The 55,607-nt window shown below is 61.3% G+C and carries 58 protein-coding genes and 2 pseudogenes (1 of these 60 running past the window's edge); 26 read left to right on the top strand and 34 right to left on the bottom strand.

Annotated elements, in window-relative coordinates; all coding sequences use genetic code 11:
* On the bottom strand, nt 1–642 hold the 5' portion of the coding sequence (ligD, locus tag BLT65_RS35470; RefSeq protein ID WP_091787036.1) for a DNA ligase D. Its footprint begins 1,878 nt before the window's first position; the window shows 642 of its 2,520 coding nt (coding positions 1–642); it begins with the start codon at nt 640–642; the stop codon falls past the left edge of the window.
* 231 nt (nt 643–873) lie between these two features.
* Between ligD (BLT65_RS35470) and BLT65_RS35465 the strand changes: the two genes are divergently transcribed.
* Nucleotides 874–1,869, top strand: coding sequence for a toll/interleukin-1 receptor domain-containing protein (locus BLT65_RS35465; RefSeq protein ID WP_091787033.1), 996 nt, complete (start codon nt 874–876; stop codon nt 1,867–1,869).
* Between the two features lie 272 nt (nt 1,870–2,141).
* Here BLT65_RS35465 and BLT65_RS46740 read toward each other — a convergent pair whose 3' ends face one another.
* Together BLT65_RS46740 and BLT65_RS35460 are read right to left on the bottom strand one after the other, a co-directional pair.
* The gene (locus BLT65_RS46740) at nt 2,142–2,666 is read right to left on the bottom strand and encodes a putative adhesin (RefSeq protein ID WP_143036615.1); all 525 of its coding nucleotides are present in this window, start codon (nt 2,664–2,666) and stop codon (nt 2,142–2,144) included.
* 277 nt (nt 2,667–2,943) lie between these two features.
* A complete protein-coding gene (locus tag BLT65_RS35460) occupies nt 2,944–3,273 on the bottom strand; it encodes a hypothetical protein (RefSeq protein ID WP_244186866.1) in 330 nt (109 codons plus the stop codon).
* A gap of 810 nt (nt 3,274–4,083) precedes the next feature.
* Here BLT65_RS35460 and BLT65_RS35450 point away from each other — a divergent pair.
* A complete protein-coding gene (locus tag BLT65_RS35450; RefSeq protein ID WP_091787028.1) occupies nt 4,084–4,635 on the top strand; it encodes a hemerythrin domain-containing protein in 552 nt (183 codons plus the stop codon).
* Nucleotides 4,636–4,924: 289 nt separating this feature from the next.
* Here BLT65_RS35450 and BLT65_RS35445 read toward each other — a convergent pair whose 3' ends face one another.
* The 5 genes from BLT65_RS35445 to BLT65_RS35425 all read right to left on the bottom strand — a co-directional run bounded on the left by BLT65_RS35445 (nt 4,925) and on the right by BLT65_RS35425 (nt 10,869).
* On the bottom strand, nt 4,925–5,731 hold the full coding sequence (locus BLT65_RS35445; protein ID WP_244186864.1) for a tetratricopeptide repeat protein: 807 nt from the start codon (nt 5,729–5,731) through the stop codon (nt 4,925–4,927).
* Nucleotides 5,732–5,784: 53 nt separating this feature from the next.
* Nucleotides 5,785–6,720 (bottom strand): non-homologous end joining protein Ku, encoded by a 936-nt coding sequence (ku, locus tag BLT65_RS35440; RefSeq protein ID WP_091787025.1) that lies wholly within the window; start codon nt 6,718–6,720, stop codon nt 5,785–5,787.
* 92 nt (nt 6,721–6,812) lie between these two features.
* A complete protein-coding gene (gene ligD, locus BLT65_RS35435; RefSeq protein WP_091787022.1) occupies nt 6,813–9,332 on the bottom strand; it encodes a DNA ligase D in 2,520 nt (839 codons plus the stop codon).
* A gap of 925 nt (nt 9,333–10,257) precedes the next feature.
* Nucleotides 10,258–10,635, bottom strand: a complete 378-nt coding sequence (locus BLT65_RS35430) for a hypothetical protein (protein WP_091787018.1) — start codon at nt 10,633–10,635, stop codon at nt 10,258–10,260.
* Between the two features lie 30 nt (nt 10,636–10,665).
* Entirely contained in the window at nt 10,666–10,869 is a 204-nt protein-coding gene (locus BLT65_RS35425; protein ID WP_091787016.1) for a hypothetical protein, read from the bottom strand.
* A 203-nt stretch (nt 10,870–11,072) separates the two neighbouring features.
* On the opposite strand from BLT65_RS35425, the gene BLT65_RS35420 reads away from it, so the two are divergent.
* The gene (locus tag BLT65_RS35420; RefSeq protein WP_244186862.1) at nt 11,073–11,513 is read left to right on the top strand and encodes a response regulator; all 441 of its coding nucleotides are present in this window, start codon (nt 11,073–11,075) and stop codon (nt 11,511–11,513) included.
* Here BLT65_RS35420 and BLT65_RS35415 read toward each other — a convergent pair.
* Together BLT65_RS35415 and BLT65_RS35410 are read right to left on the bottom strand one after the other, a co-directional pair.
* Entirely contained in the window at nt 11,494–12,627 is a 1,134-nt protein-coding gene (locus BLT65_RS35415; RefSeq protein ID WP_091787013.1) for a sensor histidine kinase, read from the bottom strand. The genes BLT65_RS35420 and BLT65_RS35415 overlap by 20 nt on opposite strands.
* Nucleotides 12,628–12,915: 288 nt before the next feature.
* Nucleotides 12,916–14,745, bottom strand: coding sequence for a hybrid sensor histidine kinase/response regulator (locus BLT65_RS35410; protein ID WP_091787010.1), 1,830 nt, complete (start codon nt 14,743–14,745; stop codon nt 12,916–12,918).
* A gap of 304 nt (nt 14,746–15,049) precedes the next feature.
* Between BLT65_RS35410 and BLT65_RS35405 the strand changes: the two genes are divergently transcribed.
* The 6 genes from BLT65_RS35405 (at nt 15,050) to BLT65_RS35380 (ending at nt 18,366) form a co-directional block, all read left to right on the top strand.
* Nucleotides 15,050–15,505, top strand: a complete 456-nt coding sequence (locus BLT65_RS35405) for a DUF2934 domain-containing protein (RefSeq protein WP_091787007.1) — start codon at nt 15,050–15,052, stop codon at nt 15,503–15,505.
* A 439-nt stretch (nt 15,506–15,944) separates the two neighbouring features.
* Nucleotides 15,945–16,148, top strand: coding sequence for a cold-shock protein (locus BLT65_RS35400; protein WP_007584087.1), 204 nt, complete (start codon nt 15,945–15,947; stop codon nt 16,146–16,148).
* A gap of 190 nt (nt 16,149–16,338) precedes the next feature.
* Nucleotides 16,339–16,569, top strand: a complete 231-nt coding sequence (locus tag BLT65_RS48120) for a hypothetical protein (RefSeq protein WP_081498846.1) — start codon at nt 16,339–16,341, stop codon at nt 16,567–16,569.
* 228 nt (nt 16,570–16,797) lie between these two features.
* Nucleotides 16,798–17,484 (top strand): hypothetical protein, encoded by a 687-nt coding sequence (locus BLT65_RS35390; RefSeq protein WP_143036614.1) that lies wholly within the window; start codon nt 16,798–16,800, stop codon nt 17,482–17,484.
* 47 nt (nt 17,485–17,531) lie between these two features.
* Nucleotides 17,532–17,768, top strand: a complete 237-nt coding sequence (locus tag BLT65_RS35385) for a hypothetical protein (RefSeq protein ID WP_091787004.1) — start codon at nt 17,532–17,534, stop codon at nt 17,766–17,768.
* Nucleotides 17,769–18,030: 262 nt separating this feature from the next.
* Complete coding sequence (locus tag BLT65_RS35380) at nt 18,031–18,366, top strand: H-NS histone family protein (protein ID WP_007584085.1); 336 nt, start codon at nt 18,031–18,033, stop codon at nt 18,364–18,366.
* A 355-nt stretch (nt 18,367–18,721) separates the two neighbouring features.
* Here BLT65_RS35380 and BLT65_RS35375 read toward each other — a convergent pair whose 3' ends face one another.
* Nucleotides 18,722–19,066, bottom strand: a complete 345-nt coding sequence (locus tag BLT65_RS35375; protein WP_091787001.1) for a hypothetical protein — start codon at nt 19,064–19,066, stop codon at nt 18,722–18,724.
* Entirely contained in the window at nt 19,012–19,251 is a 240-nt protein-coding gene (locus BLT65_RS48825; RefSeq protein ID WP_091786998.1) for a zinc-ribbon domain-containing protein, read from the bottom strand. The genes BLT65_RS35375 and BLT65_RS48825 overlap by 55 nt, the downstream gene beginning before the upstream one ends.
* A 262-nt stretch (nt 19,252–19,513) precedes the next feature.
* On the opposite strand from BLT65_RS48825, the gene istA reads away from it, so the two are divergent.
* Both istA and istB read left to right on the top strand, forming a co-directional pair.
* Nucleotides 19,514–21,013: an IS21 family transposase gene (gene istA, locus BLT65_RS35365; RefSeq protein ID WP_091786995.1), complete on the top strand. Its 1,500-nt coding sequence runs from the start codon at nt 19,514–19,516 to the stop codon at nt 21,011–21,013.
* Nucleotides 21,010–21,825 carry an IS21-like element helper ATPase IstB gene (gene istB / locus BLT65_RS35360; protein WP_086908609.1) on the top strand — a complete coding sequence of 272 codons (816 nt, stop codon included), beginning with the start codon at nt 21,010–21,012 and terminating at the stop codon, nt 21,823–21,825. Before istA ends, istB begins: the two co-directional genes overlap by 4 nt.
* A 327-nt stretch (nt 21,826–22,152) precedes the next feature.
* Here the strand turns inward: istB and BLT65_RS35355 are convergent, their stop codons facing one another.
* The 3 genes and pseudogenes from BLT65_RS35355 to BLT65_RS35345 form a co-directional block, all read right to left on the bottom strand.
* The gene (locus tag BLT65_RS35355; protein ID WP_091786993.1) at nt 22,153–23,175 is read right to left on the bottom strand and encodes an IS110 family RNA-guided transposase; all 1,023 of its coding nucleotides are present in this window, start codon (nt 23,173–23,175) and stop codon (nt 22,153–22,155) included.
* 154 nt (nt 23,176–23,329) lie between these two features.
* Nucleotides 23,330–23,569, bottom strand: a pseudogene (locus BLT65_RS35350) ((2Fe-2S)-binding protein); the annotation flags it as partial.
* A gap of 57 nt (nt 23,570–23,626) precedes the next feature.
* Nucleotides 23,627–24,466 carry an SDR family oxidoreductase gene (locus BLT65_RS35345; protein WP_091786990.1) on the bottom strand — a complete coding sequence of 280 codons (840 nt, stop codon included), beginning with the start codon at nt 24,464–24,466 and terminating at the stop codon, nt 23,627–23,629.
* Nucleotides 24,467–24,568: 102 nt separating this feature from the next.
* Between BLT65_RS35345 and BLT65_RS35340 the strand changes: the two genes are divergently transcribed.
* Complete coding sequence (locus tag BLT65_RS35340; RefSeq protein ID WP_091786987.1) at nt 24,569–25,510, top strand: LysR family transcriptional regulator; 942 nt, start codon at nt 24,569–24,571, stop codon at nt 25,508–25,510.
* Nucleotides 25,511–26,116: 606 nt separating this feature from the next.
* On the opposite strand, the gene BLT65_RS35335 is transcribed toward BLT65_RS35340, so the two are convergent.
* The 6 genes from BLT65_RS35335 to BLT65_RS35310 all read right to left on the bottom strand — a co-directional run bounded on the left by BLT65_RS35335 (nt 26,117) and on the right by BLT65_RS35310 (nt 32,759).
* Nucleotides 26,117–27,112 (bottom strand): amidohydrolase family protein, encoded by a 996-nt coding sequence (locus tag BLT65_RS35335; protein WP_091786984.1) that lies wholly within the window; start codon nt 27,110–27,112, stop codon nt 26,117–26,119.
* Entirely contained in the window at nt 27,090–28,037 is a 948-nt protein-coding gene (locus BLT65_RS35330; RefSeq protein ID WP_091786981.1) for a YncE family protein, read from the bottom strand. Before BLT65_RS35330 ends, BLT65_RS35335 begins: the two co-directional genes overlap by 23 nt.
* Before the next feature lie 80 nt (nt 28,038–28,117).
* On the bottom strand, nt 28,118–29,410 hold the full coding sequence (locus BLT65_RS35325) for an MFS transporter (protein WP_091786978.1): 1,293 nt from the start codon (nt 29,408–29,410) through the stop codon (nt 28,118–28,120).
* Between the two features lie 145 nt (nt 29,411–29,555).
* Nucleotides 29,556–30,473, bottom strand: a complete 918-nt coding sequence (locus BLT65_RS35320) for a dihydrodipicolinate synthase family protein (RefSeq protein ID WP_091786975.1) — start codon at nt 30,471–30,473, stop codon at nt 29,556–29,558.
* A gap of 2 nt (nt 30,474–30,475) precedes the next feature.
* The gene (locus BLT65_RS35315) at nt 30,476–31,648 is read right to left on the bottom strand and encodes an L-rhamnonate dehydratase (RefSeq protein WP_091786972.1); all 1,173 of its coding nucleotides are present in this window, start codon (nt 31,646–31,648) and stop codon (nt 30,476–30,478) included.
* A gap of 64 nt (nt 31,649–31,712) precedes the next feature.
* Nucleotides 31,713–32,759: a 4-hydroxythreonine-4-phosphate dehydrogenase PdxA gene (locus BLT65_RS35310; protein ID WP_091786969.1), complete on the bottom strand. Its 1,047-nt coding sequence runs from the start codon at nt 32,757–32,759 to the stop codon at nt 31,713–31,715.
* Nucleotides 32,760–32,931: 172 nt separating this feature from the next.
* Between BLT65_RS35310 and BLT65_RS35305 the strand changes: the two genes are divergently transcribed.
* The gene (locus tag BLT65_RS35305; RefSeq protein ID WP_091786966.1) at nt 32,932–33,885 is read left to right on the top strand and encodes a LysR family transcriptional regulator; all 954 of its coding nucleotides are present in this window, start codon (nt 32,932–32,934) and stop codon (nt 33,883–33,885) included.
* Nucleotides 33,886–34,248: 363 nt separating this feature from the next.
* Here BLT65_RS35305 and BLT65_RS35300 read toward each other — a convergent pair whose 3' ends face one another.
* On the bottom strand, nt 34,249–34,632 hold the full coding sequence (locus BLT65_RS35300; protein ID WP_091786963.1) for a hypothetical protein: 384 nt from the start codon (nt 34,630–34,632) through the stop codon (nt 34,249–34,251).
* A gap of 252 nt (nt 34,633–34,884) precedes the next feature.
* Between BLT65_RS35300 and BLT65_RS35295 the strand changes: the two genes are divergently transcribed.
* From BLT65_RS35295 to BLT65_RS35285, 3 genes are all read left to right on the top strand, one after another.
* A complete protein-coding gene (locus BLT65_RS35295; protein WP_091786961.1) occupies nt 34,885–35,325 on the top strand; it encodes an Hsp20/alpha crystallin family protein in 441 nt (146 codons plus the stop codon).
* 12 nt (nt 35,326–35,337) lie between these two features.
* Nucleotides 35,338–35,745: an Hsp20/alpha crystallin family protein gene (locus BLT65_RS35290; protein ID WP_091786958.1), complete on the top strand. Its 408-nt coding sequence runs from the start codon at nt 35,338–35,340 to the stop codon at nt 35,743–35,745.
* Nucleotides 35,746–35,973: 228 nt separating this feature from the next.
* Nucleotides 35,974–37,398: a sensor histidine kinase gene (locus tag BLT65_RS35285; RefSeq protein WP_167306600.1), complete on the top strand. Its 1,425-nt coding sequence runs from the start codon at nt 35,974–35,976 to the stop codon at nt 37,396–37,398.
* A gap of 160 nt (nt 37,399–37,558) precedes the next feature.
* Here BLT65_RS35285 and BLT65_RS35280 read toward each other — a convergent pair whose 3' ends face one another.
* Nucleotides 37,559–37,741 carry a DUF2934 domain-containing protein gene (locus BLT65_RS35280; protein WP_091786952.1) on the bottom strand — a complete coding sequence of 61 codons (183 nt, stop codon included), beginning with the start codon at nt 37,739–37,741 and terminating at the stop codon, nt 37,559–37,561.
* A gap of 244 nt (nt 37,742–37,985) precedes the next feature.
* Between BLT65_RS35280 and BLT65_RS47410 the strand changes: the two genes are divergently transcribed.
* The 4 genes from BLT65_RS47410 to xylB all read left to right on the top strand — a co-directional run bounded on the left by BLT65_RS47410 (nt 37,986) and on the right by xylB (nt 40,901).
* Nucleotides 37,986–38,153: a hypothetical protein gene (locus tag BLT65_RS47410; RefSeq protein WP_167306599.1), complete on the top strand. Its 168-nt coding sequence runs from the start codon at nt 37,986–37,988 to the stop codon at nt 38,151–38,153.
* Between the two features lie 25 nt (nt 38,154–38,178).
* A complete protein-coding gene (locus tag BLT65_RS35275; protein WP_091786948.1) occupies nt 38,179–38,394 on the top strand; it encodes a hypothetical protein in 216 nt (71 codons plus the stop codon).
* A gap of 280 nt (nt 38,395–38,674) precedes the next feature.
* Complete coding sequence (locus tag BLT65_RS35270; RefSeq protein WP_091786945.1) at nt 38,675–39,403, top strand: SDR family oxidoreductase; 729 nt, start codon at nt 38,675–38,677, stop codon at nt 39,401–39,403.
* 34 nt (nt 39,404–39,437) lie between these two features.
* Nucleotides 39,438–40,901 (top strand): xylulokinase, encoded by a 1,464-nt coding sequence (gene xylB / locus BLT65_RS35265; RefSeq protein WP_091786942.1) that lies wholly within the window; start codon nt 39,438–39,440, stop codon nt 40,899–40,901.
* Nucleotides 40,902–41,182: 281 nt separating this feature from the next.
* On the opposite strand, the gene BLT65_RS35260 is transcribed toward xylB, so the two are convergent.
* On the bottom strand, nt 41,183–41,638 hold the full coding sequence (locus tag BLT65_RS35260) for a hypothetical protein (protein ID WP_244186860.1): 456 nt from the start codon (nt 41,636–41,638) through the stop codon (nt 41,183–41,185).
* 433 nt (nt 41,639–42,071) lie between these two features.
* Nucleotides 42,072–42,458, bottom strand: a complete 387-nt coding sequence (locus BLT65_RS35255; RefSeq protein ID WP_091786939.1) for a response regulator — start codon at nt 42,456–42,458, stop codon at nt 42,072–42,074.
* Nucleotides 42,459–42,912: 454 nt separating this feature from the next.
* Here BLT65_RS35255 and BLT65_RS35250 point away from each other — a divergent pair, with 454 nt between their 5' ends.
* Nucleotides 42,913–44,496, top strand: a complete 1,584-nt coding sequence (locus tag BLT65_RS35250) for a sensor domain-containing diguanylate cyclase (RefSeq protein WP_091786936.1) — start codon at nt 42,913–42,915, stop codon at nt 44,494–44,496.
* 561 nt (nt 44,497–45,057) lie between these two features.
* Nucleotides 45,058–45,615 (top strand): helix-turn-helix domain-containing protein, encoded by a 558-nt coding sequence (locus BLT65_RS35245; protein ID WP_244186858.1) that lies wholly within the window; start codon nt 45,058–45,060, stop codon nt 45,613–45,615.
* Between the two features lie 20 nt (nt 45,616–45,635).
* Here the strand turns inward: BLT65_RS35245 and BLT65_RS35240 are convergent, their stop codons facing one another.
* The 5 genes from BLT65_RS35240 to BLT65_RS48510 form a co-directional block, all read right to left on the bottom strand.
* On the bottom strand, nt 45,636–45,860 hold the full coding sequence (locus BLT65_RS35240; RefSeq protein ID WP_091786933.1) for a hypothetical protein: 225 nt from the start codon (nt 45,858–45,860) through the stop codon (nt 45,636–45,638).
* Between the two features lie 97 nt (nt 45,861–45,957).
* Nucleotides 45,958–46,230 (bottom strand): DUF1488 family protein, encoded by a 273-nt coding sequence (locus BLT65_RS35235; RefSeq protein WP_091786930.1) that lies wholly within the window; start codon nt 46,228–46,230, stop codon nt 45,958–45,960.
* A gap of 229 nt (nt 46,231–46,459) precedes the next feature.
* Nucleotides 46,460–47,857: a diguanylate cyclase domain-containing protein gene (locus BLT65_RS35230; RefSeq protein WP_244186856.1), complete on the bottom strand. Its 1,398-nt coding sequence runs from the start codon at nt 47,855–47,857 to the stop codon at nt 46,460–46,462.
* Nucleotides 47,858–48,379: 522 nt separating this feature from the next.
* The gene (locus BLT65_RS35225; RefSeq protein WP_091786928.1) at nt 48,380–48,700 is read right to left on the bottom strand and encodes an acylphosphatase; all 321 of its coding nucleotides are present in this window, start codon (nt 48,698–48,700) and stop codon (nt 48,380–48,382) included.
* On the bottom strand, nt 48,657–48,788 hold the full coding sequence (locus tag BLT65_RS48510) for a hypothetical protein (RefSeq protein WP_279634506.1): 132 nt from the start codon (nt 48,786–48,788) through the stop codon (nt 48,657–48,659). Before BLT65_RS48510 ends, BLT65_RS35225 begins: the two co-directional genes overlap by 44 nt.
* A gap of 393 nt (nt 48,789–49,181) precedes the next feature.
* Here BLT65_RS48510 and BLT65_RS35215 point away from each other — a divergent pair, with 393 nt between their 5' ends.
* Together BLT65_RS35215 and phaP are read left to right on the top strand one after the other, a co-directional pair.
* The gene (locus BLT65_RS35215; protein ID WP_091786926.1) at nt 49,182–50,819 is read left to right on the top strand and encodes a hybrid sensor histidine kinase/response regulator; all 1,638 of its coding nucleotides are present in this window, start codon (nt 49,182–49,184) and stop codon (nt 50,817–50,819) included.
* 927 nt (nt 50,820–51,746) lie between these two features.
* The gene (gene phaP / locus BLT65_RS35205; RefSeq protein WP_091786922.1) at nt 51,747–52,325 is read left to right on the top strand and encodes a phasin family protein; all 579 of its coding nucleotides are present in this window, start codon (nt 51,747–51,749) and stop codon (nt 52,323–52,325) included.
* A 285-nt stretch (nt 52,326–52,610) separates the two neighbouring features.
* On the opposite strand, the pseudogene BLT65_RS35200 reads toward phaP, so the two are convergent.
* Nucleotides 52,611–53,305, bottom strand: a pseudogene (locus BLT65_RS35200) (VIT1/CCC1 transporter family protein).
* A gap of 263 nt (nt 53,306–53,568) precedes the next feature.
* Here BLT65_RS35200 and BLT65_RS46730 point away from each other — a divergent pair.
* A complete protein-coding gene (locus tag BLT65_RS46730) occupies nt 53,569–53,757 on the top strand; it encodes a hypothetical protein (RefSeq protein WP_143036613.1) in 189 nt (62 codons plus the stop codon).
* Here BLT65_RS46730 and BLT65_RS35195 read toward each other — a convergent pair.
* Complete coding sequence (locus BLT65_RS35195; RefSeq protein ID WP_007742338.1) at nt 53,729–54,004, bottom strand: GlsB/YeaQ/YmgE family stress response membrane protein; 276 nt, start codon at nt 54,002–54,004, stop codon at nt 53,729–53,731. The two genes, BLT65_RS46730 and BLT65_RS35195, sit on opposite strands and share 29 nt — an antisense overlap.
* Before the next feature lie 29 nt (nt 54,005–54,033).
* On the bottom strand, nt 54,034–54,315 hold the full coding sequence (locus tag BLT65_RS35190; protein ID WP_091787214.1) for an ElaB/YgaM/YqjD family protein: 282 nt from the start codon (nt 54,313–54,315) through the stop codon (nt 54,034–54,036).
* 659 nt (nt 54,316–54,974) lie between these two features.
* Between BLT65_RS35190 and BLT65_RS47405 the strand changes: the two genes are divergently transcribed.
* Nucleotides 54,975–55,148: a hypothetical protein gene (locus tag BLT65_RS47405; protein WP_167306598.1), complete on the top strand. Its 174-nt coding sequence runs from the start codon at nt 54,975–54,977 to the stop codon at nt 55,146–55,148.
* A 134-nt stretch (nt 55,149–55,282) separates the two neighbouring features.
* Here BLT65_RS47405 and BLT65_RS35185 read toward each other — a convergent pair.
* A partial coding sequence (locus BLT65_RS35185; protein ID WP_143036612.1) for a transposase occupies nt 55,283–55,607 on the bottom strand: 325 nt, incomplete at its 5' end.

The raw sequence follows: 55,607 nt of genomic DNA, 5'->3' as shown, positions 1-55,607 counted from the left end.
ATTCAGTTCTGGGTCCGCCCTGCTTCTGGCGCGCCCCGCCTTTGGCTCGCGGTCTTCGACAAGTCCCAGCGGGTGGGTCGTCACGCTGTCTGGAAGCGCCTTGATGACGTCGAAGTCAGCGAGCGGACGCGCCCATTCGTCGCGCTTCTTGAACAACATCCACTGGTCCTGCCGGTCGTCGGGCTTTGAGATCCGCACCAGTTCCCATAGGCCGGCCAGCTTTTCGCCGTGGAGGCGGAACACCAGCTTGCCAGCGTTCATAGACTCTTTCGGGTCGCCGATAGGCTCCCAGGTGCCGCTGTCCCACACGATCACGGTGCCCGCGCCGTAGTGCTTCTTCGGAATCGTCCCTTCGAAACCCGAATACTCGACGGGATGGTCTTCCACATGGATCGCCATGCGCTTTTCCTTCGGGTCATAGCACGGGCCTTTCGGGACGGCCCAAGACAACAGCACACCGTCGTGCTCCAGCCGGAAGTCATAGTGCAGCCGGCTGGCCCAATGCTTCTGGACGACAAAGCGCAAATCCCCGCCTCCTGACGCCGTTGACGCCGAGGCCGCCGGTTCAGGCGTGACCAGGAAATCGCGCTTCTTGCGATAGCGGGAAAGTGTCGGAGTCGCCGGGTCAGGATTAGATGCCATGTTGCTGGTCCACCGAAAACTGTTTGACGAATGGCGCTCGACTTATGATGCACCTCCGATACCAAAGCCTGGGTCTGCGATTCCGGGTTGTTCGGTTCCTATACTATTTTGAATTGTCTTCTCTTTGTCATTGTTTTCTTCCTGACAGCTTAGCCAGTGAACCAGGATCGCAATTCAGACAGAGGCCACGTTCCACGTTATTACCGATGTCAACTGCCGCGGAGAATCGTTATGACCCAGCGCATTTTCTACTCCTACTCCCATGTGGACAGCGATCTGCGCGCCAAACTCGGCACATACCTGGCGCCGCTCGTGCATCAGAAAAAGATAGAAGAATGGCACGATCGCAAGATCGAAGCGGGACAGGACTGGAACTCGGAGATTAGTGCGGCTCTAAAGTCGGCGGACATTATTCTGCTTCTGGTCAGCGCCGACTTCCTCGCATCGCAATACTGCTTTGGTGTCGAAGTGGATGAAGCACTTGCTCGCCTGAATCGTGGTGAAGCGCGCGTCGTTCCCATTCTGCTCAAGCCGTGCCTATGGGAGGAGTCCCGGTTCAGCGCACTTCAGCACGTTCCTCGCGACGGAAAGCCGGTCAGCTCGTGGGCGTCTTGCGACGACGCGCTGAGAGAAGTCGCCAAGGAAATACGCGATCTGGTTTCGCGCGCCGAACTGCAAGTCCATACAACTGCGGCGTCTAAAGAAGCCCCTGATCAGCTTAGCCACAACCTGGATCTCATGCGGCGCCAGGTGTTCGCCTACGCTCGCCAATATGAAATGACTCGACAACGAATGGCGGCGTCGGCAGAGCGGACACATCGCATGGAACAGATATTTCAAAGAATGCGGTCAATCGCGGTGAGTTCGTACCCGCTGCTTGGTGAACTGTCAAACAGCCATGCACCCGGCGAGCGCCTGGCGGCAGTGGCGATACTTCAGATATTCGCCGACGAACAGTCGCTTGAGTTTCTCGTGCGACTAATCGCGTCAGAAAAGCCGTTCGTGGGGTATCAGGCCGCAGTGGCGCTCAAGGCAGCTGTCGAAACGATCGATCCGCGCGCCTACCCGCAACTGCTGGATTCGATTCTCGATGCTCAGTCTGCGGACGAGAAAGCCAGGCTCGGGTTTGATACCGACCGTCTAAGGACGCTCAGGGAGGCGGAGCGCGACCTCAGAGCCACGATGAACGCGCTTGCGACTTCGACACCTGATGCAAGCGAGCCTTAGAGTAGCGGGTGATTCGTGGTCACCTTGGCGTGAGTGTCGCGAGCTAAAGGACCGCGTCGGTCTGCGCAGCGGGTGTCGTGGTTCATAGTTGGCGCGAATGGTGTTCGTAGACGCTAATGTGTTCACTGATCCTGGTGTCGTCCGGCGACAAATCGAACTCCATTAACATCGCCAAAATCGGTCCAGTCGACCCGCCTACCATCTATGACCACACAGGACCGCAAGCGCGGTCCTTGACGGGGCGCCACGGGGCTGCGAGCCAGCGTCGACATTCACCTCAGAACGGTGCAGGCCGCCCAGTGTATCTGAGTTCCTGCAGGAACCAGCTCTGCGATCGCGCGCAGCGTTATGGAATAGCCAAGCGCTACCGTGAACGAAGTGGGCCGTGCTTCGAACGATGCGAATCCCGGTTGTTTTGGATTGAACAACACGAGATCCGGACAATCGTCGCCGTTATGGTAGGTCTTGGCGCCAAATGTATTGACACGGACGCCGCCGTAACGTGACGGTTCAGTGTCGTATTCCGCGTTTCTTCTGTCCCATTCCGTCGGCAGTCGGCTTGGAACGCTTTCCATTCGAGCGATTGCCTGGCCGTGTCGGTCGTCGAGTCCCACGCCAATGCCTTGAAAAATCACAACCTGCTTTGAATCCGGAACCTTGAACGTCGGGTACTCTTTCAGGGCTCCACCGCGCCATTCCCCATGCCCCTCAACAATCACAACGACAACGTCTCGGTGAGCTACCGGTGACGGCCTTGAACTGCTTCTGACGCGTTGGTGACCGAAAGGAGTGGACATTGCTGTATCTCCCATAAAGCGAACGAGCGAACGGCCTTGCCGACCGTTTCGCTCGACCCTGCGCGGCAAAGTGAACGCCGTGCTCTGTGCGTAATGCGCCCGCTCGTCAATCGACAAACCGATATCGCTGCCGGCCTGGACAATCGCGATCGTGCTCAGACATTCCCTAGCCTTTCGTATACGGAAACTTTAGTACAGTTCGCGGGCAATGCCAGACAGCGGTGCTCTGACGTGCGCAGGATGTTTGGGGGGACGCCATAACTCTACATAATTTTAATTAGCAACATTTTGGGGACAGATCACCCAGTGCCTGCAGGCCGTCTTCGGCCCAGCTGAGAAACGCCTGCACCGCCAGTCGTACGTCATCCAGCCCGGCAGACTCGTCAACCGCCTTCAGATCGTGCACGATGATCTTCCAGGCCTTGCCCGTCGTCACGAATCCTTCCAGCAGCCGACGACGGTTCTCCATGAAATGGATCTTTAATTCGTCGGCGATTGGAATCTGCATGTCGGGCGATTTGCGCCACATCTCCATCGACACGAGCATGAAGTCGGGATCGAACTCCACGACGATCGGCATGTACCGCCTGGTTGCGTCTTCCATCATTCGGGCTCATCCGTTCAGGTTGTGCAGCGCCGTCGCGACTGCCGGTCACGCCATCAGCACCGCAACGCCCGTGAGTACGACGCCTTCAGGCCGACCCACGTAGCACGGTGTTGTACCGCGACAGTAACACCCAGTCCGCGGTCCCCGGCTTGCGCAACGATACCACCGCAGCGCATCGGTCAACCCGATTTCATCAATCATTGAGGTCCGACTTGAGGGGGTGCCGCTGATCTCGCCGCAGCTCGATGCAGCGGCTTCTTGGCCAACTCTAACGCCGACGGCTCGGCGCAGCTTTGTAGTGATTTGCTGCAAACGGAGTCATCCGAGTGTCGATGCCAGGCGCCCGGATTAACAGGTTGGATTGCTTTTCAACTCACGGGCGGCATTAGCCGTCAGGCGATGAGTCGCCGATAGGCGTTCCGATGTCCAACAGGCCCTGCGGGTCGCCGGGTTTCTCGAGCAGGGGATACCCAGATTGCGACGGGAGGCGGCGTGCGTCGGATCGATTTCCGGACAGCATAGACAGCTTCGGATGCGTCTTCAACACACTGCGTCTTTCCGCCCGCGGCGTCTTTTCGAGGATGAAGCTCACCAGCAAGCTTGCGAGGCGCCAGGCAATCGTATGGCTTCGTGTGCCGCGCAGGCAATGCCTTACGGGGTGCGCGGAAAGGACGCACCAACGGCACCAACGCACGCCCGCACGTTGGCGCCGCTGATTCGCGGAACGCTCTTTGCTGGATGCCTATGCGGATCGTGTGACCGGATATCGATGGCAGCGACGCAATTCCTCACATTTTCACGGAGATACGAATGAACACGCAAAGCAAGGAAAGCGGATCAACTGACACCCCCGCCGCATCGGACGCGATCGCATTGCTGAAGGCCGATCACCGCGCAGTTGAGAAACTCTTCGATGCGTTCGAAAAGGCGGCGGACGACGATCTGGAAGCAAAGGGAACGCTGGCGCGGCGCGCATGCGAAGAACTGACGGTGCACGCGATTATCGAAGAGGAACTTCTGTACCCGGCGGCGCACAAGGCACTTGAGAAGCAGGACGAGATTGACGTGGACGAGGCATACGTCGAGCACTACCTGGTCAAGACGTTGATTGAGAAGTTCGATTCGCTTCGGCCAGGCGATGACGGTTTCGACGCGACGTTCAAGGTGATGTCTGAACTGGTAAAACATCACGTCGAAGAGGAAGAGGCCGAGCTGTTTCCGGAATTGCGCGAGAGCGGCGTTGATCTCGTCGCGTTGGGTGTAAAGCTAGCTGCGCGCAAGAATGAGCTCATGAATAAACTCGACGCAGCGGGGAGCAAGCTTGTCGGCGACCGATCACTGTCGTTCATACGAGCCGCCTGACCGTATGTAGATTCGTGCCTGTCCCCCGGGGTGCCGTATTCTGCTTCACACGGACACCTCGGCGGCACCCAACCGGTGACCAGAACTGAGCGAGACACTCACGCAGTCGCACATCTGGAGTCGCTACACGTCGCGGTTCTTTTCCGTTGCATATCCTGCGGTAAATTGCTTGGGAACGACCGACGGGCGCGGCCGTCATCGCAGGACTGGCGCGATGCCCCTTTTCTCCGGCACCCGACTCGCAGCAAACAAAAGCAGAGGTGTGGCGGCTATCTGAGGAATGCGTGCATCAGGTGGTGAGACGTCGATAGGCGTTCAGATGCCTCAGCAGACCCTGCGGGTCGCCGCGTTTCTCGAGCAGGATCGCCAGATTGTGATGGGCATCCGCGTGCGTCGGATCAATTTCCAGACACCGTTGATAGCTTCGCTCAGCGTCTTCGTCACGACCAAGGTCCTCAAGCGCGATCGCCCGGTTAAAGTGCAGTACGGCATCGCCTGGAAAGTGAATAAGCGCTTCGTCGAATACTTGAAGTGCGTCTTTGCACCGCGCATCGAGTTCGCATAGAAGCACACCGAGGTCCACGTACGCGGCATACAACGGTCGCGGGGAAAGCTCAATCGCCTTCCGGTAAGCCTGCTCTGCGCCATTGACGTCGGATGTCCTGAGCTGCTCGCCAAGGTCGTACCACTCCCCTGCCTGTTGCTCGCCATTGCGCTGTGCAGGCGCGGTGTCGAGGAACACCACGTCGCCCTTCATCTCGGCGACTTCAAAGTCCAGCAAAAGCTGGCCGGTGACGGCGTCCCACTGCGATGGCCCTGTCCGTACCGCCACGTCGTTGCCGACGGCTGATACGCGAATACCGGTCAGCGGCAACTGATCAGGCAGCGCCTCTCTGAGTCGTGACAGCGCGGCAATGATCTTGCGCGGCGGTATCCGTGCAGCCCGCAACTGCAGTGCCGTGCGAAGCAGTACGGCATCCTGGAACGTGAAGCGCCAGGCGTTGCGCGGTCCGCGCGTTGGGGTCACGAAACCTGCGGCAACCAAGCCCGAGAGCACGCTGCGCGACACGCCGAGCATGCCTTGCAGTTCGCGCATGGACACCTCGCGTGCCGGGACGCTTGAGATCACTTCTGACATCACTTCCGATGTCACTTTCGCGCCCGGACCTTCGCCGGTGTTTCAGCGGGCGCCTTCTCTGCGCGTGTGGCCGGCTTGCGCGTGCGCGGCGCCACGGGAAGCTTGGTGACAGGCTCCGCGCTCTTGCGCTTCGGTGCGGTCGGTGTAGCCGCGGCGGCCGCCTTCGGCTTTCCACCCTTCAGGCTTGCGCGCAGTGCATCCATCAGGTCGATGACCTGCCCTCCACTGCCCGTCACCCCCGCCGGCTCATTCGCGATGATCTGCTTGCCCTCAATCTTCTCGTCAATCGCGGCGAGAATGCGCTGCTTCTCCTCGTCCACATAGGCCGTCGGGTCGTAGTTGTCTTCCGTGCCCTGCTCAATGATCTGAAGGGCGAGCTTCAACTCGCTATCGGAGACCTGGACGTGTTCGATATGGAGGTCACTCAGCGAACGAACCTCATCCGCGTAGAGCAGTTGCTGGAAAACCAGCCCGCCTTCCTCGGGCCGTACCTGCACAATCCGCGTCCTGCCCCGGAACGCCCATTTCGCCAGTGCACAGCGACCGCTTTCGGCAAGCGCCTGCTGAAGCAGACTGTACGGTTTGCCGCCGCGCTTGTCGGGCGCGATGTAGTACGCCTTGTCATAGAAGACGGGGTTGACTGCCTTCTCCGGTATGAATGCCACGATCTCGACGACGTGGCTTGCGCTGTCCTCGAGCGCTTTCAGTTCGTCTCCCGTGAATACGACAAACCTGTCCCTCTCGAACTCGTAGCCCTTGTTCATGCTCGAACGTTCGACGACAGCGCCTGTCTTTTCCGATACGTATTGTTGCTTGACGCGTGACCCGTCGGGCGCCAGCAGGTTGAAGCGCACGTCAGACGAACTCTCGGTCGCCGCGTAGAGCTTTACCGGGATCGAAACAAGCCCGAAGGAGAGCGACAGGGAGGCGATAGAGCGGGCGGCCATGGACATCTCCCGACGGATAGCGCGTTCAGAGCCCAGCACGTGCAAGGCATGTGCCACCGCGCCGGCGACGGCAGCGGGCAGGAGCGCTCACATCATTGTAGGCGCCTGATCGCCGATGCCAGTGACTGGGTGGTGGTCCAGTATGCGGCCCAGGGGTCCTGTGTCGCAAAGCTGAGATACTCCCGCGCCGTCTGGACGGTCCACTGCGCGCCGCTTTTGAGTTCGGGCAGTTGCTCCCATGACACGGGCACCGACACGCCCATCCCTCGCCGCGCCCGCGCAGAAAACGCGGCGGCCGTGGTCTGTGACTTCCCGTTACGCAGGTAGTCGACGTACACCCTGCCAATGCGGTTCGATGCGCCTGATGTGGCCGAAAACCGCTCGGGAATCGTGTTCGCCAGATGCCGGACGAATGCCTTCGAGAATGCCTTTACCGCGTCATAGTCGAGCCGTGGCGTCAGTGGGACGACGACGTGGAGCCCCTTGCCGCCGCTCGTTTTCAGCCAGGCCTGCAGCCCAAGCTCATTCAGAAGCGTCTGCACGAGCAGCGCCGCCTCCTGAACGTGCGGCCATTTCACGCCCTCGCCCGGATCGAGGTCGAAGATCACCCGGTCGGGTTTGTCGATCCGCCGGACGGTGGAATTCCACGTGTGAAATTCCACGGCGTTCATCTGGGCAGCCGACATCAGCGCGTCCACGGTATCGATGGTCAGCAACGGCGGATGGTTTGGCCAGAGCTTGCGATCATGCGCCTTGATCCCTGGCATGCCTGTTCGCTCGACGTGCTTCTGGAAAAACTGCTCGCCCTCGATGCCATCTGGCGCGCGCACCATTGCCACGGGACGGTCCTTGAGGTGTGGCAGCATCCACGGGGCAACGCTGTCGTAGAACCTTGCGAGCTCAAGCTTCGTCACGCCGCTTGACGAGTCGATGATCCGTTCCGGGTGCGTGACCTTGATGCGGGATACGGCTGGCGCACGCGTGAGCGTCTGACCGTCCTCACGGACAACCCGCCGCGCTGGCTTGTCCACGCGCAGACCTTTGAACGATGCCTGCCGCACGACGCCGTCTGTCGTCCACTCGGCGAACTCGACCTCAGCGACCAGTTCGGGGCGCACCCAGCGCTCGCTGCCCGCCGCGCGTCGCGACCACCGCCGGGATTTCGCCACAGCAACGTCAAACGGTGCCGAATCTGACTCGAGCGGCGCAAGGCGCTTCCACAGATCGCGCGCGGTTCGGGCATCCCAGCCGGTGCCCACACTGCCTGCATCGTGAAGCCTGCGGCCGTCGCTGCCCTCGTAGTAGCCAAGCAGCAGGCTGCCCACTTCGCCGATCTTACCGCCGCGCGCGGTGAAGCCACAGATGACCAGTTCCTGCCGCAGCCGGCATTTGGCCTTCAGCCACGTCTGTGTCCGACCCGACTCATACCGCGCGTCGCGGCGCTTGAGCATCAGGCCTTCCAGACCCAGTCCGACGGCGGCCTCGAAAACCTGGGCCGGGGGCGCCTCGAAATCCTGACTGAACCGTATGCGCTCCGAGTCGCCTTCGAGCAACCCGGCAAGCAGCACGCGCCGCGCCGAAAGCGGGACGTTCCGCAGGTCCCTGCCGTCGAGGTACGGCATGTCGAAAAGGAAAAAGACGATGTCCTTGTTTGCGCTGCCGTCAATCGCGTCCTGCAGGGCACCGAAATCTGGCAGACCGTCCTTGAGCACAACAATTTCGCCATCCAGCCATCCGCTCGACACGGGAAGGCTTTCGACCTCCGCCGCGAGGCTCGCGAGTTTCTTCGTCCAGTCATGCCCGCCGCTTGTGAACAGTCGTACGCGGCCCTTGTCGACCCGCGCGAGCATCCGGTAGCCGTCCAGTTTCGCCTCGGTGATCCAGTCGCCGCCGGCGGGAAGCGACGAAGCCAGCGTCGCGCGTTGCGGTTCAAGCTTTGCGGGTAGCGGTGCCGCGATCGCAGCGGCGAGGTCCAGCTCTGGCTCCGGTTTGCGCGTAGGTTGTCCAGCCTTTGGCTCCCGATGTTCGATGAGCCCCAATGGATTCGTTGTCACGCTGTCGGGTAACGCCTTGATGACGTCGAAATCGGCGAGCGGTCGAGCCCATTCGTCGCGCTTCTTGAACAGGATCCACTGGTCCTCCCGGTCGCCGGGCTTCGTTATTCGCACCAGCTCCCATAAGCCAGCGAGCTTTTCCCCATGGAGCCGGAACACCAGCTTGCCCTCGTTCATGGACTCTTTCGGGTCGCCGACGGGCTCCCAGGTGCCGCGGTCCCACACTATCACGGTGCCCGCGCCGTACTGCTTCTTCTGAATCGTCCCCTCGAAATCCGAATACTCGACGGGATGGTCTTCGACATGGATGGCCATGCGCTTTTCCTTCGGGTCATAGCACGGGCCCTTCGGGACGGCCCAGGACAACAGCACACCATCGTGCTCCAGCCGGAGGTCATAGTGCAGCCGGCTGGCCCAGTGTTTCTGGACGACGAAGCGCAGATCCCCGCCGGGAGTCAGGTTAGACGCAGAGGGTGCCGGTTCAGGCGTGACCAGAAAATTCCGCTTCCCACGGTAGCGGGAAAGGGGCGGAGAGCCGGGATCGCGGTTCGATGCCATGTCGGTGTTCTCAGGAGGGCTGCATCCGTCGTCGCCAGGAAGACGCCCGGGCGCAGAAGAACAGACAGGCACGGTTTCGTCGCTTGCGTGCTATGTACTTCTATCGCGACTGTCTGCCCTGCACTAAAGCGCCGCTCGTGGAAAAAGGAAGGCGACAACGCATTCACTCACAATTACCCTCAGCTGCGCGCCGTGGACACTTCTCGCCAGAGCGCCGCGTGTGCCCTGTCCACATTAATGCCTCCGGCGCAAGTCCGTCACCCGTGAACGCTGCCGGGCAAGGTACATCCGTTGCTAGAGATCTACTCGCCGGCCCGGTCGACACGACCGCTCATCACGTGCAGACGAAACACCGCAGATCCGGAAAGATCACCAATCGCTAACTGACTCAAGCGCAACTGAGCAGAGCCGCAGGGATCCGAGGGTAGGTGCAAGATTCGTCACGCAGACAGACGACGACGGTGAAGCCGCACGCGATACCTCGCTGAAGGCGGACGGGCCAGCCCCACCAGGCGGTCTCGAACGGCGATGCGCCTCTCCGGCCGTACGCATTGCCCACGCGCCCTGATCCTTGGATGGTGCTAACGATCATTGCTACTCCTATGTGACATGGAATCGCGCGAGTGCGTCGGAGGGATCGCCTACGGCTAAAGTTCTGCCCGTACCTACGGAAAGGGCAGACGGCCGCACGATTCATGCGGACTTGAGCTGGATTCTGAGGTTTTATCCCATCGCATAACCAGATATTGACGATACACTCTGCGGGCATTGACGAGCCCTCGTGAGGTACGCCAATGCATTAGTTGGCGCGACTCATTCGAGTTGCGCCAACACCTTCTGCTTACCACAGGCAGCATACGGGATTTCGATTTCAGATCGGCGCCGACGCCGTGCGCACTGATGAGCGAATCGTCGATCTGTTTTCTCAAGACCAGCCCGACAGCAGCGCTGCCTCACACGCGCGCCGGATCAGACGGTATTGCACCGAGTCGGCATCGATGGATGGCTGGCTATCGAAGACGGCATGCATCCCGTCGGGGTCTAGGAGACAGCCGTGAGATTTCGCGAGGCGAATGGCAATGGGTAACGCGCGACTCGAAATCGTCACGCGTCGAAGGACGTCGAGCACTGTGGCGTCTCCCAGGTACCATCGTCGCATGGCATCGACCGCCTGAGCTGGCGGCAACCACGTTCGGGCCTCAGCAAAAACAAGCAGATGCAGGGCCACCAGCAAGGTGAGAAGCGTGACCTGCCCGTCCACTTCACTGTCCGATGCCTTTCGGGCCGAATGTCGACTATCCATCTTGCTGCCCCAGTGGAGTGTGTAGATTCGTCAGAGCATGAACCAGACCTGCGGTGCCGCGTGGGCGTCGAGGAAGATTTCCGATCGCCAGCCGTTTTCGGGATCATGGCTGGCGGCAGCAAGCGTGTCGCCGAATCCTCCGCGCGCTCTGGCAAGGGTCGCCATCCGGAGCCACAACTGACCCGACGCCACGAACGGGGAGTGAATGACCGTTGCACCCTTTGTCGTCGTCAACCTCGGCGTTCCGTTTCACGTCCGAAGCGAGTGCCGCCGCACTCAGGTCCCGGATTATCTGGCGCGCCTGCTCCAGCGCCAGCGGGAAGCCGTGTTCGCAGGCCTCTATGGAAGTGCCTTAAGGCCTTTTTGCGTATACGCGCAGCGCGACCTGTCGGCTCGTCGAGGGCACGCGCCGTGCGGGAAGCGAGCGAACCGGAGTCGTGTCGTGCCGCTTTGAAAACTTTTTCATTCGGCACCCCGCGCAATGGACCGCGCGCCGCATCCCCGTCAACGGCGCCCGGCCGCGCGTGCTGGTCGTCGACGACAACCACAATGCGGCCCTCCCGCTGGCGGCTCACCTGTCGCTTGAGGTGATCGAGGCCTGTGCCGTGTTCGGCGGAATGGAGGCGATTGATATGGCGCGCGAGTGGGCGCCCCATGTCATCCTGATGGACATTTCGATGCCGCAATGCGATGGCTTCGAGGCGGCCCGCGCGCTGCGGCAGGATCCGCGTACCGTTGGCATTGCCAGCGTCGCGCACACCGCACTGGACGAAGCCGAGGTGCGCCGGCATCTGACCGGCCACGAATTCGACGGTTATGTGCAGAAAGGCCGGCCGCATGGCCAGCTGGTCGCGCTCATCACAACGCTCGTCGGGTAACCGCCTGCCGGGGCAGCCTCACTGTAAAGACAGTCTCCCGTTCGTCCGACCGCACATCAATCGTGCCACCGTGCGCTACAGCAATCTCGCGGGCGATATACAGTCCCAGCCCGAGATTAGCGCCGTTAGGGGCGGCGGCATCCGGGCCGCGCTGGAGTGGGTCGAATAGCCTTTGCAGCAGCGCTGGCGCAATGGCAGCACCGGAATTTCTCACCTCGAACCGGACTTCCGTCCCGTCGCCCGTCATCACCACCCGCACCGGCATGTCATGCGCGCCATACCTGATCGCATTCACGACCAGGTTGCCCAGCAGCTGCTGCAGGCGTGGACCGTCCCAGACACCGCGCAGGCTGAGCGGCGCCTCCAGCACGATCTGGCGGTCGGGATGAGCCGCACGCAGCTGGTCCGTCTCATCGGTAAAAACCATCGCAAGATCGACGTCGGCTGGCACGATGCTGATACCCAGACCCAGCTCGGTCCGGTTGAAATCGCACAGATCGTCGAGCAGCGCCTGCATCCGGGCACCCGTTCGGATCAGACGGTTTGCCGCCGCCGACACGCTTTCACCGGCGTTGATCCCGGTCAGATACGAAGCCGTCGCCTGGATGGTCTGCAGCGGGCTGCGCATGTCATGGCCGAGCATGCCGAGGAACAGGTTGCGTGCCCGCTCGACCTCCGCACTGAAAGAACGGATCGATTCGGCAATCGCCTGGTCGATCGCTTCATCGAAACGGATGATGTCACCCACATGGGGGCCTTCAGGCAGGCAATCGTCCATCCACAACTCAAGCACGCTGGCGCGCAGCGCGCGGTACTCGGCGGCCAGCTGGTTGATGTCGAAACCGCCTTGCGCGCGCAGAGTGGCGTGCGTGTGTGCCGCTGTGTGCGGCGCATCGGCCAGCTGCGGGCCACGCCCCCATGCTTTGTGCGATTGCGCTTCGCGGGTCTGCGAGGTCGACAGATCGGCCACGATGGCTTCAAGCAGCGGCTGGGCATGGTCACGCAGAGCCAGCGAATCAAGGCGCGCCGCCGCGGGCAGCAATGTCACGGCGAACGCCTCCCATTGCGCCAGGATGCGCTCCATATCGCACAGGATGAAATCAGCGAGTCGCATGTCATTCCTTCAAAAAGCAACATACCCTTAGGGCTTCCCGGTTGCGACTAGTCCTCCGTATCTGCACCGGGTTTTTGGATGGTGTAACGACCAGCTGGAACCGCTATCGAAGACTTATCCGCCCCGAAGGTGATTCTATCAATGCAGGCTACCCTCACCATCCCCGCGTAGCCAACGCGTCGTTTTCCAGAACAGCACATCAGCGAGGTGGTTTTCTCCCTTCATCGGACGCGGTAACCCGGCCGGCAACAGCACGGGCAATCAAGGAACCCGCAACGCAGCCGCGGCTTACGTCGCCATGCCCAGCGCCCGGACCAGATCGGCCAGCCGGTACGGTTTGTGGATAAACGTAAAGTCGCTGAGATTGCCGTGCTGCGCCCTCAGGGCGGGAAGGGGATATCCCGAAGCCAGCACGATCCTGATGTCAGGATGAAGGCCGCGCGTCGAACGCGCGAGCTGGATGCCATCAATTCCGTCCGGCATCACCACATCAGTGAACAGGACGCGGATGTCGTCGCGCTGACTCAACACATTCATCGCCTCGGACCCGTTGCTGGCAGTCAGCACCTCGTAACCGAGGCTGCGGAAAAGCTCAGCCGTCGCGTCCAGCAGATCCGGCTCGTCCTCGACGAGCAGCACCGTATCCAGCGCCCGGCCAGCTAACGTGTCAGCGTCGCCTGATGCGTCCTTCGCTACCGGCAGGTACATGCTGACGACCGTGCCCCGGCCGGGTTCGCTATCGATCCGCACGTCGCCGCCAGACTGCGCAATGAAACCGTACACCTGGCTCAGGCCAAGGCCGCTGCCCTTGCCCACATCCCGGGTGGTAAAGAATGGCTCGAAAGCACGCGCCACAACCTCGGGCGGCATTCCCGAGCCGGTGTCCGCGACGGACACCCGGACATACGGGCCCGCCGCGAGCGCCCCCACCATCCCATCGCCGAGTTCGACGTTCTCCACGCCGATGACAATTTTTCCGCCCTCGGGCATGGCGTCGCGTGCATTGACGACCAGGCTAAGCAGCACCGCCTCAAACCGCGCAGCATCGAGCAGGACAGGCCGGGGGTGGGGTTCCTGCCTGACCTCAAGTCCGATCGCGCCATCGGTGGCCCGCCGGAGCACCGCCTCAAAGCCGCGGATCGCCGCGTTCACGTTACATTTTTCGGCCTTGAGCGGCTGCTGGCGTGCGAATGACAGTAGCTGCTGTATCAGCGTCGCACCACGGGCGACCGCGCGCTGCATCGTTTCCAGCATCCTGATATCGGCGTGCTCGTGCAACCGTAGCGACAGCACATCGAGGCCGTTCGACATCACCGCCAGCAGGTTGTTGAAGTCGTGGGCGACCCCGCCGGTCAGCTGACCCAGCGATTCCATCTTCTGTGCCTGGAACAGCGCGGCACTGGCGCGCTCCAGCGCCTCCGCTGCCTGCTTGCGTTCGGTCACGTCGCGTGTCACCTTCGCAAACCCGACGAGCCTGCCTGCTTCATCGTGGATGGCATCGACCACCACATGCGCCCAGAAGCGGCTGCCGTCCTTGCGTACCCGCCAGCCTTCCCGCTCGCACCGGCCATCCGTGCGGGCTATGGCCAGCGTCTGGGCAGGCAGACCGCCGGCGCGGTCTTCTTCCGTATAGAAACAGGAGAAATGTTTCCCGAGAATTTCATCACGCGAATATCCCTTGATACGCTCGGCGCCGGCATTCCAGTTGGTCACCTCGCCGGTCGGCGAAAGCATGTAGATGGCGTAGTCGATAACCCCCTGCACCAGCAGGCTGAAGCGCTGCTCGCTTTCACGCAGCGCTTCCTGGGCCGCCTTTCGCTCGGTGATGTCGCGAGTTATCTTGGCGAACCCGACGAGCTTGCCGGAATCGTCGCGCAGCGGATCGATGACCACGCTCGCCCAGAACTGGCTGCCGTCCTTTCGTACCCGCCAGCCTTCGTCCTCGAATTTCCCTTCGTCAAGGGCGGTTCGCAGCGCAAGGGCCGGGCGACCGGCAATCTGTTCACTTTCCGGGTAAAAAACGGAGAAGTGCTGGCCGATGATTTCGCTGGCCGCATACCCCTTGAAACGTTGCGCGCCGGCATTCCACGTTTTGATGAAACCTTCCGGATCGAGCATGAAAATTGCGTAGTCCCTGACGCCTGCCACGAGGAGCTGGAAGGACTGTTCGCCGGATAGTTCTCCGGGGGTCTGTGTACTAGTCATGATGTTTGCGTGGCAGCGTGTCTCGGCGGTTTGTCAAGGCGAGCTCGAAAGGCCCGTAGTGCGGTCTGCATTTCAGCAAGAGCCGCGCCCGCGCATTCGCGTGCTACGCGGATCGTGGCGCAGGTATTGGCCTGTGCCAGGCTGGACAGGCCCGGTGGTCAAGTATGGGGTCGGGCCACCACCCCTACATCAAACGGACAAACAGAGGAAGACAGTCATGACTGAGCGACTGGTTGACGTAATAGACCGTAGCGGCACTGTGCTGCACACGTACCCGATTACGCTGGGCGGGTCGGGCAATGCCCCCGACGACTCGGAATACCGAGCCAAGGCGCTGGAAGCGGCAGCGCATGGCCGGCTTGTGCTGGACGCTGAACTGGGCACCCTGACGGCCAGGATGCACACGAGTCGGGGCGGACAGATGGCTCCCTACGGCGATGACCTTGAGAAAAATTCGGAAACGAAACTAGGTTTGGACCAGGCTGTTCGGGAACGCGCCTACCTGCTCTGGGAGAAAGACGGACGCCCTGATGGGCGTGCGGAAGAGTACTGGCATCGCGCTCTCGACCAGCATCTTCGGGAGCGGGCCTACGTTCTGTGGCAGCAGGAAGGAAGTCCCGAAGGGCGACAGGATGAATATTGGCGCCGGCTTGTGGATTTCCAGGCTCAGTGATTCGTGCCGGCCCGGGAATGTCCAGGGCGTACGGAACGGACGACCGGGTGAGCGTGTGAGCTTCCGGTAGTTCCTGGCGGGGCCCCGGCAACGGGGCCGGCCTCAGGATGGAAACGCAGCCGCGAACGCTCCCACAGACGCCAGCAAGCTTCATGCTGAAACGACCGCCGGTCGAATTTGCAACGTGCTTCCGCTCAGCAGCCTATCGCGGCCTGACACGTATCTGCGCCGACGGACCGTCGGTTGAGAGAGGAACCCGTTACGAAAGCCGTTGACAGACCTGCTGCGGCACTATATTGTGAACTCCGAAATATTCAAGAAGCTCGATTGCTGATCACCATTTTCCGCCTCATCTGCGCGGTACTCGCTGTCCTCTCTTCTTCCTTGAAGTTTTTGTCGCTCCGCACCGGAGCTGTTATTTTTATTTCAGGGAATTCTCATGGATACCGGTACTGTCAAGTGGTTCAACGATAGCAAAGGCTTTGGCTTTATTACTCCTGACGCGGGCGGCGACGATCTGTTCGCTCACTTCTCGGAAATTCGGGGCGACGGTTTCAAGACGCTCGCAGAAAACCAGAAGGTCAGCTACGAGACAAAGCGCGGCCCGAAGGGTATGCAGGCCGCGAATATCTCGCCGCAGTAACGTCTTTCAAGGGCCGGTCTGCCGGCCCTTTGCCTGTCAGCCTGACTAGCATCTCGTGGAGCCACGCGCTCCCGATCTGATCGCCGCGTTTCGACGTGCGCATCATTTGTCTTTTCGACACGATCCGTCTCGCCCCATTTTCAGTTATTTCGCCTGTACGGCATTGATGTCGTGCGGTAGGTTATCGCTTATGCAAAATAATAAACATATTCACCAGTACAACGGTTATTCAGTCTCCCCATCCGCTCACCGGTTACCTGACGGCTGGTTTGCTGCAAATCTGCTGCTCACAAGGAGTGACGCCCGGCGTGCTGAGCCGGTCTCCTACAAGTTTGATGCGCTCGACTATTTCGATAGCGAAGCACAGGCTGTGGGGCACGCTACAGCATGGGCGCGCGGCTGGGTCGACAGTCGCGGTTAAGTCGGCATGGCCGGCAGCGCACAAGCGGCCATGCGTGGCGCCACTGCGCTCCCCGGTTTGAGGAAAATCTGTCTCACCGTGATGCGCGTAGCCATTTCGCCGGCCTTCGACCGGCAGAGTCTCATGGCCCTCCAGGCTGCCGCGTTCCGGTTAGGTATCGGTGTCGCCGGGACCAGGTGCCCGCATCAATCAGCTTGTCGTGAAACGTCGTACTGAAGAGCCGCGAAGATGTCGGGCTCGCGCCTCGTCTCCCTCGAACGCCGCTCAAACGATCGCAGCTTCGATCGCCTGATCTCCGCAGGGCTATTCCCGTCAATCGCATCACAACAAGGAGCAGAGATGGTGTTACTGGTCATGCAGGTCGCAGTGAGTGGGGAACTGGTGGAGGTCTTCGAGATGCCGGTTGATGATGTCGACGGACACCGGATGCTCGCTTGCGCAAACGAGGATGAGCGGGTGATTCATCGCGCCGGCCAGACCCTCGAAGATGGCGAGGTCTGGATCGATCTGATCGACCGGGATGGCGAGACGCTGTTTGATCAGGTGGCATGTTTCCACCGGGCGGATGCCGCCGACGCGCTGCAGATTCATTTCGGCATGAATGCCGAGGTCGTCAAAGACTGTCTTTCAAGGTCGAATGTTGCCTCGCTGTATGCGAGGCATCGCGTCGCGGCTCAAGCATACTTCCGCAAGGTTGATCGCCTTGTCGACTGCTCGGTCGTGAGTTCCAGACAAAGCAATCGCCGGCGGGTGGGTGACGCCAGCGTCATGGATCTCGTGATCGAGCTTCGCAGGCGGCTGGACGGAGTCGACACCCTGCTCGCGCTGAGCGAGTTGCCGACGCGCGTGCAGGCCGCGGCCGGGCAACTGAAGGAAGCTGCGAAGTCCTACGCGACTGCTGTCCAGCATCTGTAAAGCGTTATCCAGGGCGGCAGTTGGGAATGTAAAGGAGGCTGGGCGTCATGCAAAGAACATTGAGCTATCGCGGGTTCGAGATTTACATTGAGCTGCGGCCCGCTTCCAAAGACATGTTCGAGCCGTGGTTCCGCATTGACGGGTCGACCCAGGATCCGGGAGCGGCTGCTTTTGGCACACTGATCAAGGTTCGCGGAGGCCCGTATTCACGCCGTTGGGCTTACCTCGTTGCGGAAATAGCAGGGCAGGCGCCGGTCGACCTCATCCTCGGTCCTGAAGAGTAACTCGACAGGCGGTACTTGCCTGTAGACAGGCGCGATGATATTTGACCGTATGCAAAGCGGCGCGTCACAAGTACCCGCCCTTTCCCTGTTCCTGCCGCGCCGGCCGGCACCAAGGGTAGCCCTGACGGGGTCCTCTCTCAAGGCCTGCGCTGACGGTTTTCCTGTCTCGCGTGATTTTCACGTCGCCCACTTTTCACACTGCACCTCGCCCGCCTCTGATGGATGAGAGAAGCGCTGGCAAAATGCTTTACAGGAATGCCTTATGGACGAACGGAAGCGGGACAGCATGATTGCATATCTCCGCCACCGCATGGATGACTTCGACATCAGCCCGGATGACCTCGCTTCCTTCCTGGCGACTGAGCCTGCGGGATCGGACACAGGTCGCTACCGTAGCGCGGGTGGTGATACGTGGAGCGGCGAAGGTGAGATGCCTCAATGGCTTAAACAGGCCATTAGCGCGGGACAATCCGTCGGGCACTTTGAACTTCCGTGCGGGACGCTCGCACAGCCTGCACAGCCGGCGAAGCAGACCCGTGCGGACTGGAAAAACGACCCCTTCGCCGGAAGCCCGCTCGCGCGGTCGAGCCACGGCTAAGGCAATAGTCTGCGCCCTTCTGGTTCGGACTTTATTTACATATGTCGCTGCCAGCGTCCACAACACGACACGGCTCTCTTTTTGCGCGCTCAACGAACGGCGGCAGCTCGTCGCCGGCTCCGCCGGCGCGGCCCGCATCGCCTCGTACAGTGCTCGCTATGGCCTTGCCGGGCTGAGCGACAACCACCCTGCAGGTGGGATGGGCATGGGGCCGGTGAAATTGCGGGCGGTAAGCATTGCTGTGCCTATGACCGGCGCCCGAGGGTCCAGACACGACGGGCAGTGACGACGAAGCGCCGGCGGATCTGCCGACGCGTTTAGGCATTGCCCGATCGCCGTTCAGCAGCTCCTCGAGCTACGACCGGAGCCATTGCGCCGTCGTCATGGCGGCCGACGTGAGTTTGCGCACCCATGCCGGTTTGCCGGCGTGCGACCGGCTCGGGCTGAACACGAAGCCGTTACGCTTCATCAGATCGCGCACGGCCTTTTCCGGCTTGGCGTAGAACACAAACGCCGCGCGGTTGTCCTCCACGTCCCCGCAGTACATGTAGCCTTGGCCCTGCTCTTCGCAGTCGCTACGCTCGGCGATTTTCTCGAGCGCCGCGATGCGGTCGCGTATGCGCCGGATATTGGCGCTGCTGTTGGTCAGCTCGTAAGATGCGAAGCCGGCGTGGCGTCGATAATCCGGCCGGAACGGCATCTCTCTACGGCGTCGACCGTGAAGCCAAGCGCACCAGGGCGCTGCCACCGCCCATCACCCAGATCCCGGAAGGCACTCATTTCCCCTGTTTCGGCAATGAACCCCAGAAAGGTGCCGCAACCTTCGCAGTGGTTACTCTCGAAGAGGACGGGACGGTGACAGCTACTGCACTGAAAGGTCTTCATCGGCCGGGAGACAGCGGCTCAAGCTCGCTCTGGGCAAGCGACTCAGGCTCGCATATCACCTTGAAGCCTGTCAGCTTCGCTGGCCCGAAAGCGTTGCTCAACGTGGGTGGCGACAATGACTACGTCCGGTGTAGCGACATTCATCTTGGCCGGTAGTGAGGAGTCGGAGGCGGCGTAGCCGCCGGAGACGACGAACTGCCGGCGGCGCCGGATCGGCGAGGCTTAGGATGGCTGACTGAACCTAAAAAGAGGCGGTCAGCCCATGTCTGGAAGCCGCATCACCGACCAGCAGGTCCGCCTCTACATGAACCATCGCAAACACCATCCGCAGAAGCTCGCTGCGGCGAAGTCAGGCATGAGCGAGCGCACGGCGCGGCGTGTCGAACACCAAGCCGGACTGCCGTCACAGCAGCCCCGGCGCTACTGGCGCTCGCGCCCAGATCCGTTCGCCGATGTCTGGGACAGCGAAGTGGTCCCATTGCTACGCGCTGCGCCAAAGCTGAAGGCGATCACCCTGCTGCGCAAATTGCAGGAGGACCATCCCGAGCGCTTTCCGGACAGCATGCGGCGCACGTTTGAGCGGCATGTCAGCCAGTGGCGCGCGCTCGAAGGGCCGAACCAGGAAGTGTTCTTCCCTCAAACGTATCAACCGGGCGCACGAGGCCTGTCGGACTTCACGCATATGGACAAGTTGTGCGTATCGATTGGTGGCATCGCGTTCAACCACCTGCTGTATCACTTCGTGCTGGCGTTCTCGCGCTGGGAATACGCCAGCGTGGTCGATGATGGTGAGAGCTTCCAGGCGCTCGCGACGGGACTGCAGAACGCGCTTTGGCAGGCCGGCGGCTGCCCACGCGAACACCGCTCCGACAGTCTGTCGGCAGCATTCAGAAACCTGCAGGAAGAGGAAGACTTCACGGTTCGCTATGCAGCGCTGCTCGAGCATTACGGGATGCAAGGCACACGCAACAACCGTGGCATGGGTCATGAGAATGGCAGCGTCGAATCCTCGCATCGCTATCTGAAGGATCAGGTCGATCAGGCTCTGGAGTTGCGCGGTCACCGCGACTTCGCAGACCGCGCCGCGTACGACGAGTTCGTGCGCGGGGTGGTAATGCGCCGCAACCGGCGTAATGCTGCGGCGTTCCAGATCGAGCGTGAACACCTGCTGGATCTGCCTGCGCACCGTACCACCGACTTCGTTGAGGAAGAGGCGCGCGTGACCCGCTGCGGAACGTTCACCGTACGTTGTGTCCTGTACAGCGCGCCGTCGCGGCTGATCGGCCATCGCCTGAAGGTGCGCCTCTACAGTGACCGGCTCGATTGCTATCTGTCCGGCGCGCTCGTGCACAGCACGACGAGGGTCACGCACACGAGCAGGCGGCGCGGTCGCGGTATCGACTACCGGCACTTCATCGACGCGCTCAAACGCAAGCCACAGGCCTTCAGGGGTCTCGCGTTCCGTGACGATCTGTTTCCGCGTGAAACCTATCGCCGCACCTGGGAACGACTGGATCAGGCACTGACGCCGCGTAGCGCCTGCAAGACCATGGTGGGCTTGCTTGAGCTCGCCGGGCACCACGGCGTCGAGGCGCAACTGGCCGAGCGGCTCGATGCATTGCTCGAACTCGGTGAACTGCCCGATCTGAAGGTATTGTTCGATGAGTTCGCGCCGCGCCAGGCCGAGTGTCCGGTGGTTGTCGTCGAGATGCCGTCCGCCGCGCTTTACGACACGTTGCTCGATGAGGAGGTGCTCGCATGAACGCCGCCTACGATGCCGGCCGTATCGCACTTATGCTCAACGAACTGCGCCTGCCAACGATCGGCCGGTTGTGGCCGGACTTCGCTGAACGCTCGGACAAGGAGAGCTGGCAGGCGTCCCGGTTACTGGGCGCATTGCTCGAACACGAACTCGCCGAGCGCGTCAAACGAAGAATCGAGCGACATCGTGCCGAGTCACATCTGGATCCGACCAAGACGCTCGCCACCTTCGACTTCGGGGTTGTGCCGATGGTCTCGAAGGCGCATGTGATGGCGCTGGCCACCGGCGATTCGTGGCTTGAGAAAGGCGCCACGATTCTCCTGTTCGGGCCGCCTGGAGGCGGGAAAAGTCATCTTGGAAGCGCAATCGGACATGCCCTGATCGATGCCGGCTATCGTGTGTTGTTCACCCGGACCGGCGAAATCGTGCAGAAGCTCCAGGTCGCACGCCAGAGTCTGCAACTGCCTTCGGCGCTCGCCAAACTCGACCGGTTCGACCTGATCATCCTGGACGATCTGTCGTATGTGAGGAAGGACCAGGCCGAAACCAGCGTGCTGTTCGAGCTGATCGCCGAAAGATACGAGCGCAAAAGTCTTCTGATAACCGCCAACCAGCCATTCTCCGGCTGGAATGACGTCTTCCCGGACCCCGGCATGACGGTGGCCGCCATCGACAGGCTCGTCCATCACTCGACGATCTTCGAGCTGAATGTCGAAAGCTATCGGCGCCGCACAGCCAGCGACAAACAGAAAGAGCGTCGCCGGCAATTACCCACTGACAACCCGAACGGAGCGACAACCATGAACCCCTGACCCAGCGACAATCACCTCGGCCGACCGGCCAAGATGTTTGTCGGTAAACCGGACGTCCTGCTTGACGCTTATATGAACGCCGCCCGGCTTGCAAGGTAGTAACGCTGCGACGTTCGACAGGGATTTGGTTGCAGGCTTATATCCGGCATGTGCAGGCCGAGCCTGCGTGCCCTGATGGAATTCGCCAAGAACGACCTCTGCTATCTAGCGCGCTCGAAGCGCTCAGCGTCAATCAGGTTTGCGTTCTTGCGGACCAACCTGTCTCGCCATCACATCATTACCAACCTTCGCAACCTTTCTGCATGGCTCGCGCGATGCGCAAGTTTTTCAGGCTGTCTTTTGTAGTGCGTAGTCTTTTTGATAAGTGCGGTTGTTCGCCAGCAGCGACCACGCTGTCCGCGCCATCTTGCTTGCCAGTGCGACTGCAACCACGTTCGCAGGTCGACGTCGCGACAGTTGCTCGCACCAGGCCTCCTTGCTCCTGCTTTTGAAGAGGACCGCACGTGCACCGTGGATCAGCAGCATCCGAATATAGCTGTCGCCGCGCTTGCTTATGCCGCCCAATCTCACCTTTCCGCCGGTACCGCTTTGCCTGGGCACCAGGCCGAGGTATGCGGCAAGTTCTCGTCCCGATTTGAACGCGGCGGGATCGCCGATCGTCGCGACCAGGGCTGTCGCCGTCAATGGCCCAATACCCGGGATCGCCGAAAGCCGTCGACATGCTGCCTCCTGTCGCTGCCAGGCAACGATCTGTCGCTCGAGCTTGCGGATATCGGCTTCGATGCGCTCAATGAACTGAAGCTGGTCGCGCAGCGCACAGAACAATATGCCCGGAACGATCTGCTCAATTTCACCCAGTCGCTCGCGGACCTCGGCCAAGCCCGCGAGACGTCCCGCTCTCAGCGTTACGCCAAATTCATACAGCAAGCCGCGCAACTGGTTGACCTGCATGGTACGTGACTTGACCAGCAGTGACCGCATGCGATGCAATCCGAGCATGGCCTGCTGATCTGCGGTCTTCGGTGCTACGGACCGCATGCCGGGTTGCTGCGCTGCCGTCCAGATTGCACGAGCATCTGTTGCGTCGGTCTTATTATTCTGGACGAACGGGCGAATGAACCGTGCATGCAGCAATACGACTTGATGACCTAGCGCCGCAATCTTGCGCGCCCACCAGTGCGCACTCCCGCAGGCTTCCAAGGCCACCCGACTGGCCGCTCGCTGGCCAAGGAATTCTATAAGTTGTTGCTTCGTGAATCGCCGGTTCACCACCTCTCCGGTTTCCGCTTCGATCCAATACATCTGGAACGTGCGCTTTGCAATATCGAGCCCGAACGTCGTAGCATTCATGATGGTCCCTCCGTTCCCTCAAGTGGTCGCGACAACTTCCACTTTGGCACATTGATGCCGTTGCGTTCTGGAGGGACCCAGTACCTCCAAAGGCACTTCAGTGTTCAGAGCCGAAACGACCGCGACGGGAGGGTGGCGTTCATACCATCTATCCACTGCCGTCGGTGGCGGCTTCGATGGTGGTGATCTGCCTGCCCTGGGCCGCCGATATCGGCGTAACGCAGGAGCGGATGGCCTGCCCGTCCAGATGCACGGTGCAGGCGCCGCACAGCGCGGCGCCGCATCCGAACTTCGTGCCCGTCATGCCCAGCGTGTCGCGCAAGGCCCAGAGAATGGGGGTGTCCGGAGCGACGTCGACCGTGTGCTCACGGCCGTTGACGTGGAGCGTGCTCATGATGGGTCAGTCCTTCGCAGGTTAGGTGTGTCGTGGCAAGGGCAACTCGCCTCGCGATCAGAAGCTGCCGTCCGTCGACTTCGAAAGCGCCTCGAAGGCGTGGACCGCTTTCAATCGAGCCTCCACAGCCGGCCCGACCGCCGCCAGTGCATCGCTTCCGGCCACGAACACTCTGGGCGGAGTCTCCATGCCCACAAGCTTTACCAGGATCTGGCCTAGCTTGTCCGGATCGCCCGGTTGCTTGCCTGCATAGGGAGACCACATCGCCTCGGCGCTGACCTCGGCGGCTGCGTAATCGTCGACACGCTTGTCCGGCCATTTGGCGTTGGCTGCGGCCAGCAAGTCCGTGCGGAAGAATCCCGGCTCGACCACCGTGATCTCGATGCCGAACTTTCCGACCTCTTCAGCCACAGAAAGCGAAAGCCCCTCCACGGCGAACTTGCTCGCGCTGTAGGCGCCGCAGTGCATCAGGCCGACAGCGCCTGCCACGGAACTGACGTTGATGATGTGCCCGGAGCGCTGCTTGCGCATGATCGGCAGCGCTGCCCGCATCACGTTGCTCACGCCCCAGAAGTTCGTCGCGAACAGGTGTTGGATGTCTTGCGTTCCCAGTTCCTCGTAGTTGCCTAAGAGGCTGTAGCCGGCACTGTTCACGACTACATCGATACGCCCGAACTTTTTTTGCACCTCGTCGACCACGGCCGTTGCCTGGGCCTCGTCGGAGACGTCCAGCCGGAGAATCTCCAGGTTCTCGCCGGCCAGGTCGCGCAAAGCATTGCCCACCTTGTCCGGGTTCCTGCCTGTGGCAACGACCCGATCACCTGCCTTCAGTGCGGCCCTGGCTGTACCGGCGCCGATGCCGCTGCCAGCACCCGTGATAAACCACACTTTGCTCATGCTCAAACTCCCAGTCCTGGTCAATGCCTGTCACTCTAGGCAGATTGACTGAGAAGAAAAACACCCTGGTGCTGAACACGCTTTGAAGATATTCTTCAAAGTATGAGACTCAACCAGCTTGATGGACTGCTCGCATTCTGGAAGGTCGCAGAGTACCGCGGGTTCTCTGCCGCCGCGGCAGCGCTCGAGGTCTCGCCTTCTGCGCTCAGTCAGGCGATCCGCCACCTGGAAGCCCGGCTCGGCGTCAGGCTTCTCAACCGGAACACGCGTAGCGTCAGCCTCACTGAAGCCGGACAGGCATACCTGTCCCGGATTGGGCCGGCGTTGAGCGACGTACTGGAAGCTGGGGAGCAACTTCATGAGCTTCAGGGCCGGCCATCGGGCGTGCTGCGCATCAACGCAGCGCGAATCTCGACCGCCATGGTCCTCCAGCCGCTGCTGGCCGGGTTCCTGAAAGCCTATCCGGACATCCAGGTGGAGCTCACGAATGACGAGGGCTACGTGGACATCGTCGAAAGAGGGTTCGACGCGGGCATTCGAATGGGAGAGAGTGTGCAGAAGGACATGATCGCCGTGCCTCTCGGTGGCCCGGTTGCCGTATCCATTGTTGGCTCTCCCGACTACTTCAAGCAGCATCCTGTGCCACGGCACCCCTCCGATCTGATACATCACAACTGCGTGCGATTCAGGTTTTCAGGCAGTGGGGCCATTCACAAGTGGGAACTCGAGGTCGAAGGCCGTATCGTCGAGTACGAGATCAGCGGCAATCTCACGATCAGCGACTCATTGTTCTCGATTGAAGCTGCGCTGGATGGGATTGCACTGGCGTACACGTTCGAGCCGCTCGCGCTTCCTCACATCCGGGCCAGGAAGCTGAAACGCGTCTTGAGCAGCTTCTCACCGACTTTTCCCGGGTTCTACCTGTACTACCCGAGCAGACGGCAGCAGCCTGCCAAGCTAAAGGCGCTGGTGAACTACGTGCTGGCGCATTCCAGCTCCGGGACGATTGGAATGTCAGCGACCGTGCCCGCGACAGACCTGTAGTAGTACGCCCATTTTTTCGGTGACCTAAAGTCTGGGTCGGACCGATAAATTCCGCACGAAGGTTAGCATCGCGCAACCATTAGACAGTGGCAACAACGAAACAACCTGCCGACTGTACCGACGGCCATTCGAATCAGGATGCAAAATTCGAATGGCCGGTTTGCCCCAATCAACGGTCAACCGTTACACAAACGTGATCGGCCGCTTGTGGCCGATGCCGCCCTTCCCTCGCGTGCGCGGCCGCGCTACCAGGATGTTTGCCGTGAGAAGGCGCGAGTTATAGCCGCAAGCTGGATGTTCCCCGCGCCGGCCCCTTCACCGGCCGGTCCGAAGTACCTTGACGAATACGCGCCAGATGCGGTCGTCGGCGTATGCAGGACCGCGAAGCCGAGTGCTGTTTGCCTCCCTATCGTTTGGTCGTCGATGTCGTGTCGAACGGTTGCCGACTTCAATTACGTCATTTCGTGTGAGTAGGAGTGGGACAATCACCATTGCTCCATAACAATGCCGGCTGGAGCGTGCCGCCACGCATCCACGCGAATGGTTGCATCAACTGTGTGCCTTGCGCGACCGCGTCGACAATAGACACCTCTCCAGCAATCCAGGTCATTGTCCTGTTCGGTAATCGTGCAAGCTGGTGCCGGAATCGATCCGGTAAATGCGGATAGCGTTGTCGTACCAGACAGCGTGTTGCTCAGCCGCACTCCATTTACGGCTCGCGAGCGCCGCCGCGAACGTCCGCACGAGCGCCGGAAAGGTGACACGCAGCCCGGCCACCGGGAAGTTGCTCGCGAACATGCAGCGCCCGGCACCGAAAATCGCGAGCGCATCACCAATGATCCTCTGGTTCTCGTCCTCGTTCCACACGGCATCTCGCAGCCCGAACTCGGATAGCTTCACCGAGACGTGCGGTAGTGCCGCGAGCGCCTCCATTCCCCTCCGCCAGGTTGCGAGGCCCGCCTCGGAGCGATCCCACGGCAGGCCCGCGTGCTCCAGCACGACATCGACCGACGGTGCATCGGCGAGGCGTTGCGCTGCGTCGCCGAGATGCCAGAACGGTAAGCGGAGATCCCAGCCTAGGCCCTGCGCGGCGAGCCGCTCGAGTGCGCCTGGCCAGCGCGGGTCAGCGAGCGTGCCGGGTCCGTCGAGGGCACCACCCGGCACCGACGATGTACGCGGCTTAAAGCGTACGCCACGCACCAGTGGGTAAGCCGCCTGTTCGGAGAGCCGCTCTTCCACATCGTCTGCCAACAGGTCGACCCACGCGACGACAGCCGAGGGCAGCGGCGCACGCGCCGCAGTCTCATGCAACCAGCGCGTCTCGGCCAGCGCATCTTCGCGCGCGCACTCCGCCTCGACATGTACGCTCGCGACAACGGCCGCGCCTCCGGTAGCACGACGGTAAGCGTCAACGTCGAAATCGCGGCACAACGAAGCGTAGTCGCCGAGCATGAAATGCTCAGGGTCGTACGCATTCTGGAGCCACGGATAGCGCAGCGCGCCGCCGAGACGCCACAGATGATGATGCGCGTCGATGATCGCGTCGGGTGGCGCGATCGCATGATCTGCACCGCTCGGATCAGCGCGCACCGGGGACCACATGAGATGCATCTGGTTCGCGCAGTGTCGCAAACTCGTTGACGAAGCGCCACGCGCGCAGATCGAGTTCGCGCACGTGGTCATCCTGAAAGGACACGTACGCGGCGGGCCGCACCGGATGGAATGACAGCGCAGTCGGATTCGCTGGCAGCGCGATCCGCTCGATTTCCTCGAGCCGTGTCGCGTCGAACACCGAGATCGATTGTTCGCCGGAGTTCGTCAGCAACAGCAGATCGCGGCCGTCGGGTGCGCTCGTCCGGTAGATCCGGTTCGGGTCGCTACGTGTCTTCACCCGCCGCCCGCAGGTCATCGTCCCAGTGTCGACTGCGACAAGGGTGTCGTCGCCGCGGTTCGCGATATATAAAGTCTTCTCGTCGCTCGACAGCGCGTTGCCTTCGGGGCGTGGCCCAGGCATCACCGCGCGCGGCGCGACAGTCGCGTCGCGCGGATGGAATTGTGTGACCGTGTTCGACAGAAGATGCACGCCGTAAGCGCGGCTCGCGTCACGCGTCAAGGTGACGAGATGCGTTTTCACGCCACCCGACGGCACCGCCATGTTCGGCACGTCCTGCTCGCGCGGTCGATCGAATACGAGCAGCATGTCGTTCGCCTCGCTCATCGCATACAGGCGGCCCGTGGCATCGCTCGCCATCCCGTGAGGACGATAGTACGGCCAGATGTCGAGCATCCGTGTCAGTCTTCGTTCATGCAGGTCGATCTCGGCCACGCGGTGGTCGCCGTCCTGTCCGCGCGTCCAGGCTGTCTCGATCCCGAAAATGCCGACATATGCGTAGCGCCCGTCCGCATCGACCGTGAACTCATGCGGAAAATTTGGCAAAACGATGTGCTTGAGCGCCGTTTTCGTTTCGAGGTCGTAGAAGCTGAAGGTGTGCGCGCATTTCTGCACGAGTAGCAGGATATCGTTCATCGTCCCAATCTCCATGTTGCCGATCTTGCCAGTGGCGCGCCGCTGGCGCAGTTGTCTGTCCGGGTTCGTCGACGCGCGCGTCAGTCTTCGCAGCGCTTCGGAAGCATTAGCGCGAGCAGGCCCGCGACCGCGAGCACGGCAGCGAGACAATAGACGCCCGCGGCCGAGCTGACATGCTGGGTCAGTACGCCGACCGCGTAAGGGCCGCAGAAGCCACCGAGATTGCCCAGTGCGTTGATGAGCCCGCGTGCGCTACCCGCCGCCTCAACGCTGCAGAGCTTTGGCGGAATCGCCCAGAATACGCCGGCCGCCGCCTGCAGGAAGAAGCCGCACCCAATCAGGAACGCAAAGGACAACGTCATCGTCGCGTGGCTCAGCACCGACAACGCAAGGCAGGCGGCGAAACCGACGAGCGGCAGCAGCACGAAGAGACGCCGTTTGCCGGTTCGATCCGAAAGGTACGACGTCACGAACATGCCGATGACCATCGCGACGTACGGAATCATCGCAAGCAGGCCGACCTTGCCCATACCCGTATGAGTCAGGTCTTTCAGCAGCGTCGGCAGCCACATCGTATAGCCATAAATTCCCGCCTGATAGCAAAGATTGATTGCGATCAGGAGCCAGATCGTCGGGTTGCGTAACAGCGCGCCCAGTGACGTGACGGACGGCGTGCCCGCCGCCTGTTTGCGCTCATTCTCGTTGCGCAGTGTGTCGAGAATGTACGCCTTCTCGCGCGGCGATACCCAGCGCGCGGTCTCAGGACCATCGTCGGCAAACGCGAGCCAGACGCCGAGAAAAAGAATGGACAGCAGCGCCGTACTGAAGAACAGGTGGCGCCAGTCGTACGCGGCGAGCACGAAACCGGACAGAGGCGCGGTGATCATACCGGCGAGCGGCACGAACATGATCACCATCGCGTTTGCCCGGCCGCGTTCGCGATCCGGGAACCACTGACTTACCATCGTCAGCACGACGGGCAGCATCCCGCCCTCGGCAACGCCGAGCAGAAAGCGCAGCGCGAGTAGCTCCCAGGTCTGCGTGACGAGCCCCGTGAGCGCGGACAGAACCGCCCAACTGACGAGCGACCACGCAATGAATTTCTTGCCGCTGCCGAGCGCCGCCCGCCGGCCGCCCGGAATCTGCAGGAACAGATAACCGAAGAAGAAAATGCCACCCGCGAGCCCCGCCATTGACGCGTTCATCCCAAGGTCGGCGTTCATGCCGCCCGGCATCGCGAACGCGATGTTGACGCGATCCATGTACGAGATGATGCAGGCGAGCAGCAGCGGTGGGATCACCCGTCCCCACCGGCGACGGGGAATGGCGTCGTCAGCTTCGTACGCCGGAGTCGCCGTGTTGAGCATGGTCATAGTGTCTCCAATATCGTTATCAGCTATGTCGGTCTATTCGCCGACAGCCATGTGGCCGGTGCCGGCCGTTGCGACACCCCATGTACCGCGCTCACCGTGTGGCACGCTACGGGTCCAGGGGCGCCAATGCGCTGCGGTCGACGTATCAGCGTCCCCAGCGCAGCACGAGCGGATCGAGCCGTCGCGCTGTCTCGAGAAGGCCCGCGTGGACCTGCGGGTGTAACCCAGGCCAAGGCGCGCGCGGCCTGTCACACGCAATCACGCCGCCTGCCTTGAGCAACGCCTTCGATGTCAGGAAGCCCGATTGCCGGTTCTCGTAGTTGATAAGAGGCAACCAGCGCTCGTACTGCTCGATCGCCTCCTCGCGGCGGCCCGCGAAGTGCGCGTCGGTAATCCGGCGAATGCCGTCCGGATAACCGCCGCCCGTCATGGCACCCTTCGCCCCCGCGTCGAGATCGGCGAGTAGCGTGATGCCCTCCTCGCCGTCCCACGGGCCCTCGATCGCATCGCCGCCCAGCGCAATCAGCTCGCGCAGTTTCGACGCAGCGCCCGACGTCTCGATCTTGAAGTACGACACCGCGTCGATCTCCCGGGCGAGCTTCACGAGGAACGGCACGGACAGCGTCGTTCCGCTCGCCGGCGCGTCCTGGATCATCAGCGGTATCCGCAGGCCCGCCGCCACCTCGGCGAAGAACACATGGATCTGCGCTTCCGATACTCGAAACGTCGCGCCGTGGTGAGGCGGCATCACCATGACCATCGCAGCACCGAGTGCCTGCGCCTGACGATTTCGTTCGGCGCAGATCCGCGCGCTGAAATGCGAGGTCGTGACGATCACGGGCACGCGCCCGGCGACATGCTCGAGGGTCAGTCGCGTGAGCGTCTCGCGTTCGTCGTCGCCGAGCGCGAACTGTTCCGAATAATTCGCGTGGATGCAGATGCCTTGTGAGCCGGCGTCGATCATGAAGTCGAGACAGCGGCGCTGGCCGTCGAGATCGAGCGCACCGTCCTCGGTGAAGATCGTTGGCGCGACGGGAAACACTCCCTGATAACGGGCCGCCATGACTACTCCACGATGTCGAACTGGTCGAGGAACTCGGTCTTCAACTTGAGGCCGAGGCCCGGCACGTCGTCGCGCAGTTGCAGAAAGCCGTTCTCTGCGACGGGTTCGCCGTCGAAGATGTAATAGAACAGCTCGTTGCCGACCTCGACGTCGAACATTGGAAAATATTCGCTCATCGGGGACGCCAACGTGCTCATGGTCAGGTGGTAGTTATGCATCTGCCCCGCGTGCGGGATGACAGGCACGCTGTAGGCCTCGCACAGCGCATTGATCTTATGCGCCATCGTGATTCCCCCGACCCGGTTCGTGTCGTACTGGACGACCGATACGGCCTTGCGATCGAGCAACTGCTTGAAGCCGTATAGCGAGAACTCGTGTTCACCGCCCGAGATCGGGATGCTAGTCAGACGGTTCAGTTCTGCGTAACCGTCAATGTCGTCGGCGATCACCGGCTCTTCGAGCCAGCGCGGCTGAAACCTCTCGAGCTTCGGCAGGATCCGCTTCGCGTATTCGACGTTCCAGCCCATGTAGCACTCGAGCATCAGATCGTTGTCGTAGCCGATCACCTCGCGCACGGCCTCCACCGATTTCAGGTTCTCGACGACACCCTGCTGGCCATGCGCAGGGCCGTAGCCGAAGCGCATCTTGAACGCGCGAAAGCCCTGATCGAGAAACTTCTGCGCCTCGGCCTGCATCGCCTTCAGGTCTGTCCGGTACAGCTTCGAGTAGTAGCAGGGAATCCGTTCTTTGGTACGCCCGCCAAGCAGCTTGAACACTGGCTTGCCGACGCTCTTGCCGAGCACGTCCCAGATCGCGATGTCGACGGCCGAGATCGCGGCCATCCCGATGCCCTTGCGCCCCCACGCGTGCGTTGCGCGGTACATTCGCTGGCTCAGGTATTCGTAGTCCCACGGATCCTGGCCGATCACGAGCGGCGCAAGATACTCGTCGATGATGAGCTTCGCCACCTGCGGCGCGAGCGCGACGTTTCCAAGCCCGACGATACCGTCGTCGGTCTCCACTTCGACGACCGTCCACGAATGGAAGCGGAACGTGCTCATCGTCTCTTGCGGTGCATACAGCATGTCCATCGCATTCGAGCAGAAATTGCCCTGCGGCGGCACAGTCTTGCCTTTCCATTGAAACAGGCGTGCGCGGACGGATTTGATCTTCATTACGGTGTCTCCTCTACTTCGATCGGATTCGAAATTAGCGTAATCGACGTAACCGGCACGGTCGTCACACGGAAACGGTCCGCCGGCGGTGTGCTGCGCCCATCCGACAGGCGATCTGCAGCGCCTGCCAGGTCGCGCCAACGTCGGCGACGCCGCGGCCCGCGATGTCGTACGCGGTGCCATGCGCGGGCGTCGTGATCGGCACGGGCAGCCCCCCCTGCACGGTCACGCCGCGCGAGAACCCGAGCAACTTGATCGCGATTTGCCCCTGGTCGTGGTACATCGTGACAATCGCCTGGTAATCGCCTGCCTGCGCCTTCAGGAAAATCGTGTCAGCCGGGAACGGGCCATGAAACGGCTCGGCCGTCGGCCAGTCGCGCGCCTGCAACGCGCGCACCGCGGGCCCGATGATGTCGACTTCTTCGCGGCCGCAACTGCCGCCATCGCCTCCGTGGGGATTGAATGCGGCGATCGCGACCTTCGGCAGCGCCACGCCGTTCGCGAGCAGCGACCGGTAGATCAACTCTGCCGCCTGCCCGATCCTCTCGACACTGAGGTAGCTCGCCGCGTCCTTCAGCGGAATGTGCGACGAGATACGCGCGGTCCACAGTTCGCCGAGCGTGTTGAATTCGCAGAAGTAGCCGGTCACGCCGAGATACTCGGCGAAGTGATGCAGTTCGTCCTCGTGACGCAGCCCCCCGAGCTTCATCGCATGCTTGTTCAGCGGCGCAAAGCAGATCGCGTCGATGTCGCCTGCGAGGGCTGCGTCCATGCACCGGTTCAGCACGCTCAATACCGAGCGTCCACCTTCGGCGCCGACCTGAGCGACCTTGACCTGCGCTGCGTCGATCGTGTCGATTTCGACGAATGCCGGACGCGCGGTTGTTTCCCGGTGACGCACTTCAGCGAGCGACGTGACCGCGTCCACGTCGACGTTGACACCAGCGATGCGCTGCCCAGCTTCCCAGAGCCAGCGATCGCCGATCAGCACGAGGTTGGCGCGCGCGCTCACGTTCGGCTGGGCGAGCAGCTTCGCGATCAGTTCGGGGCCGATGCCGGCCGGATCGCCGAGCGTCAGCGCGACGACGGGCAGGTTCGCGCCGACGGTCATGCCGTTTCTCCCATGTACGCGATACGCTGCGCTGCCGTTGCGATGTTCTGCATGTGCGTCTCCTGTAGGGGCCGGAAGCCGGCCGTTCGTCATATGGGGTTCATACTAGGTAGACGGATTGAGTCGGTAAATTGAAAACTCTTGATGAATTGATAACCAGGGGTGATCAGAAATGGGCTCGATCGACAGGCGCGACTCGACTTCGCAATTGCTGAACCGGCTGCGAATGCGCCAGATCGCGCTGCTGCTTGCGGTCGACGAGTGCTCGACGCTGCGTGCTGCCTCCGACCGGATTGGCCTGACGCAGCCGGCGGCGACCAAAATGCTGGCTGAATTAGAGAGCGCGCTTGGTCAGCCGCTGTTCGACCGCGTGGGCCGTGGGCTCGTGATCAATCCGGCCGGCGCCCGGGTGCTCGGCTATTTCCGTGGCATTCGCGGGAGCGTCGAGGCATTGAACCGCGAACTTGCCGAGTTGCAGCTCGGCAGCGCCGGGCGGCTTGCAATCGGCAGCATCATGGCGGCATCGCCAGGACGGCTCACCGAGGCGCTCGTGCAACTGAAAGAGCGCTACCCGCTTCTTGCGATCGATATCGCGGTCGACACAAGCGACCGACTGATGCCGCAACTGCACGAGGGCGTGCTCGAAGTCGTGATCGGCCGCGATGTCGGGAACGACTGCACCTTCCGCGCGGTCGACGACGAGGCACTCGCGGTCGTCGCCGGCCGCAATCATCCGCTTGCGGGCGTCGGGCCCGTCAGCTTCGACTCGTTGCTCGACTACATGTGGATTTTGCAGCCGGCGGGAAGCCCGGCGCGCGAAGTCGTCGAGCGTGAGTTTCGGATGCACCACCAGCCGATGCCGCGTGGACTGATTGAAACCGGCTCGATTCTGACGACAATGAATCTCGTCGACCGCTCGCCGATGCTCGGCGTGATTCCACAGACAGTGGCCCTGCGCAACGCAACACACGGGATCGTCTCGATCATCGATTACGTATTCGCGCAAAAGCTGCCGTCGTACGGCAGCGTCGTGCGGCGCGACCGGCCGCTCAGCATTCCGGCGAGGCAATTCCTCGCACTGTTTCATCAGGACGACAGCGAGTACGCGGATACCTTAGTGGGATAACCGGCGACTATGATTGGGCCAATATTTCAACTAGCCGAGCTCGCTGGCGCGGGTATCTGTCGTCATGGTCGGGATGCGCGGCGGGATTACGGTCATGCACCGCGTAGGTAGCCTCGGCGTATCCCCTGCGCGCTGGTGCTTGAAGCGCACTTGCAAAGGCGCAGCACTGACGTGCAAGTCTCGCAAATGACTGGAGCCAGGCCGTTCGGCTCTCTGATCCGAGAACCACGGAGAGTCAATGTCCAGAAGTTATGAACGCCGGGATAACGGACGAAGCCGCAAAAAGGAGGGAGGAGCCTTGCGGCAGCGCAGAATGGCGCCGCCGGGGACGCCGCTATAAGAGCGCTCGCGAATAGCGCTCTATCACTGTATCGGGGCCACGGCGCCCAGCTTCTCCGCCAGCATCCGCTCGTACACGCCGAAGTGCAGGTCGACCTCTTCCTGCGTGACGGCGTGGACAAAGATGTTGACCTGCTCCGGCAACAAGCCCATCACCGTGGCAATAGCGCTTTCGAGCTGCGCCGCGCAAATCTGGTCTTCCGCCAAGGTTGTTCCGACGGTGATGTCGTACGCCTTCTCGTGCCGATACACGATTTCGACAATGCGCGCCCGCGCACTCATATTGTTGTCGACGGCGAGTCGCGTCACTTCCGCGACCTGCAGCATCAGTTCGGTCGGAAAGCCTTTGGTGGAGCGCAGCTTGATGCGGTGCCTGCCAAGCGTTCTCCAGTCCGTATCGAATTCCACGGTCGTCTCCCAGTGAACATTGGTGCGCGGACTGTATGGGCGCCAGCGTCGATTTTCAAGGCCAAAAAATCTGCTGCGCCGCCTCTTGAAATTTACTGCAGACGTCCTATCTTAAGCATCGCTCAGGCAGTCGTTCGCGGACACCCAGTTCGCGGGCGCTGCGTGTTTCAACCTTGATTGTCCGCGGCACGGGACAACCGGACTGAAGCGCGTATGCCGGTTTGTCTCCTCGCCGCAGAGGAGAAAGCGACCATGAGTGACCTTCACTTTGGGACCGACCTCTTCAGCGAACTGGACCGGCTGCAACGCCAGATGTCCAGCCTGTTCGGCGGCTTCCCGTCCAGCCTTCGTTCAAGCCAGTTCGGCACATTTCCTCATATCAACGTCGGCACGACCGACGACACGATAGAAATCGTCGCGTTTGCGCCCGGCGTCGAGCCCGCGAAGCTTGATATCTCCATCGATAAAGGTCTGCTCTCGATTGCCGGCGAGCGGACGACCCGCGAAGCACAGTTACCTGAGGGCACGCGGCAGTACGCGCAGGAGCGCTTCAATGGTTCGTTCCGGCGGGTCATCGAACTGCCCCAGCAGGCCGACCCCGACAAGGTGCAGGCGCGCTATGTCGACGGGTGCCTGCTGATTTCTGTGGGCAAACGCGAAACGTCCAGACCCCGTGCAATTACCGTTCAGTGACGAGGTGACATCATGAGCGACAACACGCAAATCGCCCAACGCGACCCGGACGCGGTGACGCGCGCGGAATCGGGTGACACACGTCGTCGCGCCGCGCTGACGCCGGCGGTCGATATCTTCGAAGACGCTCACGCCGTCACGCTGCTGGCCGACCTGCCTGGCGTATCGAAAGAGAAGCTGGACATCAACGTCCACGATGGCAGTCTGACCATCGAGGCAGAATCCATGGTGCCCGTGCCGCCGAACCTCGTGCTCTCACATGCGGAAGTGCGGGCGCCCTACTTCTCGCGCCGCTTCACCGTCAGCGAAGACTTCGATACCTCGCGGATTGAGGCGTCCCTGAAGGATGGCGTCCTGAAGCTGACGATACCGCGTCGCGACGAGGCGAAGCCACGACGCATTGAGGTGCGTACAGGCTGACGCCAGCTACCCGATGCATACGGTTGAACGGCGGAGAGGTATCCGCCGTTCCGCGGTCGACTGCGTCGTCGACGAACTTTCGAAGGCATGCACAAGGGGAACAAGGCAACCAACGGCACGGCGATGCAGTCCGCTAGGAACGACCCGTGCGACAGAAAGTGCTTAACACCGCCGACGTTGCAGGTCGCTCGTGAAAGCCTTGGACGTTTGCGCAGAGAGAGTGCAGACATGAATCTGGAAATAACTACTTCTCCGACCGACACGGGCATTCGTGCGGCGCACCAGGAAGCGCTGATTACCGCCGAACTCGCGACGCGGGCAAGCCGGCGCCCCAACCATGGAGCGGAGGCCAAAGTCCTGAGACGGCTCGCCCATGCGCTCGCTACCTCTGATGCAGCCATGCTTGACATGCTGACATCGGAGGCTGCCCGGCTCTGCAGGGCTGGCAGCGCAGGCATCAGCGTGCTCGAGTCGCCGCCGGACAAGCCGGTGAGTTTCCGGTGGGCGGCCCTCGCAGGCCACTGTGCGCCACTTCTGAATACCTACCGACCCTTTGATGACAGCGTATGCGGCGTGACGCTGGCAATGGGCAAGCCGGAACTGTTCAGGACACCGCAACGCTACTTCCCGTCGATAGAAGCCGTCTCGCCGCCAGTCGTCGAAGCGCTGCTCGTGCCCATCCCGGTTGGCGACGGGCCCTGGGGCGCCATCTGGGTAATGTCTCACGACGAAAACGCGCGCTTCGACGCAGAAGACCTGCGTTTGCTGACAAGCCTCGCCGACTTCACCGGTGCCGCGTTGCAGGTCACGCGTATGCAGGCGCTGGCGGAGAAACGGGCGACTGAAGCAGAGGAAGCCCAGGAAGCGCTCCGCCGGACCGAAGAGCGCACCTTCGAGTTTATCGCCACACTCAGTCACGAGCTCCGAAGCCCAATTGCGCCCGTGGTTTCGTCACTGGAAATTCTTGGTCGCCCAGGGAGCAGCGGTTCAGCGACGGCGCGCGCGCTCGAGATAGCGCAACGGCAGATAGGCCGGCTCCAGCGACTGATTGATGACCTGCTGGACGCATCGCGAATCCGGCACGGCAAGGTGGAAGTCAAGATGGGCAGATGCCAGCTGGCGGATATCGTGTGGGATGCCGTCCACGCCGTGCAGCCAGCGATGGAGGCGCGCAAGCACCGACTGACCGTTCAGTGTCCGTCCGAACCGGTCGCATTGCACGCCGACGCGGCCCGCCTTACCCAGGTTCTCGTGAACCTGCTCAGCAATTCCGCCAGGTATTCGCCCGACGGCAGCCACATTGAACTCGCCGCTGTTGTCGAACCGGCTTCCGACGACAACGGGACGACCGCGCGAGGTAGTGTGAAATTCACCGTGACCGATGAGGGATACGGTATCCCTGCGGACAAGCTTCCCCATGTGTTCGGGATGTTCACGCAGCTCCGTTCGCGGGTATCGACAGCGGATTCAGGTCTGGGAATCGGACTTGCGCTGGTCAAGTATCTGGTTGAGTGTCACGGCGGTCGCGTCTCCATTGCGAGCGGCGATGGCCGTACAGGGACCGAGGTGACGGTGGTGCTCCCGGTTCTCGAGCGGCTTCAGGTTGTGCCTCACTGGCAGCAAAGCCTGAATGACCCATTGTCTTCGGCATGAATCGCCGATTTCGACAGCGTGCAACGTCGATGCTGACGGGGAGGCTGGTTCGACGAAGAATCGTGTGCCCGTTCTATGCCTCAGAAAGAGCCACATAGTACTGGTCGCGAAACGGCGCGGCAGACGGGCCCTTCAGGATTCGCTCTATTTTGAGCGACACTCACGCCTTTGACTGTTCCTGTCCTGACGTTTCCGCTTCCGTCGACGGAGCGCCGGCATCAAGTCCTAACTGCTGCCGGGCTTTCTCCCAGTATTCCTCGGACCGACCCTCCGGGCCCCCATCCCTTTCCCAAAGGTAAAAGGCAATGGTCCGAATCTGCTCCTCCGTAACAGGGACGTCCATTTAAACCTGCTAAGTCAGCGTGGCAGAGCATGCCAATAAACGGAGGCGCGAGAGAGTCCACGCGAAGCGACCCGGTATCGCAGACCTCGATTATGGCTACAAGATGCAAGCGCGAAGAAACCGGCAACGCCAATCGATTATGAACCGGGCACTAGCGAAGAGAAAGCTCGATGCGCTGGTTTCTCGGCCAGGTCGCGGAATACGCCTTGCTGCTCTCGAATCACTGATACAACCGGAGACAGACATGGCCACAAAACCGAAGGAACAGACGCCAGCCAGTGAGAAGTCCGAAGACGACATCGACAGGGCTGTCGATGACACGTTCCCCGCCAGCGACCCGCCGGCGACGGGTGGAACCACCCGCATCAGGTCGGAAGACGGCGAAGAAACTGATGAAGATTCGCCCGAGTAATGAGAGGCGCAAGCAAGGAGGCACCATGGCAGACACGTTCAGACCCGGCGAAATCGTCACAGTGTCGGGTATCTATTCGGCCGTTCTTGAAGGTGGCGACAACGAGGGCCGGACATTTGATGCCACGTGCGTTGAGGGCGACCGCTTTCCGTCAACGCGCATTGGCGTCGGCGTGCACTATGAACTGAAGTACGAAGCACCCTACTCGCACCAGCATCCTGAGTTGAACCCGCGCAAGTAACAGCTTTACCTTCGTCGCCCAAGGCTATGGGGTTTCTCCTCCCCTAACTTTGCTTGACAGAGTTGCCCCTGAGAACGAATATTTGCTCCTCAAGCGAGCAATTGACCACTCGTTCAAGCGGGGGTCCTCGCGGCACATGGCGCGCCCGCGAAGATGGTCACAGGCGAGGCCAGAAATCGATGTTGCCGGCGGTCTGAATTGGGCGAGCAACAGGACTGTCCGGGCACCCAGGTACCGCCGCGTGTGTCAGCGCTGTCCGACAACGATGAGGAACAGGAAGATGGAAGGACGACTGCAGGGCAAGGTTGCTGTTGTCACTGGGGCTGCGTCAGGCATTGGGCTGGCCAGCACCGAGGCGTTTTTATCATCAGGTGCCCGCGTGGTGCTAGTGGACCGCGATGACGCTGCAGTGACGTCAATCTGCAATAAACACGGCGATGCGGCGATTCCGCTAGTCCTGGATTTGCTCGACTCGAAGGCTTGCTCGACGCTCGTACCACGCGTGCTGGAAATCGCAGGGCAAATCGACATCCTGCATGCCAATGCCGGTATCTATGTCGGGGGCGAGCTCGTGGACGCGGAGACGGCAGCGATTGACCGGATGCTGAATCTCAACATCAATGTCGTGATGAAAAACGTTCACGACGTTTTGCCCCACATGATAGCCCGGCGGACCGGCGATATCATCGTGACCAGCTCGCTGGCCGCTCATTTTCCGACGCCGTGGGAGCCGGTCTATGCGTCGTCCAAATGGGCGATTAACTGCTTTGTCCAGACCGTGCGGCGCCAGGTTTTCAAGCACGGAATCCGCGTCGGCTCCGTCTCGCCCGGCCCGGTCATTAGCGCTCTGCTCGCCGACTGGCCCGAGGAAAAACTCAAAGAGGCCAGGGAATCGGGGAGCCTGATAGAGGCCAGTGAGGTCGCGGAAGTCATCATGTTCATGTTGACGCGGCAACGCGGTTTGACCATTCGCGACGTGGTTCTGATGCCAACCAATTTCGACCTCTAGGCGATAAAGGCAAGACTCATCTCGAGGTCGAATAATGTTCCTTGGCATTGACCTCGGCACGACCGAACTGAAGGTCCTCCTGCTGGCCAGCAATGGGCTTGTCGTCGGGACCGCTCGCCATCCGCTGGAAATATCGAGGCCCAGGCACCGATGGTCAGAACAGGACCCGGAGGATTGGTGGCGAGCTACGCGGACTGCGCTATCGGCGCTGCGCAAGAACTATCCCGACGCTTTTGGGCACGTACAGGCCATTGGCCTTTCTGGTCAAATGCACGGTGCTGTTCTACTTGATGCCAATGACCGGCCGCTGCGCCCGGCGATATTGTGGAACGATATGCGCAGCGTCAGTGAATGCACTGAGCTCACGGCCCGCGCGCCAATGCTGCATGCAGTCGCTGGCAATTGTGCAATGCCAGGGCTCACGGCACCAAAGTTATTATGGGTCGCACGACACGAGCCCGAGCACTTCCGACAGCTGGCGTGTGTCCTGCTGCCGAAGGACTATCTACGTCTGCGTTTGACCGGTGTAAAGCTCACGGACCCGTCCGACGCGTCAGGAACCCTCTGGCTTGACGTCGGGCGTCGCGAGTGGTCCGACGAGCTCCTGCAAGCTTGTGACATGACGCGAATGCAGGTGCCCTCGATTGAAGAAGGGAGCCGGGCGGCCGGCATCGTTCGTCGCAGTGTCGCTGACGAGCTCGGGCTGCCCCCAAATGTCATTGTTGCGGCTGGCGGGGGCGATACCGCGACGAGCGCACTAGGGGTCGGCGCGGCTGAATCGGGGGATGGTTTTCTTTCTCTCGGTACATCGGGAGTGCTGTCCGTTGTCACCGGGCGGTTTCGGCCAAGCCCCCATCTGGGGGTACACGCGCTCTGCCATGCGATTCCGAACAGGTGGCACCGAACCAGCGTTGTGTTATCTGCGGCCAGCTGCGTTCGCTGGCTATGCAACCTCACTTCGGCGAATGAAGAATGTCTGTTAGGTGAGGTCGCGAGCGTCAGCGCGAGCCGCCGCGCAAAAGCCCCATTATTTCTGCCATATCTTTCGGGAGAACGAACACCCCATAATGACCCGTACGCCCAAGGTGTGTTTTGTGGACTGGTCGATTCGACCGACCGCGCCACGCTTGCCTATTCGGTTCTTGAGGGCGTCGCGTTCGCCTTGTCGGACGGCCTTGATGTCTTGCGTGCGGACGGCACACGTGAAACCTCGTTGAGCCTTATCGGTGGAGGCGCACGCAGCGAACTCTGGACACAGCTGATTGCTGACGCGTTTGGGGTACCGATACGCCGGCCGCCTGATTCACAGTCCATCGCCGCGCTCGGAGCCGCACGTCTCGGATGGTTGGCGGCTGACGGGGATTTCTCGGTCGTTGTCCGCACCCCGTCGCTATCGGAAGAATTCTCTCCTGACGACGAGCGGCATTCAATACTGCTGGAGCGGTTAGCGTCGTACCGCACCCTGTACAGGCAGTTGCGGCCGCTTTTCCCCACGTGACGCGTGGCCAATCTCCGGGCGGGCAATCGATGCCGCGGACTTCACACTCGTCACACATAAGCAGTCGAGCACAGCGCGAGAGCACAGCGTATTGCAGCATTCAACTGCCGAATTACTGACATACCTTCGCGGAAGGGCTATCCACGCAAACGCGTCAAGTGTGCTGAGCAGGATGGTTAGCGGCATGTCCCACCGCAATCATCTGGATGGCGGGTACCACTTCGGCATCGTGAAGACGGCGGATTCGCTTCGCGGCCTTCCACGCTTCGTAGCCGACGCGTTCAAGCGAGCCAGCACATATTCGCGAGGTGATTCAGACATACCTGATACACGGTCCGCACAAAGGGCGCACCAAATTCCAGGCGTGGCTGTTCCGAAAACATTGCCAATGCGGATTGAACATCAATTTCAATCGGGAAAGACATGTCAACTCTCTCCGCTACCCGCTGGGCCCAGCTCGATATGGATACGCGTTGCAGCCAGTCGGCGCGGTCAGCATGCGTCACAAGCCAGAGTCTCGAAAGGTCGACCTGATGTTCGATGGCAAGCCACTCGCCGGTAGCGGATTTTGCGAGCAATTGCGACGCAACGAGATAGGTCAGCAGCTCGGTTTGCGCGCGCAGGTCAAGGTTTGGCGGACTGGTCATAACGTCCATCCTACCTGGACTCGATGCGTGCGAGTAGTCAGCAAGCAATTTCATGCGGATGGCATAGCGCGGCATTTCCTGCTCACGCAACGGGAGTTCATGCACGTTGAATGAACAGAGTGTCAGGGCACCAATATAATCTCGCTCAGCGATTCCGCATCGGTCCGTCGGTGTCGCCGCGTAGTGGTTGCTGCGGCCGGACCGGAAGCGCTCTTTTGCTGCGACTCCACGACTCTGGCCGCCACATCAGGCCGCGGACATCGGCAGGTCGGTGACGCAGCTGGACGGGCGGCCACTCGAGCAGTACTCCTAACGTCCATGTCTTCGCCCAGTTCGGGTCAGAAGAGCTGCCCCTCGGTCCAGCGGGATGGCGAAGTGCGTCGGCTCCCCGGCACTTCCACCGCCGACCGTCCGCCAGGTCCAGGAACAGATGCGCGTTGAGCCGCCCGGCAGATTTCGGGAGTCGACGTGAACTGTTTGCAGTACTGCTGCATGCTTTACACGACCGCCGCCGACAGGTCATTTAACGGGCGTGTGCGTGCAGCGGACGCAGCCCGCGCGCCTCCAAAAGGATGGCAATCACGTCGAGCAGACGCGCTATCGGCGTCGGCTTCCTCAGCAGGACATTCCACGGCGCCTCAACCGGATACGGTCCAGACGCCGCTGTCAACACTACAATGGGTATCCCGGCCGTGGCAGGGTCGGCTCTCACCCGCCGGCACAGTTCCGCGCCATCGACGCCGGGCATCATCCAGTCCGTCACGATGAGGTCGGGGCGCCCGAAAGCCGTGACCGCCACGGCGGCCTCGCCGTCCTCCGCGGTCAGTACATCGTACCCTTCGGCTTCCAGTATGACCCGCAATGGCCGAAGGATTTTCACGTCGTCATCAACCAGGAGAATCGTCGCCATTTGCGGGATGTCCGGACTGAAGGTTCAACCCGCAGTCACCAGCAAGCCTCATTCCCGAGAATTGAGATCGACGTGCGGCGCACGCGACACATCGGCGATATGCAGACGTCGAGTTATCCTGATGAATTCAGCCTCGGATATGGTTGCAATGCGCTGGTTGAAACAGCGCGGTCGGCGCCATTGAAGATGGCGATTACAAATGGCCAACATTGTCGCTCGCCCAACGCGGTGAACCCATCTTCAACTGCGCAACAGCCCGTCGCCGAAGGCGACTATGCTCCGGGCAGACTTACCGCGCGTGGCAAAGCCGGCGAATGTCTCGGCTTTCGTTCGTGTGGCGTGGGGACAACACGGGCGCAAGCAACTATCAAGTCCACCACCTTTTTCGCCGTATACACAGGAAGCAGCCGTCCCCCCGGCCCGCATAGCAACATTCAACACGCGTGGCTCCATCATGTCAGGCAGAACTTCTATCCTTGATTCGCTTCTGGCGACGCCGACGTCGGAGCATGGCGGCGTCACGGCGTCCATCCGCTCGTCGCTGCTGTCGTCACTGTTCGACGACCAGCGCTCGCTCGCCATGTCAGGCGCCGCCAGCGCCTTCGTCGCGCTGGTGGCGTTCATCAGCCTGCACCGGATATGGCCTGCGCTATGGCTCATCGCGGGCACGGGCGTTATTGCAGCCCGGATATACGTCGCGCAGGCCTACGTTGCAGCCAACCGGTCGGCCGCGATTCACCCGCTTCACGCCGCCACGCGCTATGCGCCGCTCGCCCTGCTGACGTCGGCCCTGCTTGGCGCCGGCTCGATGGCGTGTGTGATGTCCGGCGACGCTGCGCTGAGCGCGCTTGCCATCATGGTGACGGCGGGTACGCTCGGCGGCGTCGCGTCGAGAAATGCGGGAATGCCCCGTCTCGCGGTCGCGCAGATTGGTCTGGGCGCCGCGCCCCTCGGACTGGGCGCGCTGTTCGCACCCAGCCATGCGTACTGGGTACTCGTGCCTCCACTGTTTGCCTACATCGCCGCGATGGCTTCCATCGTCCGGCGACACTATGCGGGGCTCGTCGCCCTGATGACGGCGGAACAGGCAAATGCCGAACTGGCGGCCCGGTTCGACGCCGCACTGGCCCACATGCCGCACGGGCTATGCACCATCGACGAGGCCGGCAAGGTGATTATCGCCAACCGGCGAACGGCGGAACTGTTCGGCGCAACCATCGAGATGCTGAGGCTCAACGTTCCGCTCCCGCAGTTTATCGGGCACGTGGGCCTCGCGAAGTTCGGAGAGACGCTCAGACGACAACTGGTCGCGCGGTGTACGGAGTGGCTGTCCGCGAATCCGGGGCCGCTCGACATCGCGCTCGACGACGGGCGTCAGCTGGAGATGACCCGCAATCCCGTGCCTGACGGCAGCGCGGTCATCATCATCGAGGACGTCACGGAACGTCGTGCATCCGAAAAGCAGGTGCTGCACCTCGCGCGTCACGACCCGCTGACCGGTCTTGCCAACCGCCGCTATCTGCAGGAACAGATGGAGCAATGGCTGTTGCGCGCAGGTGACGGGAGCCTGACGCTCGCCATGCTGTTTCTTGACCTGGACGGTTTCAAGGCGGTCAACGACGACCTTGGCCACGACGCGGGCGACGAGGTGCTGAGGGCCGTCGCACTTCGCCTGGAAAAGACGCTGCGGCACGGCGAAACCATCGCCCGGCTCGGTGGTGACGAATTTGCGATGATTGTCGAACATGCAACATCTGGCACGTGCAAGGCATTGGCCGGGCGCATCATCCAGCGCCTGTCCGAACCCTACCGCCTGTCTGACGGTGCCACCGCGACGATTGGCGTAAGCATCGGCCTTGCATTCGCGCAAAGAGGCGAGTCATTAGAACAGCTGATGAAGCGGGCTGACCGTGCCTTGTACGAAGCCAAAGCCGCAGGCAGGGGTACGTTCCGCTTCTCGACCGTGGGCACGGCGGAGACCGCGGCTGCGGCCGACGGGGTGTGCGGGTCGTCAGAACACGACCTCGTCCTGCCCTGAGCACCGCTCCCTGGAATCGTGCCCGTGGCAAACGACAGTCGCAAACGAAGCTCGCGAGGGCTCTGGTGAATGGGCGTCCTCCCAGCCACATCAACGATGTCCCTGTCCTCCCGATGCTTAAGACACTCTTCACAGGCATTTCTACGCCATGCCCTGTCGCTAATCACCGCAACGTATGCCCCGTGTCTCAACAGAGTCTTTCTCTGAGAAAAAGAGTTCTTTCATTCATGGATTGTAGCGAGAGCCTTGAGCTTGGGGCGAAGCTCCCCCTTAGCCCGGCCGATGGCCAGGAAGGCGAGCTTAACCCCAAATATGTCGACCTGGACTGCGGAGCCAGCCTCTCACAAGGGGCACTGTGGTCGGCGCATTCGCCACAGCACAGCCAGACTATCCGGGACACCGCGCGTCCCGCTGCTCCCCCTCTAGCTGTCACTCCCAGGGTGCGCCCATGAGCTTCCCGCCTGGCGCCAAGGTCGGGCGCGGGGTATTGAGCCCTCTCCTCCGACTCAAGGAATAGATAGGCCGTTTATATCGTCGATTCGGCCGGCGCAGTGATCATGATTGAAACGCGAAATCTTGCAGGGGCAGGTCCTCGACCGCGCTGCAATCAATGAGTCGTGCGCAGCTATCAGCACTGACAGCTTTGCCGGCAGCATCGGACAACCATATACTGCCCTTTCCTTCGTTTGTATTCAGGCAATGCGCACACCGAGTCATGAACTTCCCAGTACGCGTCGCCGTATGGCGGCCGGTGTGTTGCTGATGGACGGCGTCCCGCCGGAAGAAGTCGCCAGGCGACTTGGCATCAGCATGGAGACGCTCCGCAAATATCAGAAACTCATCGCCCAAGGTGGTCTTGATGCGTTGAGTAAGGTCGGCGCTGCAGGCCGCCCAACCGTGCTGGACGATGCCGCCTACAGCTGGATTGCGGCCGCACTCAAGCATTCGGCGAGACTGCAGGGCTACGACAGCGAGGAATGGACCCACACCCGGCTGCGAGAAGCCATCCGCCGACGCTTTGGGGTGGCGTACTCACCGAGACATATCTGGAAAATCGCTGAAAGCCTTGGTCTGACCTGGCGGCTGTCCGGACATGCCCAGCGCGAGAGCGGGCGCTGACAGCCAACCGGCAGAAATCATCAGCGCCGGTTCTGCGCCAGCAGGCGGTCGAATTCCTCACGCGCGTCTCGCAGTTCCTGCATCGCGGCTGCAAACCTCGCGAGTTCGAGCGGAGACGGTTGCGCGCCCCCGTCGACGCCAAAATGTCGTTCCAGCGCAGACGATGCCGCCTGCACTTCACGTGCAGCATCAGCAATACGTTCAAGCGCGAGCGCTTCCCGGGAAGCAGTGATTTCTTTCGTCATCTCATCAACGCCACTACTAGCGCGAAGGGGCATGGCCAACCCGGTTTTACAGCGGCCAGTTGCCCCTACACTGACGGCAGTCGGGGCCGCACACGCCTTATGCCCGCGGACCGAAGTCATCGGCGCTCAGCACAATTTGCGCGCCGGGTCGCGCCCGGACCTTGCGTTCCGCCACCGCCATGATGCGTCTGCAACCATCGGAAAAGGCTTTGAGCATCCGCGCCTCTGTTGCACCGGATTGCAGCCAGAAATGCTGTTCAAGCGCTTCACGCGTGACCACACACGCGATACTGCGGCCGCCCAATGACAGCACAAAAACGACGCCGCGACCGTCTGTCGCGACGCTGGGTTCAAGGTCAAGGGCTTCCACGATACACGCTCGCCAAGGATGTTCGATGCACTGCCTTCTATCGTACGGGCGACACCACGAAAATCTCAAGGAGAATGTAAGCAAGTCGCGTCGCGTGTACCCAACGCAGCCGTTGCCGCTTCCAACGTTTCGCTGAGGGGTCGTGAGGGGGTTGAATGTGTCCTCGGCGTTTCGCCGGGCGCTGGCCCATACCCTACTGTCCTTTGGCCCAGGCGTCGAAGCCTGCCCGCTACCTTGTCAGCCTCACGACATTCGTTGGCTCGGGTCCCGGCGACGCACCGAAGCGGTAAGTCGAACGGCCGCCGCGCTTGGCCACATACATGGCCGCGTCCGCGACGTCGAGCAGGTCCTCAACCGTATTCACGCGGTCCGGCCAGGTCGCGATACCGATGCTCACGCCAATCGGAAACCTTCCGCCGTACTCGTGACCGCCCACCACCCGAACCTTCGAGATGAGACGCTCGGCGAGCTCGCGCAACTGCACGTCATCGCCGCAATCGGCTGCGAGCAGCACGAACTCGTCGCCGCCGACGCGCGCGAGCATGTCGCTCTGCCGGGTCGCCGCACGCAGCGACTCGGCCAGCCGGCGCAGCAACGCGTCGCCGGCACTGTGACCGAGTTCGTCGTTGACCGCCTTGAAACCGTCTATGTCGAGATAAAGCAGGCCAACCCTTCGCCCCCCTGGCCCCGTCTGCGCATTCAGCGCATCGATGGCCGTCAGGAGGCGTCGCCGGTTCGGCAGGCCGGTAAGTGCGTCGTGCGTCGCCTCCCGGTCGAGGGCAGCGGACCATGCCTGGACCTTCGCGAATGCGCGGCGCTGCACCACAACCGTATAGACCATCATGAAACAGATAAAGATTGCGACTAAAGTGAGCGCAGCTGTCCCGAACACCAGACGTTCGTGTGCATCCCGCACGGCGACCTTGCGCTTTTGCCGCCAGGCATCCAGCAGCGACCCGAGGTCGCGCCGAAGCGCATCCATGTAGCGCTTGCCCTCATTCGTACGCACCAGGGCTATGGCCGCCTCCCGGCTACCGCTGCGGGCAAGTTCTATGGTCCTCGCGAGCTCAGTGACCTTGTCCGTCTTTGCATGTTCGACCCGGCGCACGAGCTCGTCCGACGCCTCGTCACCGGACACCACCTGATGCAAGCGCAGCACCGTGTCGTCGAGGTCATGGACGGCCTGCTGATAAGGTTTCAAGTAGCTCTCGTCGCCAGTCAGCAAATAACCACGCTGTCCCGTCTCGGCATTCTCCATGTTGTGCAGAACACGGTTTGCCGCGCCCAGCACGGCAAACGCATCCTCGTCCCGCAGGCCATCGGCAACAATGATGCGAGCCTCATACAGGAATAGACCGGCGGACGCGAGAAGGCCCATCACCATGCAGACATACAAGGCAATGAAGCGGCGGCGGTCCGCGTTAGCGGATTGAAATATTCGACCGGGCAAAGCGGTCTCCGAGCACATGCGTAAAAACACGAATAATAGCGGAAGCAGTACGCTATTTTTTTCAGCTTGCAAAAGAAAGCGACCGGACTCTTCACCAGCGCTTGCCGCACCAAAAAATGCGCTGTCGGCAATAACGACAAAAATCGTGACGAGCTTGAATCGAGCATGACGTTGCATCGAGGCACAGGTGGTGGCTGACCGCCTACTATCCCGTCTACCCGGAACGGAAGCAAAACTCGCCCTTGCTACGGTCGTTCGAGAACTGGCTGTTGACCGTAGCTCAGCGCTATCTCGCGGATGAGGAGACGGTCGGCAGCGAGCGCATGTCACGATGACGCTGAGCGCGCTTTGCCGCGGCACTTGGCTTAGTGCCGTGCGGATTTGTCCGTGTGAAGTTCCCCGTAGTATCGAGTGCGGCCGCAGTCTTTTCACGCGAAGACTCACGCAGTTTCCGTTATCTTTCTAGATACGCGTAGGCCGCTTGACCGATGTTCATGCGTGCAGCGACCCCAAGCTGTTTCAGCCCAAAGTGCATGCGCCAGGCTTTGAACGGAGTTGCGCCGTTCGTCGTTGCGCTCACAAGTTCATGCGGAATAAGTCGACGTTTCGCGTTATGCTCACCGACGCAGCCGGCACCACGTCCTCGGTCAAGACGGCTAGCCATAGACACCTATTCCCGTCGGAGCGATTTGCTTGCCCTTACAGGGTGGGCAACCGCTCGAAGTTGTCGAAGCGGCGAAACGGTGGCTGCACCTCGGTGACCTCAAGCTCCTCGACAAGCGCTGCGGACATACCCTCGCTGAGCCACCCGCACATTTCTGCCAGCTGCTCCGGCGAGCCCTGCAGCATAGCCTCGACCGAACCGTCCATCCGGTTGCGGACCCAGCCTGTGACGCCTAGCGCGGTCGCCCGGCGTACACAGGCCTCCCTATAGCCGATGCCCTGTACCTGACCACGCACCTGGACCAGTCGGGTCTCAAGCGGCTCGTCGGACCGCCAGCAATTGTACTGGCCCGAAATCGATGAGGATGTAAATGTCCCCGCGCTGCTTTCGTTTCAGCCCGACGGTGCCGGGCGCCGGGATGTTTGACCAGACGATGCCGTCCAAGCTCGCCTTTCGGTTGACCCATCGCGGCGAAATCGTCGATTCCGGACTGCATCGGTTTTTACGTCCGCGCCAGCGAATCGCCCCAAGGCTAGAACATCGTCACGTCGAAACTCACGAACGGGGCACGTGCGGTTGCTTTCGTGCGAGGCCACCGGATTCATCAATCGGGATTCGTCAAATAGACGGGTGCGCTGCAACACGCCTGCGCTGTGTCTGTGCGGATGCACAACCGTCGACTTGGCACCTCGTTTGCGGCAAGCCGCAGTACGCCACACCACAAGGTCGTCGGCTGCGCGGTCGCAGCCGCTCCTTCTGTGCGTCGCTTCCACGGCGACGAGGTACGTCTCTTGCGTCTACGTTATCGGGACCAATCCCGGACGAAGGTCGACCGTTATGGAGGCCATCTATCCCGCGAACGAGCGGGAACGTTTGAAGCGACTGCATACTTTCGGAATCCTCGACACACCCGCCGAGTCGGCTCTTGATGCGATAACGCGCCTGGCGGCCATGTCGTTGCGTGCCCCGATAGCGCTGATTAACTTCATTGACGAAACCCGCCAGTGGTGCAAGTCGGCCTGGGGGATGCAGCCCCGACCCGTGAGCAGGAGGGAGTCGCTATGCGCCCACGCGCTGGTGGCGGGCGGCATGCTCGTCATTCCGAACGCTACCGAAGATGAGAGGTTTCGCGACCACCCGCAAGTTGTCGGGGAGCCGAAGGTTGTCTTCTATGCCGGAGCGGTGTTGAAGACGTCAGATGGCGCGGGACTCGGTACGCTGTGCGCTATCGACCATGAACCGCATAAGGTCACTGACGACGAACAGAGCGCGTTGCGGACCCTCGCCAATTGTGCCGTCACGTATCTCGAAGGACAGCAGGCGTCCAAGCGTCTATCGGAAGCGCAAAGTCGTCTGGAGGCGGCGTGTCGCAACCGGGACGAGTTCCTGGCAATGCTGGCGCATGAGCTACGGGCGCCGCTCGCGCCTATCCACACAGCGGTTGAAGTCCTTGCAAGACCTGAGGCGACAGATGCCCAACGCACCTGGGCCCAGCAAATCCTGCGCCGGCATGTCCACTACATGAGCCAAATCATCGATGACCTTCTGTCGGCGTCCCTCGTGTCTCGCGGCGCGGTAGCACTGACGCTGGAACCGGTGCGGTTGCGTGACCTCGTGGACCGTGCAGTGGAGCTCAGCGATGCAGCCATGACAAAGGGCGTCCATACCCTGACGATAGACGTGGACGAGGCACTCTATGTGGACGCCGATACCACTCAATGCCCGCTGATAATCGCCCACTTGTTGAAAAACGCGGCGACCTACACGCCCCTAGGCGGGCGAATTGATGTGAGCGTCCAAGCCGGCGCGACGGAGGTCGCCCTCCGCGTGCATGACACTGGTATCGGGATTGCCGCCGCCGACCTGGAGGAAGTCTTCGAGCTGTTTAGACAGACCGAGCGCTCGCTGGCTCGTTCGCCTGGAGGAATGGGGCTGGGACTGACGCTCGCGCGCAAGCTGGCCGAGCTGCACGGAGGCACACTGGTGGCCCGCAGCGGAGGATTGGGTTACGGCAGCGAGTTCACACTGACGTTACGCCGGGCCGCGCCGGCGGCGGCTCCGGTCATCCGTGATAACGAGGATGCAGTGACAACAGCATCGCCCATGTCGGTGCTCGTCGTCGATGACAACCACGATACGGCAGACGCGATTGCACTGTACTTCGAACTGTGTGGCCATGAGACACGGGTCGCCTATCGTGCCGCCGAGGCATTGGCTATCGTGGATAACTGGGTGCCCGACGTCATTTTGAGTGACATCGGACTTCCTGACATGGATGGGTATGAACTGGTCCGGGCATTCCGCAAACTGGAGCGCCTTAAAACAACGACCTTTGTGGCGATTACCGGTTATGCCGATGACAGGACGGCGGCCCTCGAGGCGGGCTTCGACGCCCATATGCCCAAGCCTGTGGATGCGGGCAAGCTCGAGCGGTTTCTCATCAGGCACACAGCGAGAAACAGACGTTCGCCATGAGTGAGTGAACCGAAGCCAATTCGAAGTTCTCGTGGTGAGTCCCGTCCGCACAAACGGCGCGCGCCCGGTTCACCAGCCTGCGAGGGCGGGCTTTGGTTTATGCCGAAGCCTTCACCCCTCGATACCTTGATGCCCAGATGTGTTTGTCCGACGCAGGAGTCAGTATGGCTTCTTTATCCCGCTGCCCGAGGCAGGCGAATCCATTGCCCCTTTCTTCTTCTGCATGCTCTTCTGCGTCGCGTCAGGCATTGTCCCCATCGTGTTCGCGCCAGACGCGCCAGACGCGCCAGACGGCGCGGCTGTCGCGCCGCTTGCGTTTGGGGTTCCCATGCCGGTTCCACCTTGACCCGTCGCGTTGCCACCGCCTGTACCGCCACCAGCGCCTGCGCCTTGCGCAAACGCGGCGCCGGACAAGCTTAAAATCAACGCCCCTATCAACATACTTCTCGCAGCAACTCGCATGACCGTCTCCTTCGCTCCACGCGGCTCATGCGTCAAAGGCTGGCGCACGACCACCTTGCCTGTTGCGCAATCGCCGTACCGCCCTGGTGACCACCTGATTGGCGACGCAAAGATGGGCACCGAGTACTACGAGCGAACCGGCAGCTGTGCATCCTGCAGGAAGGGAGCGCTCTTGCGCACATGGCATGTCGACCTCCGTCACGTGGGCTCAGTCCTTCGCCTGAATTGGAAGCCTCGACCACACCTGCCGGTCGTTCGTGAGCCAGTGACACTGTCTTGCCGTGTCGTCATGCCTAACAGACGTCTTGTATGGCACGCCGCTGATTGCAACGCGCAGGACAACTGGTACTGAACACATTTCCCGGGACCAAGCCTTGCTGCGTGACTCGATTCCGTAGCGCTGTTCATGATTCCATCGAGTGGCATCACGGACTTCCCGCTACTTTTCCCCAGATGGAGGTTGTAATGAGCAGTCTTTCCGGTGAACAAGCGGTCGCCTCGCAGAGAGCCAGTATCGAAACGCTGTCCAATGTGTGGACCAAGACATTTGGCTGCATCGAAAAGCTGACCGAGCTGAACTTGCGGGCGGCCAAATCGACGCTCGCCGAAAATCAGGCAATCGCCAGCGCAGCGTTGTCAACCAAGGACCCGCAGGAGCTATTCGCATTGCACGCAAAGCGGGCGCAAGCCGCTATGGAAGAAGCGCAGTCGTACTGGCGACACGTGTACAACATCATGGTCGGCGCCCAGGTGGAACTGACCGCGAACGTTGAGGCCCAATTCAAACAGCGACAGCATGACGCGCAAGTCTTTGTCGACACAGTCGCGAGCAATGCACCGGCCGGTAGCGAAGCCGCCGTGAATGCGTTGCAAACAGCGGTGACGGCCGCCAGTGAGGCGACGAGCGCGACGATTGAAGCCAGCAAAAAGGCAGCCGAACAGGCGCGGGAGATTGCGGAGAGCAGCATTGACGCCGCAGCTTCCGCCTCAAACAGGGCGACCAGACAGGCCGCCGAACAGGTCGAGGCCGCCACGAAAAAATAAACGTTCGTCGACGCGCTTGTCGATGCTCGAAACTGCGCGACTCTCATGCCTTCGGCTCCATGGTCACATCGGCAAAGGCACGCGCAGCTTGCCCGGTCCTCTTCGAACTGAAGCAGGGTCCAGGGCAAGCAGGCGTCGACATCCCGCCGTAGACGCCCGCAGTCGGACGACGGTTTGAACAGGTTGGCCCGCTCAGCCGGCCCCCCTCTCGTCGGCGCTTTTTCCAGCGACGGATAGCTTCGCACCGGACATTGAGGTCTGCCGCAAACCGTTGCGCCCCGCGCTTCAGGCTGCCGCACCGAACAAGGCTCCGACGCCCGATGACGCGCCCATCGCCAAAGCGCTCCAGAAGACCACGCGAATAGTGCCCGGGCCAACTTTCGCCCCGCCAGCTTTCGCGGCAAGGCCGCCCAGAGCGGCCAGCGACACCAGAGCAGAGACGACTATCGCCGGCAGCAGCACCGATTCGGGCGCGAGTGCGGCAACAATAGTCGGCAACGCGGCGCCGACTGCAAAGCTGCAGGCAGAAGCCAGTGCGGCTTGCAAAGGTCGGGCAGAAGTGACTTCCGAAATGCCCAGCTCGTCACGCGCATGAGCACCTAGAGCGTCGTGCGCCATGAGCTTTTCGGCGACTTGCCTGGCAAGCGGAAAATCTAGGCCACGCCGCACGTAGATTGCTGTCAATTCCCGGTGCTCGCGCGAGAAGTCGGCATCGAGTTCTGCCTGTTCCTGGACCAGAGCTGCCTTTTCACTATCCGCCTGCGAGGAAACCGATACGTATTCCCCGTCGCCATTGACATAGCTCCAGCTACCAGGCCAGCCACGGCCGTAAGCACGATGTTTCCATGAGCAGTGTGCGCTGATGCTACTCCTGCAACAAGGCTCGCTGTCGAAACAATGCCATCATTTGCGCCCAGTACAGCGGCGCGCAACCAGCTTGTGGATTCCAGACGGTGCTGTTCCTTATGTCGCCCCGGCATGATTCCTCTACGTTAGAAATGTTGATTCACTATCTCATGGCGGTGGACGCCGGAGAGGCCTGTTTGCGTAGCTGCGGCGTTGGCCATGGGAGAGCTGGCAGTGCTGAATCCAGCTTTCGTTCTGGCGCCGTCCCGTCGTGCGGCGTAGGCGCCGAACAAGAATTCCGATGGCATGACCTACGCCACTGCCAGGTAGAAGAGGCCTGCGACCAAGGGAGGCGACAGCGCCCCAGGCGGCGTCTTGGCGAGCATGGACCCGCTTCGTGAGCCGTCTCGGGGCATTGGTGATTGCGTCCTACGGCTTGATGCGTGAACCCGGTGCGATTCTGCTCGACGTGAATCCAGACAAGCGCACGCCAGAGAACGTGCGTAACGCTATCGAATTGGATGGCGAGCCGCCCATCGATATAAAAGAGAACAGTCCTACAGTGGGCCCGCGCGACTTCGGCTAAAAAGTCGCAGGACGACGAGCAGAATGACCGCGCCAATCAGCGCCGTAATAAGCGAGCCGATTATGCCGCCTCCAAGGTGCAGGCCGAGAGCCCCGCCAAGCCAGCCTCCTATGAAGGCTCCAACAATTCCCACGATGATGTCCACGACGATGCCAAAGCCACCGCCGTCGACGATACGACCGGCCAAAGCGCCAGCGATGCCGCCAATAATCAGCCAGAAAATGATTCCATGTGAGACAGGGTCCATGGTTTTTCCCTCGTAGGGTTAAATCCGCGTTAGCGGGCAGCAAGCATACCGATGACGAGTCCGCCGATGAGCGCCATCGCGACAGATTTCCACGGACTCTCATGAACGAAATCATCGGTCGATTCGGAGACAACCCGGTACCTCGTTTTGACAACCTCCTGTGCATTCACAATTTTGTCCTTCAGCTCAGACAGTGTCCCGGGACCGTTTCCTCGTTCTCCGTCGCCGCCGTTGGCCTTCGCTGCAGAACTATTGTCCTGTTGAAATGGACCGGCGGAGCCGTGGTTGGTGGATTGGTGAAACTCGGCCATTTGAAACCCCGTCATTTAGATGAATCGTCAAAGGACAGCAAATGGTGTGCCGCGCCGAGCAGTGGGACGCGGACAAAGACACGCACATGGCGGCGTTCGAAGAAGACGGACTCAAGAGAGCGTCAGCAGACCTTCGCTGGCCCTTGGGTCGTTACGTTTTCCGCCATGCGGGGCATAGGAATTGCGCTAGTCGCCCCTACGATACCGGGCCCGGCCATAGTCATCTCCGCAGTCATCGACCGCATAAACTGTATATACCGTTTATGCGCTTTTTCTCGACAGCATCGCAGGTACCAGCCGACGAATCAGGCACTGCAAGTTGTCCACAAAATCTGTTTGCAAGGCTGTGCACAACTTCACGAGCAGGCTGGGCAAGTAACTGAAACGAATGGATTTGTGCGGTGCGTGCCCGGCGCGTGGATATCGCTGGTCACCATGCGTTGGCAAGGAGCTGTGGAATAAGGACACCACGTGTGCGCAACGTGGCGGAGCCCGCGTCAGCAAGGGCGACGGGTGCCCGACAGTGGGCCACGTAGCGCTCCACTCAGTCTTTTCACTGGCTCAACGCGGCGTCAATCATCCTGACTATTGTCAGGCCGATTTCCTGCTTTTTTCGCACAAAGCCTCAAGTCCGCTTTGTCGTTGCCGATAGCCGAAGCATGAATACGCTGAAGCCCGATGCCACACAAGTTATCGATGCCGTCATGGCGACCGTCGAAATCCTACGCAGTGTCTGCGGCATCGACCTTAAAGAGGCGCAGATAGACGCGCTGCTGTGTAGTTCGTACCGGGAGTACATCAGCAGTAGTGCGTCGTCCTCTGACACCGCGTAGACAGCTTGAGACTTGTATCGCCGCCGCCGAATGGCCCATCCGAAGCACATCACCCCCGCACCCGTCGGACGGGCTAACTAACCGGTGTTGGAAGTGAGTTCCCGCGCTGGCTGCAAAAGCGCAATTAGACGGTGTTAGGAACTTCGAAGTACTGGGATTGCATGGACAAGCATAAGCATGGCGAAGACGACAAAATGCAGACCTGCGAGTGTTTCGGGCAAGCGTTCGTAGTCACGTGCGAGGCGTCGAAAGCGGTTGAGCCATCCGAAGCTGCGCTCGACTACCCATCGCCGTGGCAACAGCACGAAACCTTTTTTCGCTTCATCGAGCTTGACCACCTGGAGATCAATTCCCTGAGCGCGTGCGGCCTGCGCAGGATCTTCGCCCGTGTAACCCTGATCGGCAAAGGCCACTTTCACGGTTTCTCCCGTTGCCTGCTGGACCTGGCGCGCCAACTCT

The organism is Paraburkholderia steynii, assembly GCF_900100565.1.
In the GTDB taxonomy this organism is placed as follows: Bacteria; Pseudomonadota; Gammaproteobacteria; order Burkholderiales; family Burkholderiaceae; genus Paraburkholderia; species Paraburkholderia terrae.
The sequence above is the reverse complement of the archived record's forward strand: the minus strand, read 5'-3'. Positions and strand labels throughout refer to the sequence as shown.

Coding starts and splice junctions, on each gene's coding strand:
- BLT65_RS35465 (WP_091787033.1), top strand. CDS start 874: ATGACCCAGCGCATTTTCTACTCCTACTCCCATGTGGACAGCGATCTG.
- BLT65_RS46740 (WP_143036615.1), bottom strand. CDS start 2,666: ATGTCCACTCCTTTCGGTCACCAACGCGTCAGAAGCAGTTCAAGGCCG.
- BLT65_RS35460 (WP_244186866.1), bottom strand. CDS start 3,273: ATGATGGAAGACGCAACCAGGCGGTACATGCCGATCGTCGTGGAGTTC.
- BLT65_RS35450 (WP_091787028.1), top strand. CDS start 4,084: ATGAACACGCAAAGCAAGGAAAGCGGATCAACTGACACCCCCGCCGCA.
- BLT65_RS35445 (WP_244186864.1), bottom strand. CDS start 5,731: ATGCGCGAACTGCAAGGCATGCTCGGCGTGTCGCGCAGCGTGCTCTCG.
- ku (WP_091787025.1), bottom strand. CDS start 6,720: ATGGCCGCCCGCTCTATCGCCTCCCTGTCGCTCTCCTTCGGGCTTGTT.
- ligD (WP_091787022.1), bottom strand. CDS start 9,332: ATGGCATCGAACCGCGATCCCGGCTCTCCGCCCCTTTCCCGCTACCGT.
- BLT65_RS35430 (WP_091787018.1), bottom strand. CDS start 10,635: ATGGATAGTCGACATTCGGCCCGAAAGGCATCGGACAGTGAAGTGGAC.
- BLT65_RS35415 (WP_091787013.1), bottom strand. CDS start 12,627: ATGCGACTCGCTGATTTCATCCTGTGCGATATGGAGCGCATCCTGGCG.
- BLT65_RS35410 (WP_091787010.1), bottom strand. CDS start 14,745: ATGCTCGATCCGGAAGGTTTCATCAAAACGTGGAATGCCGGCGCGCAA.
- BLT65_RS35405 (WP_091787007.1), top strand. CDS start 15,050: ATGACTGAGCGACTGGTTGACGTAATAGACCGTAGCGGCACTGTGCTG.
- BLT65_RS35400 (WP_007584087.1), top strand. CDS start 15,945: ATGGATACCGGTACTGTCAAGTGGTTCAACGATAGCAAAGGCTTTGGC.
- BLT65_RS48120 (WP_081498846.1), top strand. CDS start 16,339: ATGCAAAATAATAAACATATTCACCAGTACAACGGTTATTCAGTCTCC.
- BLT65_RS35390 (WP_143036614.1), top strand. CDS start 16,798: ATGTCGGGCTCGCGCCTCGTCTCCCTCGAACGCCGCTCAAACGATCGC.
- BLT65_RS35385 (WP_091787004.1), top strand. CDS start 17,532: ATGCAAAGAACATTGAGCTATCGCGGGTTCGAGATTTACATTGAGCTG.
- BLT65_RS35380 (WP_007584085.1), top strand. CDS start 18,031: ATGGACGAACGGAAGCGGGACAGCATGATTGCATATCTCCGCCACCGC.
- BLT65_RS35375 (WP_091787001.1), bottom strand. CDS start 19,066: ATGCCGTTCCGGCCGGATTATCGACGCCACGCCGGCTTCGCATCTTAC.
- BLT65_RS48825 (WP_091786998.1), bottom strand. CDS start 19,251: ATGAAGACCTTTCAGTGCAGTAGCTGTCACCGTCCCGTCCTCTTCGAG.
- istA (WP_091786995.1), top strand. CDS start 19,514: ATGTCTGGAAGCCGCATCACCGACCAGCAGGTCCGCCTCTACATGAAC.
- istB (WP_086908609.1), top strand. CDS start 21,010: ATGAACGCCGCCTACGATGCCGGCCGTATCGCACTTATGCTCAACGAA.
- BLT65_RS35355 (WP_091786993.1), bottom strand. CDS start 23,175: ATGAATGCTACGACGTTCGGGCTCGATATTGCAAAGCGCACGTTCCAG.
- BLT65_RS35345 (WP_091786990.1), bottom strand. CDS start 24,466: ATGAGCAAAGTGTGGTTTATCACGGGTGCTGGCAGCGGCATCGGCGCC.
- BLT65_RS35340 (WP_091786987.1), top strand. CDS start 24,569: ATGAGACTCAACCAGCTTGATGGACTGCTCGCATTCTGGAAGGTCGCA.
- BLT65_RS35335 (WP_091786984.1), bottom strand. CDS start 27,112: ATGTGGTCCCCGGTGCGCGCTGATCCGAGCGGTGCAGATCATGCGATC.
- BLT65_RS35330 (WP_091786981.1), bottom strand. CDS start 28,037: ATGAACGATATCCTGCTACTCGTGCAGAAATGCGCGCACACCTTCAGC.
- BLT65_RS35325 (WP_091786978.1), bottom strand. CDS start 29,410: ATGACCATGCTCAACACGGCGACTCCGGCGTACGAAGCTGACGACGCC.
- BLT65_RS35320 (WP_091786975.1), bottom strand. CDS start 30,473: ATGGCGGCCCGTTATCAGGGAGTGTTTCCCGTCGCGCCAACGATCTTC.
- BLT65_RS35315 (WP_091786972.1), bottom strand. CDS start 31,648: ATGAAGATCAAATCCGTCCGCGCACGCCTGTTTCAATGGAAAGGCAAG.
- BLT65_RS35310 (WP_091786969.1), bottom strand. CDS start 32,759: ATGACCGTCGGCGCGAACCTGCCCGTCGTCGCGCTGACGCTCGGCGAT.
- BLT65_RS35305 (WP_091786966.1), top strand. CDS start 32,932: ATGGGCTCGATCGACAGGCGCGACTCGACTTCGCAATTGCTGAACCGG.
- BLT65_RS35295 (WP_091786961.1), top strand. CDS start 34,885: ATGAGTGACCTTCACTTTGGGACCGACCTCTTCAGCGAACTGGACCGG.
- BLT65_RS35290 (WP_091786958.1), top strand. CDS start 35,338: ATGAGCGACAACACGCAAATCGCCCAACGCGACCCGGACGCGGTGACG.
- BLT65_RS35285 (WP_167306600.1), top strand. CDS start 35,974: ATGAATCTGGAAATAACTACTTCTCCGACCGACACGGGCATTCGTGCG.
- BLT65_RS35280 (WP_091786952.1), bottom strand. CDS start 37,741: ATGGACGTCCCTGTTACGGAGGAGCAGATTCGGACCATTGCCTTTTAC.
- BLT65_RS47410 (WP_167306599.1), top strand. CDS start 37,986: ATGGCCACAAAACCGAAGGAACAGACGCCAGCCAGTGAGAAGTCCGAA.
- BLT65_RS35275 (WP_091786948.1), top strand. CDS start 38,179: ATGGCAGACACGTTCAGACCCGGCGAAATCGTCACAGTGTCGGGTATC.
- BLT65_RS35270 (WP_091786945.1), top strand. CDS start 38,675: ATGGAAGGACGACTGCAGGGCAAGGTTGCTGTTGTCACTGGGGCTGCG.
- xylB (WP_091786942.1), top strand. CDS start 39,438: ATGTTCCTTGGCATTGACCTCGGCACGACCGAACTGAAGGTCCTCCTG.
- BLT65_RS35255 (WP_091786939.1), bottom strand. CDS start 42,458: ATGGCGACGATTCTCCTGGTTGATGACGACGTGAAAATCCTTCGGCCA.
- BLT65_RS35250 (WP_091786936.1), top strand. CDS start 42,913: ATGTCAGGCAGAACTTCTATCCTTGATTCGCTTCTGGCGACGCCGACG.
- BLT65_RS35240 (WP_091786933.1), bottom strand. CDS start 45,860: ATGACGAAAGAAATCACTGCTTCCCGGGAAGCGCTCGCGCTTGAACGT.
- BLT65_RS35230 (WP_244186856.1), bottom strand. CDS start 47,857: ATGCAACGTCATGCTCGATTCAAGCTCGTCACGATTTTTGTCGTTATT.
- BLT65_RS35215 (WP_091786926.1), top strand. CDS start 49,182: ATGGAGGCCATCTATCCCGCGAACGAGCGGGAACGTTTGAAGCGACTG.
- phaP (WP_091786922.1), top strand. CDS start 51,747: ATGAGCAGTCTTTCCGGTGAACAAGCGGTCGCCTCGCAGAGAGCCAGT.
- BLT65_RS35195 (WP_007742338.1), bottom strand. CDS start 54,004: ATGGACCCTGTCTCACATGGAATCATTTTCTGGCTGATTATTGGCGGC.
- BLT65_RS35190 (WP_091787214.1), bottom strand. CDS start 54,315: ATGGCCGAGTTTCACCAATCCACCAACCACGGCTCCGCCGGTCCATTT.
- BLT65_RS47405 (WP_167306598.1), top strand. CDS start 54,975: ATGAATACGCTGAAGCCCGATGCCACACAAGTTATCGATGCCGTCATG.